A 57435-nucleotide genomic window follows, 5' to 3' on the forward strand; every position below is an offset into this window, starting at 1 on the left:
TCTTGCTGTCGAACTTGACCTCGGAATGTGTGGCATTCAGGGTTGTTTGCCAGGTATCCGCGAAACGCTGTTTGAGTGACACGAAGACTTTGTTGATGTCTTTGTCATTGTAAGTCCAGTCCGGCGCGGTGCTGCGCGAGCGGTCGTAGCTGTTTTTGCTGCCATCGGTATTCCAGCGCGGCAAGCCGCCCCAGGTTGGACTGTTGATATCAATACGCTGGTATTCGTAACCTGCTGACAGGCTGGTGGTGTCGCCCAGATCGGCATCGACAATCCCCGAGAAAAACATTTTTTCATTGTTGTAACGGTCAAGCCAGGAATCGTTATTTTGATAACCCGCCACGATGCGGGCACGCACGTTGCCGTCTGCCGTCAATGGGCTTTGCAAATCCGTCACATAGCGTTGCTTATTCCAACTGCCGTATTCCGCGGAGACATTCCCCGTGAACTCGCGGCTGGTTGCATGTTTACGGATCATGTTAATTGATGCCGAAGGATTCCCCGTGCCGGTCATTAACCCGTTTGCACCACGAACCACCTCTATACGTTCAAACAAGGCCGTGTCAGAAAGGGCATCGCCGAGGTTCCAGCGGGATTCAAAATAGGTCGGGATCCCATCGACCATGTAGTTATCGATCTGGAATCCGCGAGAGAAATAGCTGCTGCGATCAGAGTCCGCCTGGCTTTTACTGATCCCCAGGGTGTTATCCATCACATCGCCCAGTGTCTGGAGTTGCTGATCTTCCATACGCTGTTGGCTGACGATGCTGACAGATTGCGGGATATCTCGCTGTGTCATCTGCATTTTTGTGCCTGCGGATGTCGATTTAACGCTGTAATCCTGCTCATCACTGGATGTGGCGGAGGCTGAACCATCAACGATCACGGTCTCTTCTGCGGAGGCGGCGAGGCTGGTACAAGGCAATAACGCAGCCGTAATACAGGCTGCCAGGAGGGATGGGACAATGGCAGAACGATGCTGTTCGTCCCTGTAGTGTGTTGTGAAAGACATCGGAAAGTCCTTGATAATTATTAATATTAAGTTCGAATCACGTGACTGCGTAATGAACCCTTTGGCTGTTAATTATTTTTCTTTCATGAGAATGCAAATGCGAAATATACGCATTCATATTCAATGTGTAAACAAATGCTACGCATAAATGAAATATTGTTTCAGTACTATGTCTGAGCGATAGCGCCGGGAAATGGTTATAAGAACAGCGCTGGCAGGGCTTTTTGCTTAAAAAATCGAGGGTTAAAGTTGAAAGAGCGTGAGTAACTCGCTCATACTCTATACTCGCAGAGTCACCCGGCGTAGCATGGCACAACGCATGGGCTCTTAATGAAAAAGGAAAACGTCGTGGCAGAAGAAACTATATTCAGCAAAATTATTCGTCGTGAAATTCCGTCGGACATCGTATACCAGGATGAACTGGTCACTGCGTTTCGTGATATTTCACCTCAGGCACCAACGCATATTCTGATCATCCCGAACGTTTTAATCCCAACCGTCAACGATGTGACGGCAGAGCATGAGCAGGCGCTGGGACGAATGATCACAGTGGCGGCGAAAATCGCTGAGCAGGAAGGCATTGCCGAAGATGGATACCGTTTGATTATGAATACCAACCGTCACGGCGGTCAGGAGGTGTATCACATTCATATGCATCTGCTGGGTGGACGTGCGCTTGGTCCAATGCTCGCGCATAAAGGTCTTTAAAAATGACCAGAGGATGCATTGCGCTTACGTTGGGTCTGCTGTTGCTGGCTGGCTGCCGTTCACACCCGGAAATTCCGGTCAGTGATGAACAGTCTCTGGTGATGGAATCAACAGTACTGGCGGCGGGTATCACCGCAGAGCCGCCTGAATTAACAACGTCTGATATTCAGGCCTCAGCATCCTCACGACTCTATAACGAAAGACAAGAACCCGTTACCGTTCATTATCGGTTTTACTGGTATGACGCCAGAGGGCTGGAGATGCACCCTCTGGAAGCGCCACGCAGCATGACTATCCCGGCTCGTTCGTCGGTAACGCTGTACGGCAGCGCCAATTATCTGGGGGCGCACAAGGTTAGGCTTTATCTTTATTTGTAAGGGGTGAATCTTGAAGATCAAAATGAATCGCTACGCATTGATTGCCGCGCTGGCGATGTTTCTCTCTGGTTGTGTGGCTCAACGTGAGCCCGCGCCGGTAGAGGAAGTGAAGCCAGTACCGGAACAACCCGTGCAGCCGCAACAGCCGGTGCCGGTAGTGCCAACGGTGCCAACCATACCGCAGCAGCCGGGTCCGATTGAACACGAGGACCAAACGGCGCAGCCAACCCCACGTCAGCGTCATTATGACTGGAACGGGGCAATGCAGCCGATGGTCGGCAAAATGCTGCAAGCTGAGGGTGTGAAAGCAGGGGGCGTTCTGCTGGTTGATAGCGTAAATAACCGTACCAACGGCTCGTTAAACGCGGGTGAAGCCACCGAGACTTTGCGAAATGCGCTGGCGAATAATGGTAAATTTACCCTGGTTTCTGCGCAGCAGTTGGCAGTAGCCAAGCAGCAGTTAGGTCTGTCGCCTAACGACAGCCTGGGAACACGCAGCAAAGCGATTGGTATTGCCCGTAACGTTGGCGCGCAGTATGTGCTCTATTCCAGCGCTTCCGGTAACGTCAATTCACCTGCGCTGCAAATGCAATTAATGCTGGTACAAACTGGCGAGATAATCTGGTCAGGTAAAGGTGCTGTTCAGCAACAATAACAAACTGACGCGCGATGAAGTTCTGTCGCGCTATTTCCCGCAGTATCATCCCGTCGCAGCCAGCCAGAGCGGCCTAAGCGGCGGGAGCTGCATCATCGAACATCAAGCCCACCGTTTAGTGTTGCGCTGTCATCACGATCCTTACGCGCCAGAATCGCATTTCTTACGCCACTATCATGCGTTAAAGCATTTGCCAGAAAGTCTTGCGCCGCGTCCTCGCTTTTATACGCGCGGATGGATGGTCGTCGACTTTTTTCACGGTAAGGTAGAATCCAGATTACCGGACGCCGACGAACTCGCTGGCTTATTGTATCATCTGCACCAGCAGCCCCGATTCGGCTGGCGAATCAGCCTGCTGCCGCTACTCGAGCAGTACTGGCAGTGTAGCGATCCAGCACGTCGTACGTCATGCTGGTTGCGCGCCCTGAAGCGGCTAAGAAAAAGCGGTGAGCCTCGACCTTTGCGCCTGGGGCCGCTGCATATGGATGTCCACGGCGACAACATCGTACGTACAGACTCAGGGCTGCGGCTGATTGACTGGGAATATGCCGGCGACGGTGATATCGCGCTGGAACTGGCGGCGGTATGGGTCAGCGATGAGTCCCAGCACCAACGGCTGGTTAGCGCCTACGGCCAACGAGCGCATATTGAGCAAGATGCGCTCTGGCGACAGGTCAGGCGATGGCAAATCTGGATAATGATGCTGAAGGCGGGGTGGTTTGAGTATCGCTGGCAACAAACCGGCGATCGACAATTTATCAGGCTGGCCGATGAAACCTGGCGGCAGCTAACAATGAAAGGATAAGGAGAGCAGTGTGGGCCCAGTAATGTTGGATGTCGAAGGGTATGAGCTGGACGCTGAAGAGCGTGAGATTCTGGCGCATCCGCTGGTAGGTGGGTTGATCCTCTTTACCCGAAATTATCATGACCCGGAGCAGTTGCGTGAATTAGTGCGCCAGATCCGCGCGGCATCGCGTAATCATCTGGTGGTGGCAGTGGATCAGGAAGGGGGGCGCGTCCAGCGCTTTCGTGAAGGTTTTACCCGTCTGCCCGCGGCGCAATCTTTTGCTGCACTGCATGGGCTGGAAGAGGGGGGCAAACTGGCTCAGGAAGCTGGATGGCTGATGGCCAGTGAAATGATCGCGATGGATATTGATATTAGCTTCGCGCCCGTTCTGGATGTGGGGCATATCAGCGCAGCAATCGGCGAGCGCTCTTACCATGCCGATCCGCAAAAAGCGTTAGCGATGGCAACCCGCTTTATTGATGGCATGCATGCGGCCGGAATGAAAACGACCGGTAAACACTTCCCCGGACATGGTGCAGTGACGGCGGATTCGCATAAAGAAACGCCAACCGATCCGCGTTCAGAAGCCGAGATCCGCGCGAAAGATATGTCGGTATTCCAGACGTTAATCACTGAAAACAAACTGGATGCCATTATGCCTGCGCACGTCATCTACAGTGATGTGGACCCGCGCCCGGCGAGCGGCTCGCCACACTGGTTAAAAACGGTACTGCGTCAGGAGCTGGGTTTTGACGGCGTGATTTTCTCCGACGATTTGTCGATGGAAGGTGCGGCGATTATGGGGAGCTACGCCCAGCGTGGACAGGCATCGCTGGATGCAGGTTGCGATATGATCCTGGTCTGCAATAATCGTAAGGGAGCGGTCAGTGTGTTAGATAATCTGTCGCCGATCAATGCAGAACGTGTTACACGTTTGTATCATAAAGGTTCATTTTCACGTCAGGAACTGATGGACTCGGCACGCTGGAAGACGGTAAGCGCCCAGCTCAACCAGCTTCATGAGCGCTGGCAGGAAGAGAAAGCAGGTCATTAACGCACGTTTGGCGAGGATGCGATGATTATCTATTTACACGGTTTTGACTCTAACAGTCCGGGCAACCACGAGAAAGTATTGCAACTGCAATTTATTGACCCGGATGTCAGGCTGATTAGCTACAGTACGCGGCATCCTAAACATGATATGCAGCATCTGCTGAAAGAAGTGGACAAAATGCTGCAGCTTAATGTCGACGACCGACCGCTGATTTGTGGCGTCGGGCTCGGGGGATATTGGGCAGAACGAATTGGTTTCCTGTGTGATATTCGTCAGGTGGTGTTTAACCCTAACCTGTTCCCGTATGAGAATATGGAAGGGAAAATCGACAGGCCGGAAGAGTATGCTGATATCGCCACAAAATGTGTGACCAACTTCCGCGAGAAAAATCGCGATCGCTGCCTGGTTATTCTGTCACGCCATGATGAAGCCTTGAACAGCCAGCGTTCATCGGAGGAGCTGCATCATTACTATGAAATTGTATGGGATGAAGAACAAACCCATAAATTCAAAAACATCTCCCCGCATTTGCAGCGAATCAAAGCGTTCAAGACGTTAGGTTAATCTTTACTGAGCGTTTAAAAAACCAGCCTTCGGGCTGGTTTTTTTGTCCTAAAAGTCTGGGTTGTCTATCTTTTCAACATCAAAACTTGATGCACATCAATTTTGGTATGACCAATGCACCGTTCGTGTTATTCTCAGTCTCGAGGAACATTTTCAATATCGTAACTTGTTGTTAATTAAAGGCTATATACATAACTTTTAATTAACAATTGGTTAATAAATTTGAGGGGGTCACGTTGACTACACCATTGAAAAGGATCGTGATTGTCGGCGGCGGTGCTGGCGGACTGGAAATGGCGACGCAGTTGGGTAAAAAACTGGGTCGTAAGAAAAAGGCAAAAATCACGCTGGTAGACAGAAACCACAGCCACCTGTGGAAACCGTTGCTGCACGAAGTAGCAACAGGATCGCTGGATGAAGGTGTTGATGCGCTGAGCTATCTGGCGCATGCCCGTAACCATGGGTTCCAGTTCCAGCTGGGTTCGGTGATGGATATCGATCGTGAAGCGAAAACCATCACGATTGCTGAGCTGCGAGACGAGAAAGGCGATCTGCTGGTCCCTGAGCGTAAAGTGCCATATGACACGCTGGTGATGGCACTGGGCAGTACGTCCAACGATTTCAACACGCCGGGCGTCAAAGAGAACTGTATTTTCCTCGATAACCCGCACCAGGCGCGTCGCTTCCACCAGGAAATGCTGAATCTGTTCCTGAAATATTCTGCAAACCTGGGCGCGAACGGCAAAGTGAATATCGCTATCGTCGGCGGTGGTGCAACGGGGGTAGAACTCTCCGCTGAGCTGCACAATGCGGTAAAACAGTTGCACAGCTATGGTTATAAAGGGCTGACCAACGAAGCGCTGAACGTCACACTGGTGGAAGCCGGTGAACGTATTTTGCCAGCGTTGCCGCCGCGTATTTCCAGCGCCGCGCATAACGAGTTAACCAAGCTGGGCGTACGTGTACTGACTCAGACGATGGTCACCAGCGCTGACGAAGGTGGGTTGCATACCAAAGATGGCGAGTACATCAAAGCTGATCTGATGGTGTGGGCAGCAGGTATCAAAGCGCCAGACTTTATGAAAGAGATTGGTGGTCTGGAAACCAACCGTATCAACCAACTGGTGGTTGAACCAACCCTGCAGACGTCGCGTGATCCGGACATCTATGCGATTGGTGACTGTGCTTCCTGCGCGCGTCCGGAAGGGGGTTTTGTGCCGCCGCGTGCCCAGGCTGCGCACCAGATGGCATCCTGCGCGATGAACAACATTCTGGCGCAGATGAACGGTAAACCGCTAAAAGCGTATCAGTATAAAGATCACGGTTCTCTGGTTTCTCTCTCCAACTTCTCTACCGTGGGCAGTCTGATGGGCAACCTGACGCGTGGCTCAATGATGGTGGAAGGGCGTATTGCACGCTTTGTCTACATTTCACTGTACCGTATGCACCAGATTGCGCTGCATGGTTACTTCAAAACCGGCCTGATGATGTTGGTTGGCAGCATTAACCGGGTGATTCGTCCGCGTCTTAAACTGCACTAATACTGGCTTATAATGCCGGATGGAATGCTTCATCCGGCACTTTCTTTCAGAGTTCTCTGAATCATGCTGCTTTACCCCCTTTCTCCGCGATTTTCATCCGTAATCTGATTGGCATTATTTACCTTCTGTTGCAAAGTTGTTGCTAATAGCAAAAAAGGAGGAAGTCCCGTGAATAAATCAATGTTGGCGGGTATAGGGATTGGCGTAGCTGCTGCGCTGGGTGTGGCAGCGGTGGCCAGTCTAAACGTTTTTGAGCGTGGCCCACAGTTTGCACAAGTCGTCTCTGCAACACCGATTAAAGAAACGGTAAAAACACCGCGCCAGGAATGTCGTAACGTAACGGTTACTCACCGTAAACCTGTACAGGATGAAAACCGTATTGCCGGTTCCGTGCTGGGTGCGGTTGCCGGGGGCGTAATTGGTCATCAGTTTGGTGGTGGCCGCGGCAAAGACATTGCGACCGTTGCTGGTGCGCTAGGTGGCGGTTATGCAGGTAACCAGATTCAGGGGTCAATGCAGGAAAACGATACGTACACAACCACACAACAACGTTGTAAAACAGTGTATGACAAATCAGAAAAAATGCTGGGCTACGACGTAACGTATAAAATTGGCGATCAGCAGGGCAAAATCCGCATGGATAAAGATCCCGGTACGCAAATTCCGCTGGATAACAACGGCCAGTTGGTTCTGAATAACAAGGCGTAAAATAGCGTTATCATGAATATTAGCCCCCCATCGCTCAGGCTGGGGGGCTTTTTTTATCAGAAGGTTAAGGCATAGTTCAAACCAAAGGTGCGACCCCGACCTTTGTATTCATACAAGGATGGACTGCCATAAGTCGGGCTGTAGAGTAACGGTGCACGCTGTCCCCATAGGGTGGTGTACTCTTCATTCAGCAGGTTCTCAACGCTAAAGGTCAGTTTACCCAGCGGGAGCTGATAGCTGCCGATAAAGTCCATCGTATTGTACCCATCCAGCTTGTTGCCACTGGCGTCGGTCAGATCAAATGTTTGCTGGCTCTGTACGCGCAATGTCCACGGTTCTGGTGCCCAGCCGACCCACGCGGTTGCTTTGGACGGTGAGGCCAGAGTCACATCCCATTTTTGCCATTTACCGTTCTGTTTCACTTCCGATTTAATGACATTGAAGTTGCCGCCCAAGCTCCAGTCCGTATCCGCAATGAAATAATCTACCGCGCCTTCAAGGCCATAAATGCGGCGATCGTCGGGTTGTACATTAATGGTCATATCGTTGCGGTTAACGACGATCGATTTATCAGACGTGGAATAGTAAGCGGCGAGCTGTGTACGCAGGTTATCGCCGGTGTAGCGCCACCCCAGTTCGTAAGAGTTAACTTTAATGCCTTCCAGACGTGAATCCGCTACGTTAACACTGCGCTGGAGCTGATAATGATCGCCAACCAGCGAGTAGGTACCGTTGCCGTAGTATTTTCCGGGGTCGGGAAGTTCCACACCTTGAGAGAAGTTGAACCAGGTCTGCTGGCGATCGGTCAGGTGTGCGAGGATGCCCGCGTTAAACAGGAAGTTATCATAGTCTGCTTTGCCACCCGGGATACTATCAGCAGAGTTCGCCAGACCCGTTGCGATGCCTTGTTGTTGCGTATAGCCGACAAAATCATCAACGCGGTTTTCAGTCCACTGGTAGCGGATACCGCCGCTGAGCGTAAAGATGTCATTAATGTCGTAGCTGTTTTGCAGGAAAGGCGCGAAGTTGGTGATGCTGTAACCGGGATAGCGCCCGGTGGTGTAGGCCGTTCGGTTATCCATACCGCCAGAGGGGAGGGAATAAGCCAGATCGAAGAATTCTTGATTGGAATCGAATGTTTCGTGATCGGCGTCGATACCCCATGTCAGTTCCCAGTTTTCCATCAGCTGGCTGTTGAGGGTGATTTTGGCACCAAACTGGTCAGTATCCTGCTGTGATGCGGAGAAACTGGTGACCTTACCTTTGCTCAGCGTAGGGAAGGGATAGAATTTAAGTGATTCGTCACGGTAATAGATCTGGCTGACCAGATTCTGGCCGAAGAAATTGGCATCGGAATATTGCAGACTGATCAGATGCCGTTCCGTGCCGGGGATACGGTCGGAATTGAGACCGCTGCTGGTATGAGCGTTGCCGGTTCCCGTCACGGCAGACATGTTCTTGCCGAGATCCAGTCCGTAGTCGTCATCTCCCTGGCTTTTGTAGTACTGCGTAACCAGCTGCAACTGGCGGTTGTCATCAAGCTCAATCGTCCCGGTACCCATCAGATCCAGGCGATCGGAATGCTGCAGACCGGTTTGGGTATTATCGAGCATTAAGGCGTCGTGGTTGGCATCATACCACCCCCCAAACCGTTGATAAGCGACAGACATGCGTCCGGATGCGCGGTCGGTTCCTCCGCTCACTGCGGCGGCAACACGCTCGTCATGATCGTTACTGTTGTTGAAACCGCTTTTGCTGCCCAGCTCGAGTTCAACTTCACGCTCAGGCTGACCTTTTTTGGTGACGATGTTGATCAAACCACCGGTACTTCCGCCGCCATACAGTGATGTTGCCCCAGAGATAACTTCAATGTGTGCAATATTAAACGGATCAATGGAGTCGAGCTGGCGGCTGTCGGTGCGGGAAGAGTTGAGACGAACACCGTCAATAAGCACAACGATGGCGCGACCACGCATGTTCATCCCGTAGTTGGTCCGTCCCTGGCTGCTAACGTCGATTCCGGGGATCAACTGAGCCAGAACATCTTTAAACTCTTTCCCCCCCTGAACCTGCTGTTCAATCTCTCTGCCTTCGATAACCCATGTCGTTTGCGCCATTTCTGCCACGGTGCGTTGGCTCCGGTTGGCGCTGACGATGAGATCTTCTTCTTCTGCCGCCATTGCCGGTAGGGTTAAAGACAGTAACAGAGGATTGAGCACCCAGAGATGCTTATTCATTTGTATTCCTTATAAAATTTGTTGGCCTGTTTTTATTTTTACGGCATGGAAACCGATCGTTACATTATGAAACGGGTATTAAAACAAATGCGAATATTGCTGATAATGATTGACATTATCAATGTATTTTACAAAATAAATGCATTAACCCAATGAAAACAATAAAGAATGTAGGGGTTAAGATGTGCCGTTTCCACCAGGAGCAGCGTAAGCTCCCGGTGATGACATTAAGACGTGGGTAGTGTGGGAATGGTTAATCTTTAATCAGTTCAGGCCACAATCGTAATGTGGTGTGCGCGATCTGCATCAGTTTTTCGAACGAGGCTCCTTCGCGGGCGCTGATCGACATACCCTGCAAAATACAGTTCAGATATTCAGCCAACTTTTGTACATCGCAGTGTGCCGGTATTTCACCCTTTTCCTGTCGTTGATGCAGAAACTGAGCCAGCGTCTGTTCCTGCATGGCGTGACGGGATTTAACCGTGTGCGCAATGTCCCGGGAGGAGGCGGCCAGCGTAGCGGATGTGTTAATCATGAAACATCCCGCAGGCGTGTCTTTACTGGTGAAGCAGGTCGCTATGGCGGTGAAATAGTCCTCAAGTGCAGATTCGAGGCTTTTTTCTTCACAAAACAGTTGGGCTTCGTGTTTTGCCGCGAAGCGACTGATATAGCGGTCCAGCACGGCACGAAACAGTCCTTCCTTATTGGTAAATTCTGCATACAGCGTAGGCGCTTTTGCCCCGGTTGCTTCTACGAGATCGGCGAGCGATGTCGCTTCATATCCGTGCTGCCAGAAGAGTGTCATGGCCTTATCAAGCGCGGCTTCCCTGTCGAACACTTTTGGTCGGCCACGGCTTTTTTTTGCACAACCTGTCGTTTCAGTTGTCATGGTGCCGTTGTACCTTGTTGGGTTTATTGAATAACCATTATAAAAATAATCGCGCAGACACTCCAGTGCATTCAAGATAAAAATAATTCAATGCTATTGATATGAAAAATAAGACCTTTGTACTTTAAATAACAATCGTTATAAAAAAATGTTGACGTGTGACCTGGATCACATCTATGATTTATCTATCGATCGTTAAGTTAATCGCTTACGGCACACATTCACCTGCTAAAGGTCACTATCATGAAAAACGTAAAAACTCTTTTTGTCGCTGCTGTCCTGAGCTCACTTTCATTTGCAAGCTTTGCCGCTGTTGAAGTTCAGGCTACACCTGCAGGCCAACAGAAAGTCGGTATTATCTCCGCCAACGCCGGGACTAATTTAGGTTCTCTGGAAGATCAACTGGCACAGAAAGCAGATGAAATGGGGGCGAAGTCATTCCGTATTACTTCTGTTACCGGTCCTAACACCCTTCACGGGACTGCAGTTATCTATAAATAAGTTGTAAGCCCTCGCAATGCCACTGCGAATTCAATAAAAAACCCCGCGGGAACAAACCGGCGGGGTTTTTTTATGGCCTGAATTTACAGCGTTTGTGCAGGAGCATCGTGATGGCGCGTCACGTCTACAGGCATGCCTGAACGTAGCTCCATTGCATGCTCCATCACCGCTGCGTCTGTTTGTGCCGCATTTTTAAAGTTCTGCATTGATGAATTCAACACGATTGGCAGTAACTGCGGGTCGTCATTAATCTTTTCTGACAGCGGTTGGTGTACTTCAACCAGGCGCATACCGTTAGGTTCAACGGAGGCTTTAATCGGCGTGTTGATGATGTTCACTTTGGTTCCCGGCGTAACCTGACGGAATAAGGTTTCAATATCACCGTCACGCAGGCGAATACACCCGGAACTAACACGCATACCGATGCCAAAATCCGCGTTGGTTCCATGCAGCAAATACACACCGCCGTAAGCCGCTAAGCGGATTGCATGATGGCCCATCGGGTTATCCGGCCCGGCAGGTACTACGGCAGGGAGGTCGATACCATTGGCTTTATACCGTGCGCGGATATTCGCTGTTGGTGTCCAGGTCGGGTTAGCACGCTTATCAGAGATGGTGGTGACCATTGTTGGCGTCAGGGTGTCGCCGCCTAACTGGCCAATGCCAATGGGATACACGGTCACCGATTTTGTCCCTGGCTGGTAATAGTAAAGACGCAGTTCGGCGAGGTTAATGACAATCCCTTCGCGTGGGGCATCCGGTAGCAGAGTTTGCAATGGGATGGTTAAAACACTGCCCGGGCGAGGTACGTATGGATCGACGCCGGGGTTAGCCTGCAGCAGCGCTAAAAAGCCGACGTTGTATTTTTTCGCAATGGCTTCCAGCGATCCGCCGTTGTTTTCGACAACGTGAGTGGCATTTTCGCCCACCAGTTTGCTGCCTGGCGGCGGGAGCGGCCAGGTATTCGCTTGAGCCGGGAGCGCTAATGCGACGGTCGCCGCGAGCGTAAAAAGCGTTAGCCAGCGAGAGAGTCGTTTATTGTTTAACATCACCTAAATCCATTGTTTTTACGTGGTTTTTATTATGTAAAAGTAAACAGGAATTATGGCGGTTTGCTGTGTCGGGAAGTGCAGGGAAGTGCAAAGAGTTTGTAAATTCATCGGCCGGGCAAGCACCGTGCTCACCCGGCCGGAACGCTATGCTATGGCGTTTTCTTCCAGTTGACGCATAAACTGACGTACCCAGTCGATACGGGTTTTACGCTCAGCTAAATCTTGCATGAACTTCAGCCTGGTTGGGCCATCCAGACGGAAGTGTTGCGGTTGCTTTTGCAGTAAGCCAATCAGCCACACCGGGTTGACGTGGTTCTTCTCGGCAAACTCAATCGTCCCGCCTTTTTCATTGCCTTCTAGCTTTCTGATACCCAGTTTTTGCGCTTGCTGGCGCAAACGGGCAATATCCAGCAACGTACGGGCCGGGTCAGGCAATAAACCAAAACGGTCTATCAGCTCGACCTTAATTTCTTCCAGCTCGTTTTCGCCTTTCGCACTGGCAATGCGCTTGTAGAACGACAGTCGCGTATTCACATCGGGGATGTAGTCATCTGGCAATAGTGACGGCATCCGCAACTCGACTTCAGTTTGCTGGTTGGTGAGATCTTCGAGTGACGGTTCGCGTCCCTCTTTTAGCGCGTCAACCGCGTTCTCCAGCAGTTCCATGTATAGTGAGAAGCCGATGGTTTCCATCGAACCGCTCTGATCTTCGCCCAGCAGTTCCCCCGCGCCGCGAATTTCGAGGTCGTGAGTGGCTAGCGCAAAACCTGCACCCAAATCTTCCAGTGATGCAATTGCCTCAAGGCGTTTTTGTGCATCGGTGGTCATCGCTTTTGGATGCGGCGTCAACAGCCAGGCATAGGCCTGATGGTGTGAGCGTCCCACGCGGCCGCGTAGCTGGTGCAATTGTGCCAACCCGAAATGGTCAGCGCGCTCGATAATAATGGTGTTAGCGGTTGGAATGTCGATCCCGGTTTCGATGATGGTGGTACACACCAGCACGTTGAAGCGCTGATGGTGGAAATCGTTCATCACGCGTTCCAGCTCGCGTTCGCGCATTTGCCCGTGTCCAATCCCGATTCGCGCTTCCGGTACCAGCTCTGCCAGCCTGTCAGCGGTTTTCTGGATGTTTTCAACATCGTTGAACAGATAGTAGACCTGCCCGCCGCGCAGCACTTCACGCAGGATAGCTTCGCGTACCACCAGGCTATCGTATTCGCGTACGAAGGTTTTGACCGCCAGACGACGAGCGGGCGGTGTGGCGATGATCGACAGATCGCGCATGCCGCTCATCGCCATATTGAGCGTACGCGGGATCGGGGTTGCGGTCAGCGTCAGAATATCGACATCGGCGCGCATTGCTTTAATACGCTCTTTGTGACGGACACCGAAGCGGTGCTCTTCATCGACAATCAGCAGACCCAAATCTTTGAGTTTCACATCGCTTTGCAGCAGTTTGTGCGTGCCGATGAGAATATCGATTTTACCTTCGGCAACCTGCTCCAGAATCTGCGCTTGCTCTTTGGCGCTACGAAAACGGGACAGCATCTCAATGCGCACGGGCCAGTTGGCAAAACGATCGCGGAAGTTGTCGAAGTGCTGCTGGGCGAGCAGGGTGGTCGGCACCAGCACGGCAACCTGCTTGTGATTCTCTACGGCGAGGAAGGCGGCGCGCATCGCCACTTCGGTTTTACCGAAGCCGACATCGCCACACACCAGGCGGTCCATGGCCAGCGGCTGACACATATCGCTGAGTACCGCGTTAATCGCCTGCGCCTGGTCAGGCGTGGTTTCAAACGGGAAGCTGTCGCAAAACAGCTGGTACTGCTCGCGGTCATGCTTAAAGGCAAAGCCTTCTTTCGCCGCACGCTGGGCGTAAATATCCAGCAACTCCGCCGCGACGTCACGTACCTTCTCGGCGGCTTTCTGCCGGGCGCGCGACCAGGCATCGCCGCCCAGTTTATGCAGCGGCGCATTCTCTTCTGCACCGCCCGCATAGCGACTGATCAGATGCAGTGACGACACCGGCACGTACAGTTTGGCGTCGTTGGCGTAGGTGAGCATCAGGTATTCGCCAGTAATGCCGCCCGCTTCCAGCGTGGTCATACCGGCATAGCGACCCACGCCGTGCTCAAGGTGCACGACGGGTTGCCCCGGATGCAGCTCCGCGAGGTTACGAATTAACGTATCCGGGTTGATGGTACGACGAGAATCCTGGCGGCGGCGCGCCACGCGTTCACCCAGCAGATCGCTTTCACAAATCAGCGCCAGATTGCGTTTGCTATTGATGAAGCCATGCTCGGCTGCACCAATCATCAAATAACGACCATTGTCTGCGGCTTCATCAAGACGCAATATCCGCTTCGGCGCAACTTTGATGCGAGCCAGAAGTTCGCCAAGCGCTTCCCGGCGACCTTCACTTTCCACTGAGAAAATTACCGGACCGGTAAAGCCCTCAAGGAATTTACGTAACGCATCTAACGGTGATTTTTGCTGCGCCTGCACGGCGATATCCGGCAGCTTCTGGAACCCGAGGTTAGTATTCGCAGCTTTGTTCGCCAGACTCTCGGTTTTTAGCTGAACGCGCGGCCAGCGTTTCAGTTCAGAAAACAGCTCATCCACCCGCAGCCACAGTGATTCAGGTGGCAGAAGCGGGCGCATCGGATCAACGCCGCGATTCTCAAAACGTGACAGGGTATCGGCCTGGAAGCGCTCAGCGCTGGTCTCGATATCACCGGTATTCACCAGCAGCGTATTGGCCGGGAAGTAGCTGAACAACGGCGGCAACGGCTCGCTGAAAAATAGCGGCTGCCAGTATTCAATACCCGCAGGTAACGTGCCTTTGCTGACCTGCTGATAAATATGTTCGGCGTCGCGTTTAACCTCAAAGGTATCGCGCCACTGACTACGGAATAGTTCGATGGCCGTTTTGTCAGTCGGGAATTCGTGCGCGGGAAGCAAATTAATGGCATCGACTTCTTCCAGCGTGCGCTGGGTGTCGGTATCAAACAGACGCAGGCTGTCGATTTCGTCATCAAAAAAATCAAGGCGATAAGGCAGTTCACTGCCCATTGGGAATAAGTCCAACAACGCACCGCGTGTAGCGTATTCACCGTGCTCCATAACCTGATCAACATGGCGATAACCGGCGCTGTCCAGTTGCTCACGCAGGGCATCACGCGACAGGCGCTGACCCTTTTTCATCACCAGTGCATGACCGTGTAGATAGCTGTGCGGGCAGACGCGCTGCATCAACGTGTTGACCGGTACGATCAGCACACCGCGTTGCATCGCAGGCAGTTGATACAACGTGGAGAGTCGCGAGGAGATAATTTCCTGATGTGGGGAAAAACTGTCATAGGGCAGTGTTTCCCAGTCAGCCAGATTCATCACCATCTGGTCGGTAAACTGACGAATTTCATCATGCAAACGCAGTGCATTTTGCATGTCCGGCGCGATCAGCACCACTGGCCCCGCGTGATGTTCAGCGATTTCGGCGACCAGCGTCGCGCAGGCGGCACCGGTAAGTTCACCCAACTGGCGCTGATCGCCAGCTTTTGCTGGAAGCGTGTAACGATGTTGTTCAGGCATTCGGTTGTCAGGATCTCGTTTGGATATACGTCTGATAAGCAATGTTTCTTTATTATCCGTGATCGTTTCTCATAAGCAAATTGATTCGCCCCCGAAGGGGGGCAAAAAGCGCGTAAGGTTTAGCGGGAAACGGTGGAGAAAGACGGCGGGGAGAAGAGCAGATCGGCAACGGTTTTTTGTGAAATTTTTCGTACCAATAGTCCGACCAGCGTACACAGCAGTAAGCAGGCAAACGGGTACACCAGTAGCAGGGCCAGCTCTGCATATGCAGGCCAGGCGGCATGATTGATTTTGGGGATTAGCGTTAAGCTGAACAGCTCAACCAGAATACGGTGGGTGGTGTAGATGGCGATGGTATTGGCGCCAATCACGCTTAACGGGCCGGACTCACGCATACCAAAGCGCAGCTCAAATTGATAAAACAGCTTCATGATCAGCACAATGGAAAGAAGAGAAAGTAATAGTGAAACATTTGCCAGCCATGCAACGGCGGCGACGATTGTACTAACCAGAAAAAGCACAGAATGGCGGCGCAGGGGAACCTCTTTGATCCATGCCATCAGCGTTGCACCAAACCACGCGCCGAGGCTGTAGTATGGCAGGTTACGAATGACGCTGTTCATTCCCCACCACGGCGTCGGGACATAATTGATCGCCACGCTCAACACGACAAATAACGCCAACAATGGCGCCGCCCAGCGGCTGAAAAGCTTACACAAAACAAAATAAACAATCAGTGCGTACAGATACCACAAGCTGGTGCTGGCGGTGAGCATCCCGTGGGTAAAATCACTGATCGAATCGGCATAGGCGGCGTTGGCGGTATGGTTCAGATCGCGCTGCGGGGCCAGCCAGTTATTGAGCGCGACTAACGCCAGCCATTGTACCACACCCCAAAGCACCAACACCCAGGCGATGCTCCAGATTCGTTTATCCAGGCAGGTGGTCCACGTGACGCTATCGATATAGCGACGGATCAGATACCCCGAAATAAAGAAAAACACCGGCATGCGAAACGGCGCAAGGTACAAGTTCAGGTAAATCCAGCATTTGCTCAGTATCTCTGAAAGCGGATGCTGAAAAGTAGTGAGGTGCGGGTAAAACGTGATTACCGAGTGATAAATTACCACCAGACAAATACATAACCCTTTGATCTGGTTAATCCATAGTTCTTTTTTAATCATCGAGACGGTGTATCCATATTGATTGCTATAGCCTGCCATCCTGCGCAACTCGCGGTGGGCTGTAATGCGTAACTGTCTGCATTTTGTTTTTTTAAGATAAAGATCAGGGATCTGGACTTAAGAAAAGAGGGACAACTTTAGCGGATTGATTTATTTATACTTTTAGGACAAGTGCTGACGAACACTTACGGTTCAGTCATTTACCCATTCCGCTTTCGCTTATATACTTGTGACTTTGCTAACAGCAACCAGACGGATTTCATGTACCAACCTGTCGCTCTATTCATTGGCCTGCGTTATATGCGTGGGCGTGCAGCAGATCGCTTCGGTCGCTTCGTTTCCTGGCTCTCCACCATTGGCATTACCCTCGGGGTAATGGCGCTGGTCACGGTGTTGTCGGTGATGAACGGTTTCGAGCGCGAGCTGCAAAACAATATCCTTGGCCTGATGCCTCAGGCCGTTCTCTCGTCTGAACAGGGTTCTCTGAACCCGCAGCAACTGCCGGAAAAAGCCGTGGTGTTGAACGGCGTCAACCGCGTCGCACCGATAACTACGGGGGATGTGGTGCTGCAAAGTGCGCGTAGCGTGGCGGTCGGCGTGATGCTGGGCATCGACCCGGCGCAAAAAGATCCTCTCACGCCGTATCTGGTCAATGTGAAGCAAACAGATCTGCAGCCGGGTAAGTATAATGTCATCCTCGGTGAGCAGCTTGCCGGGCAGTTGGGCGTCAATCGCGGCGATCAAATTCGCGTGATGGTGCCTTCTGCCAGTCAGTTTACCCCGATGGGACGCCTGCCGAGCCAGCGTCTGTTTACGGTGATTGGCACCTTCGCCGCCAACAGCGAAGTCGACGGCTACCAGATGCTGACCAACATTCAGGATGCTTCCCGCCTGATGCGCTATCCGGTGGGCAATATTACCGGCTGGCGTCTGTGGCTGAACGAACCGTTAAAAGTTGATACGCTGAGCCAGCAAACGCTGCCGCAGGGCACCAAATGGCAGGACTGGCGCGAGCGCAAAGGGGAACTGTTCCAGGCCGTGCGCATGGAGAAAAACATGATGGGGCTGCTGCTTAGCCTGATCGTGGCAGTTGCGGCTTTTAATATTATTACCTCGTTGGGTCTGATGGTAATGGAGAAGCAAGGGGAAGTGGCGATTCTACAAACGCAGGGGCTAACGCCGCGGCAAATCATGATGGTGTTTATGGTTCAGGGGGCCAGTGCCGGAATTATCGGCGCGCTGCTGGGCGCGGTGCTGGGCGCATTGCTTGCCAGCCAACTGAACAACCTGATGCCGATTATCGGCGTGCTGCTGGACGGTGCCGCGTTGCCGGTTGCTATTGAGCCGCTGCAGGTGATCGTCATTGCGCTGGTGGCGATGGCCATCGCGCTGCTGTCTACGCTTTATCCTTCCTGGCGCGCTGCCGCCACTCAACCCGCTGAGGCTTTACGTTATGAATAAGATCCTGTTGCAATGCGACAACCTGTGCAAACGCTATCAGGAAGGCACGGTGCAGACTGATGTTCTGCACGATGTCAGTTTTTGCGTCGGCGAGGGTGAGATGATGGCGATTGTCGGCAGCTCAGGCTCCGGCAAAAGTACACTGCTTCATCTGCTCGGCGGGCTGGATACACCGACTTCCGGTGACGTCATTTTTAGCGGTCAGCCAATGAGCAAGCTCTCGTCGGCGGCGAAAGCGGAACTGCGCAATCAGAAGCTGGGTTTTATTTACCAGTTCCACCATTTGTTGCCAGACTTTACCGCGCTGGAAAACGTGGCGATGCCGCTACTGATTGGCAAGAAGAAGCCGGCTGAAATTACCGAGCGCGCACGTGACATGCTGAAAGCCGTAGGGCTGGATCACCGTGCCAGCCACCGTCCGTCCGAACTTTCAGGCGGCGAGCGTCAACGTGTGGCGATTGCCCGTGCGCTGGTGAATAACCCGCGCCTGGTACTGGCAGACGAGCCAACGGGTAACCTTGATGCGCGAAACGCGGACAGCATTTTCGAACTGCTGGGTGAGCTGAACCGCTCTCAGGGCACGGCATTTCTGGTGGTGACGCACGATCTACAACTGGCGAAGCGCATGAGCCGCCAGCTTGAAATGCGCGATGGTCGCCTGACGGCTGAACTGAGCCTGATGGGGGCCGAGTAATGGCATCGCCTTTATCATTATTGATCGGTCTGCGCTTTAGCCGCGGTCGGCGGCGCGGTGGCATGGTGTCGCTGATTTCCGTGATTTCTACCGTCGGTATTGCGTTGGGCGTGGCGGTGTTGATCGTCGGTCTAAGCGCCATGAACGGATTTGAGCGAGAGTTGAACAACCGTATTCTGGCCGTGGTTCCGCACGGTGAGATTGAAGCGGTAAATCAGCCGTGGAACAACTGGCAGGAAGCACTCGACAAAGTACAAAAAGTGCCGGGTATTGTCGCTGCGGCGCCTTATATCAATTTCACCGGACTGGTAGAGAGCGGGGCGAACTTGCGCGCGGTGCAGGTGAAGGGCGTTGACCCGAAACAGGAACAGCGTTTAAGCGCGCTGCCTTCCTTCGTGCAAAACCACGCCTGGGATAATTTTAAAGCCGGTGAGCAACAAATCATCATTGGTAAGGGTATTGCCGATGCGCTGAAGGTGAAGCAGGGCGACTGGGTGTCGATTATGATCCCTAACGCCAGCGCGGATCATAAGTTACAGCAGCCTAAACGCGTGCGTTTGCACGTGACGGGAATTTTGCAACTGAGCGGTCAGCTCGATCACAGCTTTGCCATGATCCCAATGGAAGATGCGCAGCAATATCTGGATATGGGAACCAGCGTTTCCGGGATTGCCCTGAAAGTTAACGACGTGTTTAACGCCAATAAGCTGGTGCGGGACGCGGGCGAAGTGACCAATAACTATGTTTATATTAAGAGTTGGATCGGTACTTACGGCTATATGTATCGCGATATCCAGATGATCCGCGCCATTATGTATCTGGCGATGGTGCTGGTGATTGGCGTAGCCTGCTTTAATATCGTTTCCACGTTAGTGATGGCGGTAAAAGACAAAAGCGGCGATATTGCGGTATTAAGAACGCTGGGGGCGAAAGACGGACTGATCCGCGCCATCTTCGTCTGGTATGGACTGCTGGCGGGTCTGTTCGGTAGCCTGATAGGTGTGGTTATTGGTGTTGTTGTTTCTCTACAGCTCACACCGATCATCAATGGTATTGAGGCGCTTATCGGCCATCAGTTCCTCTCCGGCGATATCTATTTCATTGACTTCCTGCCATCGGAATTACACTGGCTGGATGTGATTTACGTGCTGGTGACAGCATTAGTGCTGAGTCTTTTGGCGAGTTGGTATCCGGCGCGTCGCGCCAGCAATATTGATCCTGCGAGAGTACTTAGCGGCCAATAACAATATATACACTAAAGCATTCATGCTGCATCAAGGAGCGGTGATGTATTACGGATTTGACATCGGTGGGACTAAAATTGCGTTAGGCGTATTCGATAATCAACGTCGTTTGCAATGGGAAACGCGCGTCCCTACGCCGCGTGACAGTTATGACGCTTTCCTTGATGCGGTGTGCAATTTGGTGCAGGAAGCAGACCAGCGGTTTGGCATTAAAGGTTCGGTTGGCATCGGCATTCCTGGTATGCCGGAAACGGAGGACGGTACGCTGTATGCAGCCAACGTTCCTGCTGCCAGTGGCAAACCGCTGCGGGCCGATCTCAGCGCACGACTGGATCGTGATGTGCGTCTGGATAATGACGCCAACTGTTTTGCACTCTCCGAAGCCTGGGACGATGAGTTCACCCAGTATCCGTTAGTGATGGGCTTAATCCTCGGCACCGGTGTCGGTGGTGGCCTGGTGCTTAACGGAAAGTCTATCACTGGACGTAGCTATATTACCGGCGAGTTCGGTCATATCCGTTTGCCTGTTGATGCGTTGACGTTGATGGGATTTGATTTCCCGCTGCGTCGTTGCGGATGTGGTCAACTGGGGTGCATCGAAAGTTATCTTTCCGGTGGCGGATTTGCGTGGTTGTACCAGCATTACTACCATCAACCTCTGGATGCCCGTGAAATTATCACCCTCTGGGAGCAAGGCGATGAGCACGCGCATGCGCATGTAGAGCGTTATCTGGATTTGCTGGCCGTTTGCCTGGGGAATATCCTGACTATCGTCGATCCAGATTTAGTGGTGATTGGCGGTGGCTTGTCGAACTTTACCGCTATTACGACGCAACTGGCGGGCAGGCTGCCACGTCATTTGCTGCCCGTTGCCCGTGTGCCGCGTATTGAGCAGGCACGACACGGTGATGCGGGTGGGATGCGCGGAGCCGCTTTCCTACATCTTACCGATTAATACAAAGAGGTTGTTATGCTGTCGCGTCGGGGTCATCGATTAAGCCGTTTTCGTAAAAATAAACGCCATTTGCGCGATCGCCTGCGTCAACGGATCTTTTTCAGAGACAGAGTGGTGCCTGAACTGGTGGAAAAACCAAGGGTGTTAGTCCTGACTGGCGCGGGAATTTCCGCTGAATCAGGGATTCGTACCTTCCGTGCTGCGGATGGTCTTTGGGAAGAACATCGGGTTGAGGATGTGGCAACGCCGGAAGGATTTAGCCGTAATCCTGGACTGGTTCAGTCGTTTTATAACGCCCGTCGTCACCAGTTGCAACAGCCCGAAATTCAGCCAAACGCGGCGCATATTGCGTTGGCAAAACTCGAAGCCGAGCTGGGTGATCGCTTTCTACTGGTAACGCAAAATATTGATAATCTGCACGAACGTGCGGGAAGTCAGAACGTTATCCACATGCACGGCGAGCTTCTTAAGGTTCGCTGTTCGCAAAGCGGGCAGATTTTAGACTGGACAGGGGATGTCACGCCAGAAGACAAATGCCATTGCTGCCAGTTCCCTGCGCCCCTGCGACCGCACGTTGTCTGGTTTGGCGAAATGCCGCTGGGGATGGATGAAATTTATATGGCGCTGGCGATGGCAGATGTTTTCATTGCCATTGGCACGTCAGGGCATGTTTATCCGGCTGCGGGTTTTGTCCACGAAGCGCGTCTGCATGGGGCGCATACGGTGGAGTTAAATCTGGAGCCAAGCCAGGTGGGTAGCGAGTTCGAAGAGAAGTATTACGGCCCGGCAAGCCAGGTGGTGCCCGAGTTTGTGGAGAAGTTATTGAAGGGATTGTGATCACGGATGGCGTAGGCCCGATAAGCGCAGCGCCATCGGGCAGTTATGATGCGCCGGATGCGACGCTGGCGCGTCTTATCCGGCCTACGAGGAGGGCAATTAGCGTCCTGCTTTCAGCTTCTGATAATACTCTTCATAGATGGCGCTGGCGGAACCAACATCGTTCTGCCATTCCCCTTTGTTGATGGTTTCTGCATCCGGGTACAGGGTTTTATCATTCGCGACTTCCGGACTTAGCAGCTTGCGTGCCGCCAGGTTTGGCGTTGGATAACCAATAGTTTCCGCCACTTCTTTCGCCACGTCCGGGCGTAGCAGGAAGTTAATCAGCTTCAGCGCACCTTCTTTGTTTTTAGCATTTGCCGGAATAGACAGGCTGTCCATCCAGAAAATCCCACCTTCTTTCGGCCAGACGACTTCCAGCGGTGTACCTGCCTGACGCGCAACATATGCGGAGCCGTTCCACACCATCCCCAGATTGACTTCACCTTCCATATACGGATTGGCCGGGTTGTCAGAGTTAAACGCCGCAACGTTAGGCATTAGCTTCTTCAGCTCGTTATACGCAGCTTCAATCTCTTTCGGGTCGGTGGTATTGCCGGAGTATCCCAGCTTGCGCAGCGCCATCTGGAACACTTCGCGGGCATCATCCGTTAACAGCAGGCTGCCCTTGTATTCCGGTTTCCACAGGTCAGCCCAACTGGTCACGGTTTTGGGATCAATGGCATCACTGTTAATACCAATGGCCGTTGCACCCCAGATATACGGGATTGAGTAGTCGTTGTTCGGGTCAAACGGCTTATTGAGCATTTCCGGATCGAGGTTGTGGAAGTTGGTTAACGTCGACTTGTCGATCTTCTGGATCATGCCTTCTTTACGCATTTTATCGACGTAATAGGTGGACGGAACCACCAGATCGTACGCACCGTCTTTATAGGTTTTGAGCTTGGCGTACATGGTTTCGTTCGACTCGTAGGTCGAATAGATTACCTTAATGCCGGTCTCTTTGGTGAACTGTTCCAGTAATCCTGGCGGAACGTATTCGGTCCAGTTGTAGAAATAAAGCGTGTTGTTGTCATTCGCGTGAGCGGCGCTCATGCCCAGTGCCAGAGCACCCGCCGCGAGCAGGTGGCGTGACCATTTTTTCATCATTTAACGTCCCCTGAATTAAGGGCCTTAACGGCCCTTGGTTTTATCACGTGCAATAAGCTGGCTGGCGATCACCATAACCAGCGACAGAACCAACAAAATGGTTGCCAGTGCATTCACCTCTGGTGATACACCGACTTTAACCATTGAGTAGATTTTTAATGGCAAAATTTCATAGCCGGGTCCGGTGACGAAGGACGAAACCACGACATCATCCATCGACAGCGTAAAACTTAGCAACCAACCTGCAGCTACCGCCGGCATGGCCAGTGGCAGAATGATCTTGCGCAGAATGGTCACTTCACTGGCACCCAGGTCTTTAGCTGCTTCAAGCATACGTACGTCAAAGCCTTTCAAACGTGAGTAGACCGTTACGACCACAAAAGGCAGGCAGAACGTGATATGTGAAAACAGCAGCGACCAGAAGCCCAGTTGAATGCCAATCAGCATAAACAGCACCAGCAGCGAAATTGCCATCACGATATCCGGCGACATCATCACCACAAACAACATGCCGCTGACAAATGGTTTGCCACGAAAACGGTAGCGATATAAAGCGACCGCAGTCAGTGAACCGATCAGGGTGGCAAAGGTCGCGGAGAGCACGGCCATCGTCAGTGAGTGCTGTGCCGCCTGCAGCAAACTGTCGTTGTTCATCAGCAGGCCGTACCATTTGGTGGTAAAACCCTGCCAGTTAATGCCGAAGCGCGAGCTGTTAAAGGAGTTCACAATCAAAATGATGATTGGAATATACAGATACGCGTAGATAGCGGTCATGAAACCGCCTCTGAGCAGCCGACCGATCATTCGAGTTCCACCTTCTTGTTCAGCAAGCGCGAGGCGCGCCAGTAGATCAGCAGCATCAGCCCCATCACAATGGTCAGCGTAATGCTGGTGGCGGCACCAAACGGCCAGTCGCGGATGTTCAGGAACTGCACTTTAATCACATTACCAATCAGCAGGTTTTTCGCCCCGCCCATTAAGTCGGATACGTAAAACAGCCCCATGGCTGGCAGCATAACCAACAGACATCCGGCGATAATTCCCGGCATCGTCAACGGAATAATGATGCGGGTGAAGGTCTGAAGTTTACTGGCACCCAAATCACGCGCGGCTTCCAGTAGCGGTTTATCGAGTTTTTCAATGCTGGAATAGAGCGGCATCACCATAAACGGCAGCAGGATGTACACCAGGCCGATAATCACCGCGCTGGGGGTAAACATGATACGAATAGGAGTATCGATAACGCCGAGCCACAACAGAAATTCGTTGAGATAGCCTTTGGTACTGAGGAAAATTTTGAGTCCGTAGATGCGGATAAGTGAGTTGGTCCAGAACGGAACAATCAGCAGGAACAGCAGCAGCGGGCGCACTTTTTCCGGCAGTTTCACCAAAAACCAGGCAAACGGGTAGCCGAGTACCAGGCAGGCGAGCGTGGCAATCAGCGCCATATTGAGGGAATGAACCAGCACCTCAAAATAGAGCGGATCGAGCAGGCGTGTATAGTTTTCCAGCGTAAAGACCATTTTGACGAAATTGGCGTCGTCGCGGGTCAAAAAACTGGTACCGATGATCATCAGGTTGGGCAGAAAGACAAACAACACAAGCCAACCGACAATGGTGACGATCACCACACTCTGGAATTTACTTGTGTTCTTCATCAGCCAGTACGACCTCCCAGCTTTCTACCCAGTTAATCGCCATTTTCTGGTCGAGCGAGTGGTCAAAGTCAGGATCGTCTTCGTTGAAGAATTCACTGACCATCACCATCTTGCCATTTTCCAGTTCCACAACCGACTCCAGCGTCATGCCTTTGTAGTTGCGTTCGCGCACGTAGCCGATCAGGCCTTCGATATGATTATCGTCGTTGATTTCATCCACGCGCAGATCTTCCGGGCGTAACAGAACGTGCAGTTTCTGTCCAGGAACCACCGCGAAGTTGACGTAAATATTGCACTCGCGGCCTTCAACGTTAGCACGAACACGCTGCTCGTCCAGACGTTCTATCACCGTGGCGTTAAACATATTGATCTCGCCGATAAATCCGGCAACGAACAAATTTTTCGGCTCTTCGTAGATCTCGCGCGGTGTACCGTCCTGCTCAATCTTGCCGTCACGCATCACCACGATACGGTCTGACATAGTCAGCGCTTCTTCCTGATCGTGAGTGACAAAGACGAAAGTGATACCCAGCTTACGCTGTAACGCTTTCAGTTCGTTCTGCATCTGCTTGCGCAGTTTGTAGTCCAGCGCAGAGAGAGATTCATCTAACAGGAGTAAACGCGGTTTATTGACCACCGCACGGGCAATCGCCACGCGCTGCTGTTGGCCACCGGAGAGTTGATGCGGTTTTCGCTGAGCGAACTCTTCCAGTTGCACCATGCGCAGGGCTTCAGTAACGCGAGGAGGAATATCGGCTGCGGGGGTTTTCTGCATGCGTAAACCAAAGGCCACATTCTCATACACGGTCATGTGGGGGAATAACGCATAGCTTTGGAAGACGGTGTTCACGTAGCGGTTTTCCGCAGGAACGTGAGTGATGTCCTGGTTGTCCAACATAATATGACCGGAATCAACCGTTTCCAGACCGGCAATCAGGCGAAGAACGGTTGTTTTACCGCAGCCAGAGGGGCCGAGCAGCGTGAGAAATTCGCCATTGCTGATGGTCAAATCCAGGCTGGAAATCACCTCTTTGCCATCGAAACTTTTGCGAATTCCCGCTAATTGCACCAGTGGAGAAAGCGAACGCGGTTGTTTATTCAATTTTTTACTCTGTCCCATGTAAACGCAACGGATGGCTGACCGATGCGGGGTTTGTGGTTAACCACCTTGATGACTCTTAATGAGGGCGGTTATTCTACGGCAAACCATTGTAATCGCCAATCCTTGTTGCGAATTACTGACTTAACCCTATAGTCAGAGGGGATGTCAGGGAGAAATATTCTCACTTGCGGGGATAAAAGTGACCTGACGCAATATTTGTCTTTTGTTGCTTATTGATAATGTTGTCACAAAAAGTGAGGGTGACTGCATGGATAAACTACTTGAGCGTTTTTTACACTACGTGTCGCTGGACACCCAATCAAAATCGGGCGTGCGGCAGGTACCCAGCACTGAAGGACAGTGGAAGTTATTGCAGTTGCTTAAGCAGCAACTCGAAGAGATGGGACTGGTCAATATTACCTTGAGCGACAAGGGGACGTTGATGGCAACGTTGCCCGCTAACGTTGCAGGTAATATTCCCGCGATCGGTTTTATTTCCCATGTGGATACCTCACCGGATTTCAGCGGTAAAAACGTTAATCCGCAAATTGTCGAAAACTATCGCGGCGGCGATATTGCGCTCGGTATTGGCGATGAGGTTTTGTCGCCGGTGATGTTCCCGGTGCTGCATCAACTTCTGGGTCAGACGTTGATCACCACAGATGGCAAAACGCTGCTGGGTGCGGATGATAAAGCCGGTATCGCCGAAATCATGACCGCACTGGCTGTGTTGATACAAAAAGATATTCCGCATGGCGATATCCGCGTGGCCTTTACGCCAGATGAAGAGGTCGGTAAAGGCGCGAAGCATTTCGACGTTGCAGCATTTGATGCGCAGTGAGCCTATACCGTCGACGGTGGCGGCGTGGGCGAACTGGAGTTTGAAAACTTCAACGCCGCGTCGGTCAATATCAAGATCGTCGGTAACAATGTGCATCCGGGTACGGCAAAAGGGGTGATGGTGAACGCGCTGTCGCTGGCGGCTCGCATCCATGCCGAAGTTCCCGCCGATGAAAGCCCGGAAGCGACGGAAGGCTATGAAGGTTTTTACCATCTGGCAAGCATGAAAGGGACGGTTGATCGGGCTGATATGCACTACATTATCCGCGATTTTGACCGTAAGCAGTTTGAAGCGCGTAAACGCAAAATCATGGATATTGCCAAAAAGGTCGGTAAAGGGTTACATCCGGACTGCTATATCGAGCTGGTGATTGAAGACAGCTACTACAATATGCGTGAAAAAGTGATCGAGCATCCGCATGTGCTGGATATCGCCCAGCAGGCAATGCGCGATTGTGACATTGAGCCGGATCTTAAACCCATTCGTGGTGGTACCGACGGCGCGCAACTGTCGTTCATGGGATTACCTTGCCCGAATCTGTTCACCGGTGGCTATAACTACCATGGTAAGCATGAGTTTGTGACACTGGAAGGCATGGAAAAAGCCGTGCAGGTGATTGTGCGAATTGCGGAATTGACGGCGAAACAGTAGCCGCTTTTGCCGGTAGATGCCGGATGGCGCTTCGCTTATCCGGCCTACGGGATACGCTATTTGTAGGCCGGATAAGCGAAGCGCCTTCCGGCGCACTCTCAATAGGTTATCCTTCGAAGAACCAGTATCCGCTATTCACCAGTGCGGCAAGCATGGCGAGGAAAGACGGATCTTCCAGTGCATCCTCAAAGTTTTCCGCTGTCAGAACAATATGGCTGGCGAGCGCATCCAGCGCCGGACGGTGAGGGGAGTCAATTTTCTCACCATTTACATAAACGTCATCGCCAATGCGCAGTACACGCAATCCACCCAGACGAACCAGAACATCGCCTTGCTTCAGGGCATCATAGATTTCGTCAGGCTGATAAGGCGGCTCAGGCGGCGCAACGTCCAGTTCATGACGCGACTGAGAGATAAACTCGCCAAACCACTGTTTAAAATGCTCCGGCTGGTTAATGAGCCCCAGCATCATTTCGCGCAGCTTGTCCATTTCCTGTGGCAGCACGTCTGCTGGATGGTCGCGCGGCGGTAGATCTGGATCGCTGTAGTACGTGCTACCCAGTTCGCGTTGCAGAACGTAATCCGCAAATCCGCTGATCAGCTCCCGGGTATTCGGTGCGCGGAAACCTACCGAGTAATTCATCGCGTTTTCTAACGCGTAGCCTTCGTGCGGGAATCCAGGTGGAATATACAGAATATCGCCTGGCTCCAGCTCTTCATCAATGATGGCTTCAAACGGATCAACCTGGAGCAGGTCAGGGTGCGGACAATGCTGCTTCAACTGCAGTTTTTCACCCACACGCCAGCGACGGCGACCGGTTCCCTGGATGATGAACACATCATATTGATCCAGATGCGGGCCAACACCACCACCGGGTACAGAAAATGAGATCATCAAATCGTCAATGCGCCAGTCCGGCAATTCACGGAATGGCCGCATCAGCGCGGCAGTTGGTTCGTGCCAGTGGTTTACGGCCTGGACCAGCAGTGACCAGTTGCTTTCACCAAGATGGTCATAGCTTTCGAAAGGACCGTGGCTAACCTGCCATTTGCCATCCTGGTGGCTGACCAACCGGCTGTCGACTTCGCTTTCCATTGCCAGCCCAGCCAGTTCGTCAGGGGAGAGTGGATCAATAAAGTTGTTAAAGCCGCGTTTTAAGACCACCGGGCGTTTTTGCCAGTGACGTTCAAGAAAATCGGGCCAGTTAAGAGTGAGTTGGTATTCCATAATGAGCATCCCGCAGGCTGGTATCTGCAACCGATTATAACGGATACTTAACCTCAAGCGTGAAGTCAGTACATATTTATTACATGTAAAGATTACTCGTCTTTTTGTCCCGGATGTTGGCGGCCGAAAATAACTTCCATGCGCGCTCCGCCCAGCAGACTGTCGCCAGCGATAATCTGCCCGTCATATTGCTCGGTGATCTCACGTGCGACAGCCAAACCCACGCCTTGCCCGGGGCGTAAGGTATCCACGCGCTGACCACGGTCGAACACCACTTCACGTTTACTGTGTGGAATACCGGGGCCGTCATCTTCTACCACAATGTGCAGATGATCTTCCGTTAATTGCGCTGAGATCTCGACAAATTCCAGGCAATATTTACAGGCGTTATCCAGGACGTTGCCCAGCACTTCGACGAAGTCGTTCTGTTCACCCACAAAGCTTGTCTCAGGCGAAATGTCGAGATTAATGTTAACCCCTTTACGCTGGTACACCTTGTTTAATGCAGAGGTCAGTTTATCCAGCAACGGTGCAACCGGATGCAATTCCCGGCTGAGAAGGGCACTACTGCCGCGCATGCTGGCACGATGCAGATAATAGCCAATTTGCTGTGAAATACGGCTAATTTGCTCCAGCATGACGGGTTCAGCATCGCTCACGCTCATTTTCTCATTACGCATCGAACGTAGCGTGCTTTGCAATACGGCCAACGGTGTTTTCAGGCTGTGGGTGAGGTCGGTTAACGTGGTACGGTATTTATCGTAGCGCTCACGTTCGCTCTTTAATAAGCGGTTGAGGTTACGCACCAGACTGGTGAGTTCACGCGTGGTGGCAGGATTAAGCATCTCGCGATGATGCTCTTCAAGCTCACGGACTTCGCGCGCCAGTGATTCGATAGGTCGCAGGCTCCACCAGGCTGCAACCCACAGCAACGGGATAACCAACAGTAAATTGGCAACCAGCACATAAATAAACCAGCTCCAGACCATATATGAGCGTTTGAGCTCAATAGGAATGGTATCAACAACCACAATGGTCAGTTGTGGCATTCTGGCGGTGGCAGGGTAGATGTTCACTGCCACGGAGTGGGTCATTTCTGCATTATCGTCATCTTCTCTGACTTCTCTTAGCTTCTGTTGTGCCGAATGATCCTCGCGTAGCAATGTGCTGGTGGCGTCGACATTGGCTTCAATCTCATGAAAACCATTTGTCTTTAGCCAGTCTGGTTGAATACGTTGTACCAGCCAGGGTACGTCGCGTTGGGCCCAGAGCAGCTTACCGTTTTCATTATAAATCAGCGACATTGTAGGGCTTTGCATATCGAGATTTTCAGGTAGCTCGACATTGATTTTGCCGTTTTCCCATTTCGCCAGGGTATAGAACAGATTACTTTCGCCACGTAGCAGACGAAATGTTGTTTTATCAAAGCTGACGCTATAGCCAACCAAAGCCACCATGCCGTAAGCCAGCGAGAGGACCAGTACAACGCCTGCGGTTGCCAGCAAAAAGCGCAGCCGCAGTGATAACGGGAAAAAATGACGCAGTAATTTATTCATCAGCGCAGTTCAAAAAGATAACCTTGCCCACGTACCGTGGTGATCACATCGTCCGGATATTGCGCCTGAATTTTCTTGCGCAGACGTCCCATTAAGACATCAATGGTGTGACTTTCACGCAGTTCAGCATCCGGGTAGAGCTGTAACATAAGCGAATCTTTACTAACGACTTTGCCGCTATTACGGATCAGCGTCTCCATAATGGTGTATTCGAACGCCGTGAGTTTGATCACTTCATCGTTCACGGACAGTTCGCGGCGAGAAAGGTCCACCTGAAATGGCGGAAGCGAGATTATCTGCGAGGCCAGACCACTATTGCGGCGCATCAATGCCTGCATTCTTGCAACCACTTCTTCAATGTGAAACGGTTTTGTGACGTAATCATCTGCACCGGCACTGAGCACTTCCACTTTGTCCTGCCAGCCTTCACGGGCGGTTAACACCAGAATGGGCAATGAAACGTCATTACTGCGCCAGCGGCGGATCAGTGACAGTCCGTCTTCATCGGGGAGTCCTAAATCGACGATCGCAATATCCGGCAAGTGTTCATTAAGAAAATAGTCTGCTTCCTTTGCATCTTCTGCATCATCCACCTGGTGGCCTAAATCCTGTAGCTGAACCTTAAGGTGGTGACGTAATAATGCATTATCCTCAACAACCAGCACGCGCATCATTGTTTCTCCCTAAATTCATGGTACGAATAGTTTAACGCTGATTATGTGGCAGTGGGGATAAACATTTAATAAACCGGGGGAAGGGATGTTAATGCGGCGATAAAAAGCCGGAATCGCTTACGCTTATCCGGCTTCTGTTCAGCATCTGGCGGAGTGCAGATTACTTCAGTTCATCAACCATGGTGATGGCGCGACCAATGTAATTGGCCGGCGTCATGGCTTTCAGGCGGGTTTTCTCGTCTTCCGGCAGCGCCAGACCATCGATAAACTGCTTCATGCCTTCAGCGTCAACGCGTTTGCCGCGAGTCAGTTCTTTCAGCTTCTCGTACGGTTTTTCAATGCCATAGCGACGCATCACGGTCTGGATCGGCTCTGCCAGAACTTCCCAGTTATGATCCAGTTCATCCAGCAGATGATCGCGGTTCACTTCCAGTTTGCTCACACCCTTCAGCGTGGACTGATAGGCGATCAGCGCATAGCCAATGCCCACGCCCAGGTTACGCAGAACGGTTGAATCGGTCAGGTCGCGCTGCCAGCGGGAAACCGGCAGTTTGCTCGCCAGGTGTTGCAGAACCGCGTTAGACAGGCCCAGGTTACCCTCAGAGTTTTCGAAATCGATAGGGTTTACTTTGTGCGGCATGGTGGAAGAACCAATTTCACCGGCAACAGTTTTCTGCTTGAAGTGACCCAACGCAATGTAACCCCAGACGTCGCGATCGAAATCGATCAGAATGGTGTTAAAACGGGCGATGCAATCAAACAGCTCAGCAATGTAGTCGTGCGGCTCAATCTGCGTGGTGTAGGGGTTCCACTGGATGCCCAGCGAGGTGACGAACTCTTCGCTAAACTGATGCCAGTCAACTTCCGGGTAAGCGGCGATGTGGGCGTTATAGTTACCCACAGCACCGTTGATTTTACCGAGGATTTCAACCTGGTTGAGCTGGCGATACTGACGTTCCATGCGGTACGCCACGTTTGCCATCTCTTTGCCCATCGTTGACGGGGTGGCAGGTTGACCGTGAGTACGGGAGAGCAGGGGAATATCGCGATATTCAACAGAAAGCGCGGTGATGCCATCAATCAGTTGGCGCCAGTACGGCAGGACTACTTCGTCGCGCGCCGTTTTCAGCATCAGCGCGTGAGACAAGTTGTTGATGTCTTCTGAGGTGCATGCGAAGTGGATAAACTCGGAAACAGCGTGCAGTTCCGGGATATCCGCCACTTTTTCTTTCAGGAAATACTCAACTGCCTTCACGTCATGGTTGGTCGTACGCTCGATGGTTTTGATACGCGCAGCATCTTCTTCATTGAAGTTAGCGACGATCGCATCAAGGTAACCGATTGCGTCGGCAGCAAAAGCAGGAACTTCCTTGATCGCTGCGTGCGCGGCCAGTTTTTGCAGCCAGCGTACTTCAACCTGTACACGGAATTTCAGCAAACCGTATTCGCTGAAAATCCCGCGCAGCGCGCTGACTTTATCGCCGTAGCGTCCATCGACAGGGGAAACGGCGGTCAGTGAGGATAATTCCATAGATCACAACTCCGGGGTTAAATGAGCAAGAATTTGTTTTGCCTGAGTCGTCAGGCGATTACGAGAAAACATGAGTTGCAGACGGCCGCCACCTACCTGATGCCAGAGCACGGCAGCGCGAATGCCAGCCAGCAATGAAGCGCGTACTTTGGCCTGAACCTGTGGGCTCTGCAGGATAGCCGGGGAGCCAGTGACCTGAATACGCGGGCCGAGTGGGCTGATGACGTCAACATAAATGCCGGCCATCGCACTCATCAGTGTTTCTGACTGCAAATCAAAATGGTCCAGTTGGCGCTGCAAGCCGTTGATACGGTCTCCCAGCGTGTCCATGGCGCCTTTGGCGGCCGAAAGCTTACGCTCCAGTACCATCAGGCTTAATGTATAGCGGGTAAGTTCCGCGTTCAGCCCCTGACGGCTGCTGGCGTTGAGCACACCGAGCATCGTTTCCAGACCGAGACGCAGGTTGGCCTCGCTGCCGCCAAACACGCCCAGCGTAGAGCTGGGATTCATGTCAATGACGCTGTTCAGTGAAACGTGTAATGCATCGGCATCACAATGCCCCTGGTGCGCCAGTTCTTGCACCAGGCGTGCCGACTGACAAATGCCTGCCAGGGCGAGGGTGATGTCATAATAATTCTTTGCCACGTTCACTGCTTCCTTGTATCAAATGTGTAAATAATTATACCGGCAGAGGCAATCGTTGTTCGATAATGCCGCCGCCGAGGCACACTTCGCCATTGTAAAAGACCGCCGACTGACCCGGCGTTACCGCCGCGACGGGTTCATCGAAAATGACTTCAATACGCTCGGCATCCAGTGCCTTAACGGTGCACGGAATGTCGGTCTGACGATAGCGGGTTTTCACCGTGCAGCGCATGGTGCCGGTGAACGGTTGACGGTCGACCCAATGTAATTGCTGTGCAATCAGGCCAACGGACATGAGGCGCGGGTGTTCATGACCCTGAGCGACAACCAGAATGTTGTTCTCAACGTCTTTATCCACCACATACCATGGATCTTCGGTACCTTCTTTTGTTCCGCCAATACCCAGACCTTTACGCTGACCCAGGGTGTGATACATCAGCCCCTGATGCTGGCCAATTTCTTCACCGTCAACGGTAATGATCTTGCCGGGTTGTGCTGGCAGGTAACGACCGAGGAACTCACGGAACTTACGTTCACCGATGAAGCAGATGCCGGTGGAGTCTTTTTTCTTCGCAGTAACCAGACCCAGATCTTCGGCAATTTTACGTACCTGCGGTTTTTCCAGTTCGCCAACCGGGAACAGGCTTTGCGCGATTTGCTCATGGCCGAGGGTATAGAGGAAATAGCTTTGGTCTTTATTGCCATCAAGCCCACGCAGCAATCGACTTTTACCGTCGACATCCGCGCGACGCACGTAGTGACCGGTGGCGATGTAATCGGCACCTAAATCTTCAGCGGCAAATTCGAGGAAGGCTTTAAACTTAATTTCTTTGTTGCACAGAATATCCGGGTTCGGCGTACGACCCGCTTTGTACTCTTCAAGGAACAGTTCAAAGACGTTGTCCCAATATTCTGCGGCAAAGTTGACGGTATGCAGCTCAATGCCGAGTTTGTCACAGACAGCCTGAGCATCCGCAAGGTCGGCGGCTGCTGTGCAATATTCCTCGCCATCGTCCTCTTCCCAGTTCTTCATGAACAGGCCTTCTACCTGATAACCCTGTTGTTGCAACAGCCAGGCAGAAACGGAGGAATCGACACCGCCGGACATGCCGACGATCACTTTTTTTGGGCTTTCAGACATAGGAATACTCACGACATTGAACTTCAAGGCGGCATATTCTAGCACGCAGCCCCTTACTTGACACCCTCTGTAAACGGCCAGTTAAATTCACCGATCATCGCCAGCGGGTAGCGTTGTCCGCTCTGGTAGCAGCGAATGCTCTCCGCAACCAGCGGTGAGCGCAGGTTTGGCGCGCAGAGAACTTCTTCTGCGCTGACCCAGTGACAGCAATCTATATCGCTGTCATGAGGTTCGGTAGCGCACATATTGGCAAGCTCGATAGAAAACAGAAAACGTAAAAAGGGCGTTTTATCCGGCGCAATCCATTGATGCATTCGAATGAAATGTTGTGGCTGTGCGTGGATACCTGTCTCTTCCCAGAGCTCGCGCGCGGCGGCCTGCACTAACGTCTCATCCGCTTCCAGATGTCCTGCTGGTTGATTCCACAAGGCTTTGCCATTGATTGTTTCCTCAACGACCAAAAACTTATCTTCTGCATGCACAATGCAGGCGACCGTGACGTGCGGTTTGAACATACCTGTTCCTTATTCAGTTAGTTACATCCCGCCATTGACCATTGGCGAGATTATCCAGTGTGTAATCTCCCATGGCGTAGCGAATGAGGCGCAGCGTCGGGAATCCAGCATGTGCTGTCATACGGCGAACCTGGCGGTTGCGGCCTTCATATAAGGTCACTTTCAGCCAGGTGGTGGGGATATTTTTCCGCTCCCGAATGGGTGGGTTTCTCGGCCACAGCCATGCAGGCTCTTCTACCACTTCAATACCTGCTGGCAGCGTGGGACCGTCATTGAGCATTACCCCGGTACGCAGCGCATTCAGCGCTTCTGTCGTCGGCTCACCTTCAACCTGGACGTAATAAATTTTCCCGGTGCGCTTTCCGGGTTGTGTTAAACGAGCCTGCAGTGCACCGTCATTGGTCAGCACCAAAAGCCCTTCACTGTCCCGGTCGAGTCGGCCCGCAGCATAGATTCCCGGCACGGGAATAAAATCTTTTAACGTGCTTCTGCCTGCCTCGTCCGTAAATTGCGGCAAAACATCGTAGGGTTTATTGAACAAAACCACGCGTTTTGGCTGGTTTTCTTTACGCTGCCTGGTGACTTGTCGTGAGCTGAATCGCTCAACCCGGTGATTTCTAAAAGAAGTTTTTTGCATGGTATTTTCAGATTATATCAATTGCCGCATTATAGCCTAAGAACGAGTGTCTTTCATGGCGGCAAACATTAGGGTAGTATTGACATGCTCATTACAAAACATTAACAAAAAATTGCTCTAACGCATTCGTGCAGCAGGACGCAAACGCACATGCAGCGCGATGACAGACGAGCAGAACCAGAAGCGCTCGAAGGAGAGGTGAATGGAAAGCAAAGTAGTTGTTCCGGCGGAAGGTAAGAAGATCACCCTGCAAAACGGCAAACTCAACGTTCCTGAAAATCCGATTATCCCGTTCATTGAAGGCGACGGTATCGGCGTTGATGTAACCCCACCGATGATCAAAGTTGTCGATGCTGCTGTCGAGAAAGCCTATAAAGGCGAGCGTAAAATCTCCTGGATGGAAATCTACACCGGTGAGAAATCCACTCAGGTTTATGGCCAGGACGTCTGGCTGCCTGCTGAAACCCTTGATCTTATTCGTGAATATCGTGTTGCCATCAAAGGCCCACTGACCACTCCAGTTGGCGGCGGTATTCGCTCTCTGAACGTTGCCCTGCGTCAGGAACTTGACCTGTATGTCTGCCTGCGTCCGGTGCGTTATTACCAGGGTACGCCTAGCCCGGTTAAACACCCAGAACTGACCGACATGGTCATCTTCCGTGAAAACTCAGAAGATATCTATGCGGGGATTGAGTGGAAAGCGGACTCCTCTGATGCTGAGAAAGTGATTAAATTCCTGCGCGAAGAGATGGGCGTGAAGAAAATCCGCTTCCCGGAACATTGCGGTATCGGTATCAAGCCGTGTTCCGAAGAAGGGACCAAGCGTCTGGTTCGTGCAGCGATTGAGTACGCCATCGCTAACGATCGTGATTCTGTTACCCTGGTTCATAAAGGTAACATTATGAAATTCACCGAAGGCGCGTTCAAAGACTGGGGTTACCAGTTGGCGCGTGAAGAGTTCGGTGGTGAACTGATTGATGGCGGTCCGTGGGTTAAAATCAAGAACCCGAAAACTGGTAAAGAGATCGTGGTTAAGGACGTTATCGCCGATGCGTTCCTGCAACAGATCCTGCTGCGTCCCGCTGAGTACGATGTTATCGCGTGTATGAACCTGAACGGTGACTACATCTCCGATGCGCTGGCAGCACAGGTTGGCGGTATTGGTATCGCACCGGGTGCCAACATTGGTGACGAATGTGCGCTGTTTGAAGCAACCCACGGTACTGCACCGAAGTACGCAGGCCAGGATAAAGTGAACCCAGGTTCCATCATCCTGTCTGCAGAAATGATGCTGCGCCACATGGGTTGGACCGAAGCGGCTGACCTGATCGTTAAAGGTATGGAAGGCGCGATTAACGCGAAAACCGTAACCTATGACTTCGAACGTCTGATGGATGGCGCTAAGCTGCTGAAATGTTCAGAGTTTGGTGACGCGATCATCGAAAACATGTAATCCAGATTCTGGGTTGTGTGAGAACGGGAACCGGGGGGTTCCCGTTTTTTTTCAATGGAATTCGGTGGCGATTAAAACCGCTTTAAACCTGCCGGGGCTCTACGCCAGATTTGTATTTTTTACCCTCATGGTATTTGTGATTAGTGTTGGCGAACACAAATTGATATTTACGTCTGGTCTGTAAGCTCAATGACGCGGTTCTTGCCAGGATATCTCGACCCGACAAGCAATCATATTTTTTATAGATGAGCTGCAAAACCAGGTTCTGGTGATTCATTGCACAGCACTCATTCGATGAGAGGCGTGAAACCCTCTGCCGGAAAAACAATATCCTGCTGTTGCCTGAAAAAATAGACCTTTATATTTATGTGTGTTTATTTTTACTACTTAAACAGGCAGCTTATTTTTTGTACGGTGGTAGCGAAATTTACTGTGTCGCAAATAACAGTAATGGCCTTTTTTAAGCAATGTCAAAAAATAAATTTAGATTAACTCTTTGATTTTAATGGGCTAAAAGATGGGGAAGCTTACAGTATCAATAATCGCTGGGCAGCATGTGTAAATAGCATAATAACTAAATTATAATTCTCTTACATTCGATAGATTGGTGAGGTTAGAATGCGGTTAATTGTCATGTTGTTAAGCTTTGTCGTCACTACCCAGGTCTGGGCCGGTGAACTTTCCAAACCTGTCGGTAAAGTCCTTTTAACAGTGTCCGGTAATATAGAAAATACCAATGAAGACGGGAAAGCCATTTTTGATATCGCCAGTCTCGAGAATCTGGGCACGGTAAGTTTCCAGACCTCCTCACCCTGGTATAATGGACGCACTACCTTTACGGGTATCTCGCTGCAAAAGCTCATGGATTATGTCGGGGCAAAAGGTTCTGTTGTTAAAGTCACTGCGCTCAATGACTACACCACCGTTATCCCACTCAGTGATTTCAAAAAATATAATGTTATTCTTGCTCTAAAAATCAACGGAGAATATATGCGCATCCGTGATAAAGGCCCACTATTCATCGTGTATCCCTATGACAGCATTCCTGAACTGAATAATCAGATTTTTTATTCAAGGTCAGCATGGCAGGTCAGCTCAATGAAAATTGAGTAGGGGTTCAGAGGACCATCATGAACAGAATACTGGCTGGCATTATATTCTTCCTTTTTATATCTACCGGATATATATCTTTCCTTGTGCACGAAAGACAACAAGAACTACAGAAACTGACTCACTACACCGATTCATGGTCTGCTGTTCAAATGGTATCAGAATATTACCGATTTGAATCGTGGCTTGGTCTCTACATTAGTGATGATACGATGACGCTCGATGCTGTGCGCCTGCGTCTCGATATTATGCTCAGCCAGAGCGATTTAATAAAGGAAGGTGATTTAGGGCATTATATAGAGAGCAATCAAGCGCATTATGAACTGGCTATACAGCTTGAAAAAATGCTTAATTATCTGGATGTTCATCTTGAGAAAATGAATCGTTCAGAACTCAAGGCATACCTGAAAGAAATGCATGCGCTTGATGCACCGCTAGCCCGTCTTTCATCCGGTGCGTTAGATAAAGATGTTAGCTCGATTAATAATACAAATATTAACATTCAAACCCTGTATTATATTTATTCAGCTATTTCAGTATTGCTTATAATATTGAGTGCGATACTGGGGGTTCTGATTTTTTTTCAGAACAGAAACATTTTGAGAGCACATCTCCAGGTTAAGTGCCTTGCTGAGGAACTTCAGGAATCTAAAGAAAAACTGCAGATCCAGAATGCAAAACTGGAGTATGACGTCTATCACGACTCTCTCACCGAGATGAACAATCGCCAGTTATTCTGGGGGGATTTAAATAAAACCATCGAGATGGCAGAAAAAAACAATGACTCTGTGACGGTGATGTTGTTCGATTTAGATCGATTCAAAGAGGTAAATGATACGTATGGCCATGATGCCGGTGATATGTTATTACGTCAGATATCCCATCGTTTGATTTCTATGAGCCAGGGTTCCGACACGCTATATCGTTTAGGCGGCGATGAGTTTGCTTTTCTTTCGAGCGGTCTGACAGAGAGTCATGCTGTTTCCCGAGCCCAAAAAATATGTGATTTTATCAACCAACCCTACACTATTTATAACGCAATTATAAATATAACCACTTGTGTTGGTATTGTTATCTCTGAAACTGAACGCCGTTCCGACTATCTTTATAAATTTGCCGATCTGGCGCTTTATGAAGCGAAAAATGAAGGCTCGGGTAAAATAAAAGTCTTCCGACAGCGGATGTTAGAAAAGCTGCAAGAAAGCAGAACTCTTGAGCATGATATGGCAATGGCCATAGTGAATAAAGAATTCGTGGTTTATTATCAGCCTATTGTCGATTCTTTCAGCCAGGAAATTTACAGCTATGAAGCCCTTATTCGTTGGATACATCCTCTAAAAGGGCTTCTGTCGCCGGATAGTTTTATTCCTGTTGCAGAAAAAACAGGAATGATTAACGAGATGGGAAAATCTGTGCTTGAAATTGCATGCAGGGAAGCAGCGTCCTGGACCGTACCGGTTAAAATTTCAGTCAATGTTTCACCTGTCCAGCTAAGCAGCAAGGCCTTTGCCGGAATCGTGCTGTCCATTCTGAAAGAAACCGGACTTCCGGCAGACCGTCTCGAGCTGGAAGTGACGGAATCCTCTCTCTTTACGGAGAGCAATACGCCGATGAATACGCTTAACAAGCTCAGAGCTCTGGGGGTAAAAATCTCCATCGATGATTTTGGTACCGGATACTCTTCTCTTTCGCGACTGAGTCGGCTTGCTTTCGATAAAATCAAAATAGACAAGTCCTTTGTGCATTCGATATCTACGCAGGAAGACGCCCTTAATATCATCAGGCTTATTACTGGTATGGCGAAATCGCTGAATATGAAAGCTGTTGCAGAAGGTGTCGAAACAGAGGAACAGCTGGCGAGCCTTCAGGCTTTGGGCTGCGATTTCGCGCAAGGGTATCTGTTTGGTAAACCGCAGCCGGGTATCAATGGGAAAATCAGAAACGGTTAAATAACGCCCGTTCCTCGTGCCCTGGCGATATGCTAAATCAGCGTAACGACAACGTACTTGCCAGCGCTAAGACGTTGGCAATTGCCGCTTTCGCTTGCGGACTGTTTTTCCAGCATGTCGAGCCGACCATTGACGCCGCTTGCTGGGTAATATCGTCGACAGTAGAGTTTTTAAGATCGGCAAGCGAGTGGAAACCAAGTTGCTCAAGCCGCTCGATGACTTTGGGGCCAACGCCTTTTAATGACAGAAGTGCCTGACGCTCAGTGGTTGAAAAGGGCATTGTCTCTCCTTACGTATGCGCAATACTGACAATCCGCTTACGAATACACGCTGATAGCGGCCAGGCTATCAGTTATAGCCTGGCCAACAGAGGTAAGCAAAACTAGAACTGGTAGTTTAAGGATACCCAGTAGTTACGGCCCGGGTTGACGTATCCGGTCGTGGATTGTGCAGTCTGATAGTAGTCGCCTGCATAAGTACTATTGCGGCCAACCTGATACAGCGTGACGTCACTAAAGTCTTTATCCAGCACGTTGTTCACCGCCGTATTCAGCGTCAGTTCTTTGGTCAGTTTATAAGACATCCCCATGTCCAGAACGGTCCAGGCTTTTAAATTTGCACCTTTGTCGTCATACACCGCCTTTTGGACGGCGCTGAGGTTGTCGTAATTCTCCGTATAGCGTGGAGCCTTACCGCGGTAGCGAGCGCTCAGCCAGGCGTTCATATCTTCCGTTGCCTGCCAGTTCAGACGGGCGTTCGCCATGTGTTTCGGGGTATAACTCAGTGGCGCGCCTTTATTCTCGCCATCTTTTTGCTTGCTCTGGGTATAGGTGTAGTTGAGAGATAAACTCAGCGAGTCCGACCATAGCGGGAATGTACTGGCAAACTCGATACCATCGGTTCTTGCTTTACCGCTGTTGGTGTAGCTGTTGGTATTATCATCGATAGAATACGAAACGATTTTATTTTTGTATTCGGTATAGAAACCCGTGACGTTGGCGTTCAGCCCAGCGTCATTCTCATAGTAAAGCCCGGTTTCGTAACTGGTACTTTCTTCAGGTTTAAGGTTCGGGTTCCCGACGGTATTGACCGTCCCCTGTGCCGTTACGCCACTGATGCCATTATGAAGTTGGCTGAGCGATGGCGCTTTATAACCCGTTGTGACGCCGCCTTTGAGGGTCCACTCATCGGATACGTCCCAGACCATATAGGCACGTGGGCTGAGGTGCCCGCCAAAGACGTCATTATGTTCATAGCGAGTCCCCACGGTTAAGGCCAGAGAATCGAGTATATGCCATTCATCTTCAGCATAGGCCGACCATGTTTTCTGGTGGAATGTCTCGCCGGTATTGGCCAGCACGACACCATCCTTCATGCGGGCATCCCAGTATTCTCCCCCGATAGTCAACAGGTGCGAGTCACCTAACGGCGTCAGCAGCATGGAATCCAAAATAACGTTGGTGTTCTTCAGTTCACGTGCGTCGCCGGCCCGGCTCGCGTTCTCTGGTGTCAGTGCCGAGGAGACCAACTGGCGGCCTTTGTTCTCGGTTTCATTCCAGCCTACAGAGGATTTCCAGGTACCAAATGTTAATGCGGTATCGTGGCCGAGCGTCACTTTGTTACGCTCATAACGCAGCGTCTTATCATATCCGCCGGTCAGATTGCCAAGCTGTCCATCATCGTTATCGTAGCGTTGTCTGGCGGAATCGAGATCCAGCCACAACGTATTGCTGTCACTGGTTTTCCAGTCCAGGCGAGTGCCGATATTGTAATTCTCAGATTCCGTAGGATACGGCACGCGGGTGGAAGAGGTATCGCTCAGCGAAGTGACACTGGAGCCTTGACGCTGCGTGGTGCTGCCGCGAACTTGCATATCCAGTACACCGGCGATCAATGGGCCGCTTGACCAGAAGTTGGCGACAGTGCTGTTACCCCATTTATTACTTTCTTGCAGGTTAACGCCGGTATTAATGGACGTGCTCCATTTATCGGTGCTCTTTTTGGTGATGATATTGACGACGCCGCCAATGGCATCGGAACCGTATAACGTCGACATCGGACCGCGGATCACTTCAATATGGTCGATTGCCGCCAGTGGAGGCATAAAGCTGGTGTTCATGGCTGAAAAGCCGTTCGGTGTCACGTCGCTGCTTCCATTTTGACGGATACCGTCAATCAAGAGCAGGGTATAGCTGGCGGGCATACCACGGATGCTAATTTCCAGACCGCCGGTTTTACCCGTGCTACTTTCGACATCCACACCTTCCACAGAACGCAGAGCTTCACCTAAATCGTTATATTTATTGGTTTGTAACTCTTGCTGTGAAATAACGGAAACGCTGGCAGCCGCATTGGTGATCTTTTTTTCGTAACCAGAAGCGGTTACTACCATCACGTCTTCAGCGAAGACAAAGGGGCTGGTAAACCCTATACAGGACAGAACGACAGAGGCAACAGGTTTTAAACGCATAGTCAAACTTCCTTTGTTAAAAATTCAAAGGCAGTAAGATAAATGATGAAAATGATAATACAAATAATTATCATTATATATTTACATAACTTGTCACTTACTGTGTCTTTCTTTAATAAATATACATAAATTGTCATGAATTTGAGGTAGGTAAAAACCGAAGCTGGTGAATAGTTTTTCCTGCAACTATTGCTTCTTATTTAATATAAAGGCGAGTAAATACGGTGATTTTGCTTAGCCACTTCAGCGAAGTGAGAGGTGAAAGTACCGGGTATTAGAAAGTCGTATGATGTTTTTTAAAAATCGTCATACTTTTCTGCGCTGCATCATTTTTTTCGACATTACTGTCCGCCATAATCCCTTCCCCAGGAGACCGTCTAACGTAAATTGTTCGTTAAACGCGATAAAAATAACGTAAATCTGGATAAGAGAATGATTAAAGGCAAGCTGGCACTGCTGACGTGCGCACTGACTCTCGCATTAACCTCACCACTCCTCGCTGCGAAAAATGCAGACGAAGGCCAGACGTTAAAACTGGCCATTGGGCCCGAGCCGACGGAGGGATTTGACCCAATGTTGGGCTGGAGTCATGGCAGCTATCTGTTGTTGCATGCACCTGTGTTAAAGCAAAATGCGGATATGAGCTGGGGAAACCTGCTGACGGAAAAAGTGGTGACCAGTGCCGACGGCAAAACCTGGACGCTGACGCTTAAGCCCGATCTCAAATTCTCTGATGGTTCGCCGCTAACGGCTGAAGATGTGGTCTTCACCTATAACAAAGCCGCAAAAAGTGGTGGGAAAATTGACATGGGGAATTTCACCCATGCCCGCGTGATAGACAACCGCACGGCAGAAATTACGCTTAGCCATCCGCAGAGCACTTTTGTGAACGTGCTCGGTTCGTTAGGTATTGTTCCGGCAAAACAGTATGACGAAAAAACATTTGCCAAAAATCCGATTGGCGCAGGTCCTTACCGCCTGGTGAGCTTTCAACCTGGGCAGCAACTGATCGTGGAAGCAAACCCGTGGTATGCCGGTAAGAAGAATGATTTCAACCGGCTTGTGTTTGTATTCCTCGATGAGGATAACGCATACGCCGCAGCGCGTAGTGGCCAACTGGGACTGGTACGTATTGCGCCGTCGATGGCGGTGGCGCCCGCACAGCAGAATTTAAAACTGTGGGTTCGCGACAGTGTAGAAAACCGCGGTATTGTTTTCCCAATGGTTCCGGCTGGGAAGAAAGATGCTAATGGTTATCCGGTTGGGAACGATATTACAGCCGATATTGCTATCAGGCGTGCGATCAATTACGCCATTGACCGTAAGCAGCTTGCCGGGCAGGTTATGGAGGGGCATGCGATCCCCGCGTATAGCGCGGTTCAGGGGTTGCCATGGCAGGGGACTTCGGTGGCATTCAAAGATGGCGACGCTGAAAAAGCCCGGACGATTCTGGATCAGGCCGGCTGGAAAGTGGGCAAAGACGGCGTACGGGTGAAAGACGGTAAAGAGGCGCGTCTGACGTTGTGGTACGCCAGCGGCGACAGTACGCGCCGGGATTTAGCCGAGGCCGTACGTGCGATGCTGGAGCCAGTGGGTATTCAGATTTCGCTGCAGTCGGGTAGCTGGGAAACCGTCGAACGTCATATGCATGCTAATCCTACGTTGTTCGGCTGGGGGAGCCTGGATCCGATGGAGCTTTTCCATCACTACAGCGGGCAGGCGGCGGGTGTGGAGTATTACAACCCGGGCTACTACAGCAATCCGGTGGTCGAGCAACATCTCAAGCAGGCCATTGATGCACCAGACTGGCAAAAAGCGTTGCCTTTCTGGCAACAGGTTGAGTGGGATGGTAAACAAGGCGCAGGCGTACAAGGGGATGCCGCATGGGCATGGCTGCTGAATATTCAGCACACCTATCTGGCGAATCCGTGCATCGATCTGGGCAAAGGTGCACCGGAAATTCACGGTAGCTGGTCACTGCTCAATAATCTGGACGAATGGACCTGGACCTGTCGTTGATGAAGTCTGTTTTAGGCCATGTATTACGGCTGATAGTGTTGTTAGTGCTGGTCGCGGCTGGCACTTTCATCTTGCTCAGCTTTTCGCCGGTCGATCCAATCCGGGCCTATATTGGCAACGATTTGCTGCATGTTCCGCCGGAGCAATATGCACGTATTGCTGCTCGTTGGGGCCTGGATCAACCCCTGTGGGAGCGTTTTTTCCACTGGTTCTTACGCGTGCTACAGGGCGACCTTGGTTACTCGATGTTGTTTAATGCCCCTGTTGCCAGCGTGATTAAGGAGCGGTTTGCGACCTCGTTTGCGCTGCTGAGCGGTGCGTGGCTGGTTTCCGGTTTATTGGGAACGACAATGGGGTTTGTTGCCGGCCGCTACCTGAACCGTTGGCCGGATAAAGCCATCTGCCGACTTAGCTATCTGCTTTCTTCCTTACCGACCTTTTGGATTGGCATGCTGCTGTTGGCAGTATTTGCGGTACGCTGGCCGCTGTTCCCGGTCTGTTGTGCGTGGGAACCGGGAAATAACAGCGATATGGCAACGCTGACTGAACGTCTACGCCATTTGGTTCTCCCTGTTTGCGCACTTAGCCTGCTGGGGCTGGGGCAAATTACGTTGCACACGCGGGAAAGTATCGCCAGCGTGATGAAAAGCGAATTTGTTCGTTTTGCGCGTTCGCAGGGTGACAAGGGGTGGTCGCTGTTGCGTCACCAGGTTCTGCGACACGCCATCACGCCAGCGCTATGTCTACAGTTTGCCTCGTTGGGCGAACTGTTGGGCGGTGCGTTGCTGGCTGAGAAAGTTTTTGCCTATCCGGGGCTGGGGCAGGCTACCATCGATGCCGGATTACGCGGTGACCTGCCGTTACTGATGGGGATTGTCTTGTTCAGTACCGTGCTGGTGTTTATTGGTAACTCTCTCTCTGCCTGGTTTGTCCATGTTCTGAATCGCGCGCTGGAGCGACCTGATGCTCTATAACCCGACGCCGACGCTTGTTCGTCTTCTGCTATCCGTGAGCGGCCTGTTATTTATTGCAGTATATGGCGCAGCTATGCTGGATAATCCGTTGAACGTGAATCTTCTTGTGCGTCATCTTCCGCCTGATGCGCTGTACTGGTTTGGTACCGACAATCTGGGGCGCGACCTGTGGGTTCGTTGCTTTCAGGGGGCGCTAACCAGCCTGCAAATCGGTATTGGCGCGGCGCTGTGCAGCGGATTCATTGCGTTACTGATGGCGGCGATTTCCCGTCTGCACCCACGCCTGGATGTCGTCATGCGTCTGATCACCGATGCGATGTTGTCCATGCCGCACCTTCTGCTGCTGATTTTGATCTGTTTTACCTTGGGCGGCGGGAAAAGCGGGGTGATTATGGCGGTTGCGCTCACACACTGGCCGCGGCTGGCATTGATTTTACGTGCTGAAGCGGAACGCGTTGCCCACAGTGATTACCTGACACTCACCTGGCGACTGGGGCATGGCCACTTTTACTGCTGGCGGTATCACTATTTACCTGCGCTATTGCCCCAGTGGTTAACGGGAACGTTGCTGATGTTCCCTCATGCGGTATTGCACAGTGCAGCGTTAAGTTTCCTTGGCTTCGGGCTGGCACCCCACGAACCTTCGCTGGGACTGTTGCTGGCAGATGCGCTGCGGTTTATCAGTCATGGCGACTGGTGGCTGGTGCTGTTTCCAGGGCTGATGCTATTTCTCCTTGTGATGCTATTTGATCAACTTGCCCGGGCGGTACATCGTTTATGGTTGAGAGGTGATGCATGTTGAGTTTGCGGCAGATTTCGCTGGAAGTGGCGCGTTATCGCTGGTACGGCGCAAAAAAATGGTCCTCGTTGCTGCAGGATGTCTCCTTTGATGTTGCGCCGGGCCAGATGGTGGCGTTAGTGGGGGGCAGTGGTGAGGGTAAGAGCCTGCTGCTGCAATGCTTACTCGATCTGTTGCCGGAAAATTTGCGCTTTCATGGCAATATCACCCTTAATGGGAAAATGCTGGATAACAATGACATCCGGGCATGCCGTGGCAGTACGTTTAGTTATGTTCCGCAAGGTGTGCAGGCGCTGAATCCGCTGCTGTCTATTGAAAAGCATTTACGAAGAGCCAGCCAGCTTTCCGGTCAGGCGTGGAATGCAGGGCAAATTGAACACTTGCTCGAACGTCATCATCTGGAAACCACCGTGTTAGAGGCTTTCCCGCGTCAGCTTTCGGGAGGAATGGCCAAACGCATTCTGGCGTGTCATGCCGCACTCAGCCAGGCTCGTTATATTCTTGCTGATGAGATTACCGCCTGGCTTGATGCGCCTCTGGCAAATCAACTGCTGGAACAGCTACGCGGCCTGTGTGAGCGGGGCGCGGGCGTTTTATGGGTGACACATGATCTCACTCTGGCTGCACGTCACGCAGATCGCATTGTCGCGCTGCATCAAGGAACGGTGTCGGATAATGTTAGCCGGGAACAGCTTTTACGCGGTGAAATTAGTGAACATCTAAAACGGCAATGGCGAGCGCTGCCCGAAAGAAATCAACTTTTTGGAGAGCGGTATGCTGTGCTGTCGTGATGTGTTCATTCGTCAGGGAGGTAAAATACTGTGGCAAAATCTCTCGTTCTCGTTGTCACCAGGGGAGCGCATTGGGATTTGCGCACCCAGTGGAACCGGAAAAACAACGCTGGGACGTGTGCTTGCGGGGTGGCAAAAGCCGACGTCCGGCGACGTTCTGGTTGATGACCAACCGTTGCCGCGCCATCAATATTGCCCGGTGCAGCTTGTACCGCAGCATCCGGAATTAACCTTTAACCCCAGACGGAGTACCGGTGATGCGGTTCATGATGCCTGGCGGCCAGATGCAGAAACGCTTGCCCGACTGCATATTAAGCCGGAGTGGCTAACGCGTCGTCCCGGACAACTTTCGGGCGGTGAGCTGGCGCGAATTGCCATACTGCGGGCGCTCGACCCGCGTACGCGTTTTCTGATTGCCGATGAAATTACCGCCCAGCTCGATCCTTCCATTCAAAGGGATATCTGGGCGCTGCTGCTTGAAGAATGTCAGCGTCGGCCATTGGCTATGCTGATTATCAGCCATCAGCAGGCATTGCTTGATCAGCTTTGTTCCAGCAAGCTCATTGTAGCGTGAAATGAGACAAGGGCTTGCAGCTGGTCTATTGATTTAATTGATACGTTATATTATAACATTTCACTCGCAAATGATTTGAGGGTGAAATTTTGGCTATGCATTTGGAAAAATTGGCAGTCGTTCTGGGGATGCTTTTTGTTAGTAGCCAGGTACTGGCGCATGGTCACCATTCCCATGGTGCACCAATGACCGAAATAGAACAAAAGGCGGCAGAAGGCGTTTTTGATGACAAAAATGTGCAGAACCGTACGCTAGCCGACTGGGATGGCATGTGGCAGTCTGTCTATCCGTATCTGGTGAGTGGCGAACTGGATCCGGTATTCAAACAGAAAGCGGAGAAAGACAAGAGCAAAACGGCAGAGCAGGTTAAAGCCTATTACCGTAAGGGCTACGCGACCGATGTTGACACTATTGGTATTGAAAACGGCGTAATGGAGTTTCATACCGGTAAAAAGGTGGCATCGTGTAAGTATGATTATGCCGGATATAAAATTTTGAACTATACGTCAGGCAAGAAAGGTGTGCGTTATCTGTTCGAGTGTAAAGACGCTGGCAGCGACGCGCCGAAATACGTGCAATTCAGCGATCACATTATTGCGCCACGTAAATCGAGCCACTTCCATATCTTTATGGGTAATACCTCGCAGGCTGCCTTGCTTGAAGAGATGGATAACTGGCCAACCTATTACCCTTATCAGCTCAAGGGAGAAGAGGTGGTGGATGAAATGCTGCACCATTAATCCCGACTGAAACTGTTCACAAAAACCCGCCGATGTTGGCGGGTTTTTGTGTATTACACTGACAGGAACATTATTTCCCGGATGTCAGCGTGTTGTAGCTGGTCATCAGGTTGCGATAGTCAGGAATATGGTTGGAGAACAACGTTCCCAGCCCTTCAATATCGTTGCGCCAGTCACGGTGTAATTCGCAGGCCAGACCGAACCACGTCATTAATTGTACGCCGGCAGACGACATACGATTCCATGCGGAATCACGGGTCAGCGGATTAAACGTACCGGATGCATCAGTGACCACAAACACGTCGAAACCGGCTTCAATGGCAGAAAGCGCAGGGAATGCGACGCAGACTTCGGTCACCACCCCGGCAATAATTAGCTGCTTTTTGCCTGTCGCTTTGATCGCGTTAACAAAATCTTCGTTATCCCAGGCATTAATCTGGCCAGGACGTGCGATGTAAGGGGCATCCGGGAACAGTTCTTTCAGCTCAGGAACCAATGGACCGTTAGGACCCGTTTCAAAGCTGGTGGTCAGAATCGTCGGGAGTTTGAAATATTTCGCCAGATCGCCTAATGCCAGAACGTTGTTTTTAAACTTGTCTGGATCGATGTCACGGACCAGCGAAAGTAAACCCGTTTGGTGATCGACCAGAAGTACGGCAGCCTGATCTTTATCAAGACGTTTATAAGCAATAGTCATTTTTCTTTCTCCATGTGATGAGAGGGGGCCTTGCGGGCTGAATCTACTGATAAACATTAGTGGCTAAACGGGGCATTGGGTAGGCGCAAAAGTGGGTTTCATCGTTGCAAATCTGGAACGAATAATGATGTTGCAATCGGACTGAAACAGAATGCTATATTCTAAAGCTTCTCTTTCCATCCCCTGGCGCATTCGTTAGCATATTGTCTCGCAGCAAGTGCATGTGTTTTTTCAGGAAGAGGTTAACGTGTTCGCAGAGTATGGAGTTCTGAATTACTGGACGTATCTGGTGGGTGCTATTTTTATCGTGCTGGTACCGGGGCCAAATACGATATTTGTGCTGAAGAACAGCGTCGGTCGTGGAGTGAAGGGTGGTTATTTGGCAGCAAGCGGTGTGTTTATCGGTGATGCCGTATTGATGTTTCTGGCCTATGCTGGCGTAGCTGCGCTAATCAAAACAACACCCGTATTGTTCAATATTGTTCGTTATCTCGGCGCGTTTTATCTGCTGTATCTCGGTGCGAAGATCCTGTATGCCACACTGAAATCGAAAGCCAGCGACGCTGCGCCAGAAGAAGTTCCGTTTGGTGCGATTTTCAAACGTGCATTAATTTTGAGTCTGACGAATCCTAAAGCCATTCTGTTTTATGTATCGTTCTTCGTACAGTTTATTGATGTCAACGCGACTCACTCAGGGTTGTCGTTCTTTATTTTGGCGATGACGCTTGAAATAGTGAGCTTTTTCTATCTGAGCTTCCTTATTTTCTCCGGTGCGTTTGTGACACAGTATATTCGTACGAAGAAAAAACTGGCTAAAGTTGGGAATTCCCTCATTGGCTTGATCTTTGTCGGTTTTGCCGCACGTCTGGCGACGCTTCAGTCGTAACGCTATTGGCCCGCTGTTGACGGCGGGCTTTCAGTATTAAGCTGTTCCCTTCATTGAAAAATGGGATTGTTATAACCAATAAATGGTATTTTAAATATATATTTTGAAGCGTACCCTGTTCACAGCAGCGATTCAATAAGACTCGCTGGTTGTCGACTGGAAAAGGGAAGAAAAATGCTTCAAATTCCACAGAATCATATTCATACACGCTCAACGCCGTTCTGGAACAAAGAAACTGCACCTGCCGGAATTTTCGAACGCCACCTTGATAAGGGTACCCGTGCCGGGGTTTATCCTCGACTTTCTGTGATGCAGGGGGCGGTCAAATATCTCGGATTTGCAGATGAACACAGCCCGGAGCCAGAAGAGGTGATGATTATCGAAGCCGGTCAGTTCGGCGTTTTTCCACCGGAGAAATGGCATAACATCGAAGTAATGACCGACGATACCTACTTTAATATCGACTTTTTCGTGGCGCCCGAAGTGTTGATGGAGAGCGCAAATCAACGAAAAGTTGTGCGTACCGGCAAGGAGTAAATCATGGGTAAAGCAACCTACACCGTTACAGTCACCAATAACAGCAATGGCGTGTCTGTCGATTATGAAACTGAAACGCCGATGTCGCTGTTGATTCCGGATGTCGCCGCTGAAGTGGTTAAAGATCTGGTCAATACGGTTCGTTCATACGATACCGAGAACGAGCACGAAGTCTGCGGCTGGTAGATGTTAGCCTCTGCCTCTGATTGAATATTTTCGTTTTTGATTTATAAACCGCACTGCGTTTTGATGGCGCAGTGCGGTTTTTTTGTCCGTGTTAAACCTGGAAATATCCGGAAAAAGATTTCTTAAGAGTACCTTAAGAAATCCGCATTGATTGCTAATGTTGGATCATTCACAGGGGTTATGATCGTGAAACAGTCACAATACAGAACCTCGCTTATGAAACTGAATACCCGACTAACATTACCCATTTTCATTCTTGGGCTGGTCATCGTAGCGATCCCGTTCACTGCGAACTGGAATCTACCTTTGCTCAACGGTACTGTCGTCAGATGGATTGAGAATGGCCAGGCGTTATGGCTGCTGTTTGGTGCGCTTTTTACTCTCAGCTACATCCGGCCTTTATCACGTCCGGAAGGCGAGAAACAATTTTGGCTTTGGGCGGCTGTGTGGTGGTTGGTGTTGCTGGGTCGCAGTACCAGTTGGGGCCGTGATTATTTTCCGGAGCACCCTAAACTCCTGTTCAGAGCTATCTCAGTGGTATTGATTGCGATGATTATTTTGCCTGTCCTGATATCAAAACACTTACGCCAGGATATTGCCCGTCGCTTACGCAATGAACCGCTGCCGCTATGGCTGTTAGCGATCACCACCTGTGCATTTTTGATCTCCGATACGGTAGAGCATCATCGTCTGCTGGCCCCTATCTTTTTGCACAATGCGCAGTACGGCGATCTCATTGAAGAGCTGTATGAACTCCCGTTTATGGCGGGATTGTTTCTGATGAACCTCGGTTTTATGCAGCGGGATAAGCAGGTGGAATCAGCTGCCATTCGCTTTAGTGAACCACAGCTGGCGAAATAACGAGAAAAAGCCTGAGTCTGGGAAGTCAGACTCAGGCGGCCTGGGCGGTGACTTACTCAATGGCCTCGCACAGGCGTGATTTCATGTCGCTATACGTTTGTGCGGCATACTTCTCTGCCCATCCTTGATCGCTAATGTGCTCAATATTGACGGCACAATATTTGGTTTCCGGGGTCTTCGAGATGGGGTCCAGATTATCCTGGGTCAACTCATTACACGCGCCAATCCACCATTGATAGGTCATATACACCGTTCCGGTGTTGATGCGTTCAGAGACATCAGCCCGACTGATAACCTTGCCACGACGCGAACTGACCCATACCAGGTCACGATGACGAATACCTAATTTTTCTGCATCGTGGGTATTGATTTGCACATACCCAGGCTCATCGGCCAGGGCCTGCAATGCTGCGCAGTTGCCGGTCATCGAGCGGCACGAATAGTGGCCGACTTCGCGCACAGTGCATAATACCATTGGGTACTTTTCATCAGGTACTTCTGCAGGAGCACGCCACTGTGCGGCAAACAATTTACCTTTGCCATTGGCGGTATCAAACTGGCTGTGTGCATACAGATACGGCGTACCTGGGTGATCGAGTTCCGGGCATGGCCACTGTACATGACCCATATCACCCATTTTTTCGTAAGTCACGCCGTAGAAGAGCGGGCATAGCTCGCGCATCTCATCCCAGATTTGCTGGTTACTTTGATACTGCATCGGATAGCCCATTGCGGTGGCCAGCAGACTGATGATTTCCCAGTCGCGTTTGACATCCCCCGTAGGTTCAATCGCCTGTTCAAACCGCTGGAATCCGCGGTCGGCGCAGGTAAAGACGCCGCCGTGTTCGCCCCAGGAGGTGGCCGGCAGGAGGACGTCGGCCATTTCCGCTGTCTTGGTCATGAAGATATCCTGCACGACAATAAAATCGAGCGCGTTAAACCCTTCGCGGACCAGACCTAAATCGGCCTCGGTTTGCAACGGATCTTCCCCCATGATGTAGTAGGCTTTAATTTTGCCTTCGATAGCCAGATGCGGAACTTCGGTGATGCGCGTCCCAACCTTGTCATCCATCTGATTAACGTCAATCCCCCAGGCGTTGGCGAATTTCTCCCTGACGGTGAAATCGGTCACGTCCTGATACCCTGGGAACTGGTTAGGCAGCACCCCCATATCGCACGCGCCCTGCACGTTATTTTGCCCACGCACCGGCCCAACGCCGACGTTAGGGCGTCCCAGGTTGCCGGTCAGCAACGCCAGGCTCGACAAGCCACGAACCACGTCAACGGCCTGACCAAATTGGGTGACGCCCATTCCCCACATCACAGTTGCCGAGGGCGCTGCGGCAAAAGTACGCATCGCCTGACGAACCTGCTGTGCGGGAACACCCGTTAAATGTTCAACGGCTTCAGGCGCGTAATCCTTGACGGTTTCCCAGTATGTTTCCAGGCCTTCGGCATGTTTTTGCACATATTCGCGATCGTAAAGTTGCTCTTCGATAAGCACATGGCCAAATGCGTTGACCAGCGCCATGTTACAACCGTTTTTCAACTGCAGATGCTGGTCTGCAATTCGGGCAGTTTCAATGCGGCGGGGATCGCAGACAATGATTTTTGCCCCGTTCTGGCGAGCTTTGATCACCCGGCGAGCCACAATCGGGTGCGAGTCGGCACAGTTGTAACCAAAGATCAGCAGGCATTTTGAGTTTTCAATGTCGCTGATGGAATTGCTCATGGCGCCATTGCCTAACGTTTCCTGTAACCCGGCAACGGAAGGGCCATGGCAGACACGGGCGCAGCAATCGACATTATTGCTATGGAGAACACCACGCGCGAATTTTTGCATCACGTAGTTGGTCTCATTCCCTGTTCCACGTGAAGATCCGGTGGTCATGATGGCGCGAGGGCCATAGGTATTTTTGATATCGGATAAGCGTTTTGCGGTGTAACGAATGGCTTCATCCCAGCTAACGGGAGTGAATTTCCCACCTTTTTCATAACGGATCATCGGACGAGTCAGACGGGGAGTAAGAAGGCGAGTGTCGTTAAGAAAGTCCCAGCCATAGTAGCCTTTCAGGCATAACTGGTTTTGGTTCGTTACACCCTCTGCGGCTTCGGCGCGGATGATTTTGTTATTTTCAACAACAAGCTTGAGCTTGCACCCGGCCCCACAGTAAGGGCATACACTGGTGATTTTTTTCATCAATAACAGACCTGTTAAATGCTGAAATAGCGCGAATTGTAAACGGAGCCACGCGATACGCATCGCGGACTACGATTTGTCATAGTGACAGGCTGTTTATGCATAAAGTGTGCCAGAAGTGGAAACCCAGCAATGGCAGGGGCTGAGGGCGAGTAAGTAGACCTGAATGACTGACGATTCGACATTAATGACGAGCTACGTCAGGGCAAATGCCGCCATCGAATGGTTTAACCTTATGAAAGATCAGAAAAAGATGAAAATAACAGGTGATATTGGTCACAAATTTTAATTTTTCAGCGCTATGCTATGCTTTTATACAACGAGTGAATCGTTAACTTAAAAACATAAGCGAGGGATATTATGGGCATTATTTCATGGGTGATTTTCGGTCTTATTGCGGGGATTTTGGCAAAATGGATTATGCCGGGTAAAGATGGCGGTGGATTCTTTATGACCATTATCTTAGGGGTGGTTGGTGCGGTAGTGGGCGGTTGGATCAGTACCTTCTTTGGTTTTGGTAAAGTCGATGGTTTCAACTTTGGCAGTTTCGTCGTAGCCGTTATTGGTGCGATTGTGGTGTTGTTTATCTACAGAAAAATCAAAAGCTAAGCAAACATACTGACAATAAAGGCCACTGATAAGTGGCCTTTTTCTCAGATTACCACCAGCCCAGTTCCGTTCCCAGCACGACAATAATGGCCACGCCAATCATAATAAGCGTTGTTTTTTTCATCGTTATGCTCCTGGTGAGGCGTAGCCGCCAATAAAGAACCAGGACAGGAAAACGACAGCGGAAATGAAAATAATAACGGGGAAAATAATACCGAGTCGCATACGCTTATCTGCCAGAATAATTTAAAGACGATTAAGCATAACAGGGCTTAATGTACGACAAAAGCGGTTTTATCCTGGCGTTTCTTATCCTGATACATCGCACTGTCTGCAAGATGAAGTGCACAGTTGACGTCTGTCTCCAGCGAGTCAATTTCTACAACTCCCAGACTGGCTCCCGGATAATACAGACAGATATCACCCAGGTCATAGTCACCGCAAATTAGCTGCTGTAAGTGGTTTTTCACGCTTTGCAAACGAACACACGGCGACATTTCGATTCCCCCTGACAGGCTGGCGACTAAAAATTCGTCACCGCCCAGACGACCAAGAATATCATTCTCACTGCATCCACGGCGTAAACGCTGGCCAATTTGGATCAAAAACTGGTCACCGACTTCGTGCCCAAAACGATCGTTGATCAGTTTGAAATCATCTAAATCAATATAGGCGACAATAATTTTGTGCCTCAGGTGGCGTGCCAGCGAGAAGAGGGTTTCGATATTTTCAAATATTGCCCGACGGTTAGGTAGCCCGGTCAGAACGTCAGTGTAGGAGTGGGCGATCAGCGCAGCATTCGCTTCACGTAATTGAGCAACCAGCGATTCTTTCTGAATAGACTGCGCTATCAGGCCCGCGAACAGATGCAGTACCTGTTCACCTCGTTCACTAAGCGGTTGTTGCTGACGACTGGTGGCGCAGAGGGTGCCATAGAACGTGCCATCGGGCAGGTGGACAGGAGTACTCAGAAAGGTTGTGATCTCCAGCGCGCGTGCGGCGGTACATTCTGGCCAGCGCGCGGGAACGTTATCGCTATACAGACAGTTTGCGTCTATTGCGCGCTTGCAGAGTGTCTCATCCCACGGCACCGACAGCCCTTCGGGGATCTGCATTTGCTTACTATTACGCGCATACAGAATATGCTGCAGACGCGCATCTAAATCGACCTTAGTAAGATAGGTCGACTCCATCTCAGTCACTACCTCCAGCATCTCCAGAAGTTGCCGAACCAGACTCTCAACAGACTGCTCTGTGGCTAATGATTGTGAGACTCGGGCAAGGATCATGTCTGACATGAGAGGCAAATACTCCAGAATGCTGATAAGTCCTGTATTGCCCGCATAATAGAACATCGGAGGGAAAGATGAAACACGCTATCCGGGGCAAAATGTAGACATGGGATTGAAACTCGTCAGTAAAACATGGAGATAGGTGGGGAGTCGGGGTACTCTTCCAGTGTAACGTTTTTAACAGGAGTGAATATGAAACTTGCCTCTATTGTTGTGCCCGGCATTTTGGTGCTGGCGGGGTGTTCCACATCACCTGAAGCACCAGTACCACCGAAAATTGGCATGGCGAACCCGGCATCCGTATATTGTGAGCAAAAGGGCGGCGTGCTGGTTGCGGTGCAGACACCGCAAGGCGTAAGGTCGGATTGCAAACTACCCGGTGGCGAAGTTATTGATGAATGGGCGCTTTGGCGCAGAGATCATCCGGCAACGGGCAAATAACCCGCTGTCACAATTGACGTAACCACTCAGCCAGAACCAGCGCATGGTTTTGCTGTGTATCCTTCGCTGCATACAGCAGCGTTAACGGCTGTTGCCGGGCAATGTCCGCGAGTCGCTTGCCTTCCTGCTGTTGCTGGGCAAGTTCTACGCGGTATTGCTCGGAGAAATGAGCAAAATCGATGATATCTGCGTGGAATGCCTTACGTAAATCAGATGAGGGCGTCAGCGCTTTATCCCATTCATTGAAAACAAGATCGGTTTTTTTCACCCCGCGCGGCCACAGCCTGTCGACCAGAACACGATAGCCATCACTTTTTTCTGCCGGGTCATACACGCGTTTACACTGAATATTCATCTCTTAATCCGCTCCGTTAAGCTACTGAACTCGTCTTCACTACGGCTAAATAAGATCGTAAAACGTGACCATTATAGCATTTTGGCCACATAGACTCTCAATTTAAGGGATTGTGGTAACAACAAAAAATCGGTAGGCTGAGGCTCCTTATGTTGTCCCTCATTGTCTGGACATAAGGAAAGTTAATGGAAATTTCCCCTGTTAAAGATACGCTTCGCATTGCGCTGGTGGGCGATTACAGCCCCGATATTGTGGCGCACCAGGCTATTCCCCTTGCCATCGATGATGCTGCTGCCGTTCTGGAATTAGTGGCTGATTATGACTGGCTCACCACATCTGATATTAGTAGTGGCGAAGATTTAGTCGGCTATGATGCCATCTGGGTGGTCCCTGGCAGTCCTTACCAGCACCCGGAAGGCGCGCTGACGGCAATACGTTACGCCCGCGAAAACAGCATTCCATTTTTGGGCACTTGTGGCGGTTTTCAGCATGCCATTCTCGAGTATGCTCGCAATGTGCTGGGCTGGCGTGATGCTGCGCATGCGGAAACAGAGACCTCAGGCCGTATGGTGATTGCACCGCTGACCTGCTCGTTGGTCGAAAAGACGGATGATATTGAACTGCGCGCGAATACGCTGATCGCCAGAGCCTACGGACGGGATGTCATTACAGAGGGGTATCACTGTAACTATGGCGTGTCGGAAACTTTTGCTGCTGAGCTTGAAAGCGGCGATCTGCGAGTGACGGGCTGGGATGACTCTGGTGATGTTCGCGCTATTGAACTGGTGACACATCCGTTTTATGTCGGGACGCTTTTTCAGCATGAACGAGGGGCACTGGCAGGAAAGCCTGTACCGCTCGTCCAGGCACTGCTGCGCGCGGCCAGAGGATAACAACTGGGCAGGTTGCTTATTCACCTGCCCGGTGTATTACGTGCTGGCGATCTCTTTGTCGCGTCCTGAACAGACGCCAAACACGGCCATGATGAGAGCGAGCAGTGCGACGCCAACCAGCGGGATCTGCCAGCTATCGTTAAGATCGTGAATTTTCCCCATCACCGGCGGCCCACATGCGGCCAGCAAATATCCGACAGATTGCGCCATGCCTGATAGC

57 protein-coding genes and 1 pseudogene (2 of these 58 cut by a window edge) are annotated in these 57435 nt (G+C 51.0%); 31 read left to right on the plus strand and 27 right to left on the minus strand.

Annotated elements, in window-relative coordinates:
- Window positions 1-1012, minus strand: the 5' end (the start) of a protein-coding gene (fhuE, locus tag EHN13_RS14765; RefSeq protein WP_115602219.1) for a ferric-rhodotorulic acid/ferric-coprogen receptor FhuE. It extends 1175 nt beyond the left edge of the window; only the first 1012 of its 2187 coding nucleotides appear in the window; its start codon is at window positions 1010-1012; its stop codon lies beyond the left edge, outside the window.
- 348 nt (window positions 1013-1360) lie between these two features.
- Here fhuE and hinT point away from each other — a divergent pair, with 348 nt between their 5' ends.
- The 8 genes from hinT to EHN13_RS14805 all read left to right on the plus strand — a co-directional run bounded on the left by hinT (window position 1361) and on the right by EHN13_RS14805 (window position 7406).
- Window positions 1361-1720, plus strand: coding sequence for a purine nucleoside phosphoramidase (hinT, locus tag EHN13_RS14770; RefSeq protein WP_005121105.1), 360 nt, complete (start codon window positions 1361-1363; stop codon window positions 1718-1720).
- A 2-nt stretch (window positions 1721-1722) separates the two neighbouring features.
- The gene (locus EHN13_RS14775) at window positions 1723-2097 is read left to right on the plus strand and encodes a YcfL family putative periplasmic lipoprotein (protein ID WP_048211964.1); all 375 of its coding nucleotides are present in this window, start codon (window positions 1723-1725) and stop codon (window positions 2095-2097) included.
- 22 nt (window positions 2098-2119) lie between these two features.
- A complete protein-coding gene (lpoB, locus tag EHN13_RS14780; protein WP_048212601.1) occupies window positions 2120-2752 on the plus strand; it encodes a penicillin-binding protein activator LpoB in 633 nt (210 codons plus the stop codon).
- Complete coding sequence (gene thiK / locus EHN13_RS14785) at window positions 2733-3557, plus strand: thiamine kinase (RefSeq protein WP_124021655.1); 825 nt, start codon at window positions 2733-2735, stop codon at window positions 3555-3557. Before lpoB ends, thiK begins: the two co-directional genes overlap by 20 nt.
- Before the next feature lie 10 nt (window positions 3558-3567).
- Window positions 3568-4593 (plus strand): beta-N-acetylhexosaminidase, encoded by a 1026-nt coding sequence (nagZ, locus tag EHN13_RS14790; protein ID WP_124021656.1) that lies wholly within the window; start codon window positions 3568-3570, stop codon window positions 4591-4593.
- Window positions 4594-4614: 21 nt separating this feature from the next.
- On the plus strand, window positions 4615-5157 hold the full coding sequence (gene ycfP, locus EHN13_RS14795) for an alpha/beta hydrolase YcfP (RefSeq protein ID WP_061067733.1): 543 nt from the start codon (window positions 4615-4617) through the stop codon (window positions 5155-5157).
- A gap of 236 nt (window positions 5158-5393) precedes the next feature.
- Entirely contained in the window at window positions 5394-6698 is a 1305-nt protein-coding gene (ndh, locus tag EHN13_RS14800) for an NADH-quinone dehydrogenase (RefSeq protein ID WP_048211961.1), read from the plus strand.
- Between the two features lie 168 nt (window positions 6699-6866).
- The gene (locus tag EHN13_RS14805; RefSeq protein ID WP_048211960.1) at window positions 6867-7406 is read left to right on the plus strand and encodes a glycine zipper 2TM domain-containing protein; all 540 of its coding nucleotides are present in this window, start codon (window positions 6867-6869) and stop codon (window positions 7404-7406) included.
- Between the two features lie 56 nt (window positions 7407-7462).
- Here the strand turns inward: EHN13_RS14805 and EHN13_RS14810 are convergent, their stop codons facing one another.
- Together EHN13_RS14810 and comR are read right to left on the minus strand one after the other, a co-directional pair.
- On the minus strand, window positions 7463-9643 hold the full coding sequence (locus tag EHN13_RS14810; protein WP_124021657.1) for a TonB-dependent siderophore receptor: 2181 nt from the start codon (window positions 9641-9643) through the stop codon (window positions 7463-7465).
- A gap of 253 nt (window positions 9644-9896) precedes the next feature.
- Complete coding sequence (comR, locus tag EHN13_RS14815; RefSeq protein ID WP_061067735.1) at window positions 9897-10532, minus strand: TetR family copper-responsive transcriptional repressor ComR; 636 nt, start codon at window positions 10530-10532, stop codon at window positions 9897-9899.
- Between the two features lie 243 nt (window positions 10533-10775).
- On the opposite strand from comR, the gene bhsA reads away from it, so the two are divergent.
- On the plus strand, window positions 10776-11033 hold the full coding sequence (bhsA, locus tag EHN13_RS14820) for a multiple stress resistance protein BhsA (protein ID WP_040231961.1): 258 nt from the start codon (window positions 10776-10778) through the stop codon (window positions 11031-11033).
- A gap of 83 nt (window positions 11034-11116) precedes the next feature.
- Here the strand turns inward: bhsA and ldtC are convergent, their stop codons facing one another.
- The 3 genes from ldtC to EHN13_RS14835 form a co-directional block, all read right to left on the minus strand.
- Window positions 11117-12082, minus strand: coding sequence for a L,D-transpeptidase LdtC (gene ldtC, locus EHN13_RS14825; RefSeq protein WP_061067736.1), 966 nt, complete (start codon window positions 12080-12082; stop codon window positions 11117-11119).
- 147 nt (window positions 12083-12229) lie between these two features.
- A complete protein-coding gene (gene mfd / locus EHN13_RS14830) occupies window positions 12230-15676 on the minus strand; it encodes a transcription-repair coupling factor (RefSeq protein ID WP_124021658.1) in 3447 nt (1148 codons plus the stop codon).
- 119 nt (window positions 15677-15795) lie between these two features.
- Window positions 15796-16860 carry an acyltransferase family protein gene (locus tag EHN13_RS14835; protein ID WP_101743170.1) on the minus strand — a complete coding sequence of 355 codons (1065 nt, stop codon included), beginning with the start codon at window positions 16858-16860 and terminating at the stop codon, window positions 15796-15798.
- A 261-nt stretch (window positions 16861-17121) separates the two neighbouring features.
- Between EHN13_RS14835 and lolC the strand changes: the two genes are divergently transcribed.
- From lolC to cobB, 5 genes are read left to right on the plus strand one after another with little or no spacing between them, the layout of a single operon-like run.
- The gene (gene lolC / locus EHN13_RS14840) at window positions 17122-18321 is read left to right on the plus strand and encodes a lipoprotein-releasing ABC transporter permease subunit LolC (RefSeq protein WP_003030806.1); all 1200 of its coding nucleotides are present in this window, start codon (window positions 17122-17124) and stop codon (window positions 18319-18321) included.
- Entirely contained in the window at window positions 18314-19015 is a 702-nt protein-coding gene (gene lolD / locus EHN13_RS14845) for a lipoprotein-releasing ABC transporter ATP-binding protein LolD (RefSeq protein WP_003832278.1), read from the plus strand. Before lolC ends, lolD begins: the two co-directional genes overlap by 8 nt.
- Entirely contained in the window at window positions 19015-20259 is a 1245-nt protein-coding gene (gene lolE / locus EHN13_RS14850; RefSeq protein WP_003030804.1) for a lipoprotein-releasing ABC transporter permease subunit LolE, read from the plus strand. The genes lolD and lolE overlap by 1 nt, the downstream gene beginning before the upstream one ends.
- A 43-nt stretch (window positions 20260-20302) precedes the next feature.
- A complete protein-coding gene (nagK, locus tag EHN13_RS14855) occupies window positions 20303-21214 on the plus strand; it encodes an N-acetylglucosamine kinase (protein WP_048211952.1) in 912 nt (303 codons plus the stop codon).
- A 15-nt stretch (window positions 21215-21229) separates the two neighbouring features.
- Window positions 21230-22051 carry a Sir2 family NAD+-dependent deacetylase gene (gene cobB / locus EHN13_RS14860; protein WP_040231971.1) on the plus strand — a complete coding sequence of 274 codons (822 nt, stop codon included), beginning with the start codon at window positions 21230-21232 and terminating at the stop codon, window positions 22049-22051.
- A 99-nt stretch (window positions 22052-22150) separates the two neighbouring features.
- On the opposite strand, the gene potD is transcribed toward cobB, so the two are convergent.
- Genes potD through potA form a run of 4 tightly spaced genes read right to left on the minus strand, consistent with a single transcriptional unit; the run spans window position 22151 to window position 25978 of the window.
- Window positions 22151-23197 (minus strand): spermidine/putrescine ABC transporter substrate-binding protein PotD, encoded by a 1047-nt coding sequence (potD, locus tag EHN13_RS14865; protein ID WP_029139492.1) that lies wholly within the window; start codon window positions 23195-23197, stop codon window positions 22151-22153.
- Between the two features lie 27 nt (window positions 23198-23224).
- A complete protein-coding gene (gene potC / locus EHN13_RS14870) occupies window positions 23225-24004 on the minus strand; it encodes a spermidine/putrescine ABC transporter permease PotC (protein WP_003030794.1) in 780 nt (259 codons plus the stop codon).
- The gene (gene potB / locus EHN13_RS14875) at window positions 24001-24858 is read right to left on the minus strand and encodes a spermidine/putrescine ABC transporter permease PotB (protein ID WP_003030793.1); all 858 of its coding nucleotides are present in this window, start codon (window positions 24856-24858) and stop codon (window positions 24001-24003) included. Before potB ends, potC begins: the two co-directional genes overlap by 4 nt.
- The gene (potA, locus tag EHN13_RS14880) at window positions 24842-25978 is read right to left on the minus strand and encodes a spermidine/putrescine ABC transporter ATP-binding protein PotA (RefSeq protein ID WP_124021659.1); all 1137 of its coding nucleotides are present in this window, start codon (window positions 25976-25978) and stop codon (window positions 24842-24844) included. The genes potB and potA overlap by 17 nt, the downstream gene beginning before the upstream one ends.
- A gap of 250 nt (window positions 25979-26228) precedes the next feature.
- Here potA and pepT point away from each other — a divergent pair.
- Window positions 26229-27452 (plus strand): annotated as a pseudogene (pepT, locus tag EHN13_RS14885) (peptidase T).
- A 106-nt stretch (window positions 27453-27558) separates the two neighbouring features.
- Here pepT and roxA read toward each other — a convergent pair.
- From roxA to rluE, 8 genes are all read right to left on the minus strand, one after another.
- The gene (gene roxA, locus EHN13_RS14890) at window positions 27559-28680 is read right to left on the minus strand and encodes a [50S ribosomal protein L16]-arginine 3-hydroxylase (protein WP_061067742.1); all 1122 of its coding nucleotides are present in this window, start codon (window positions 28678-28680) and stop codon (window positions 27559-27561) included.
- A gap of 92 nt (window positions 28681-28772) precedes the next feature.
- Complete coding sequence (phoQ, locus tag EHN13_RS14895) at window positions 28773-30236, minus strand: two-component system sensor histidine kinase PhoQ (protein ID WP_048211949.1); 1464 nt, start codon at window positions 30234-30236, stop codon at window positions 28773-28775.
- The gene (gene phoP / locus EHN13_RS14900) at window positions 30236-30907 is read right to left on the minus strand and encodes a two-component system response regulator PhoP (RefSeq protein WP_061068817.1); all 672 of its coding nucleotides are present in this window, start codon (window positions 30905-30907) and stop codon (window positions 30236-30238) included. Before phoP ends, phoQ begins: the two co-directional genes overlap by 1 nt.
- A gap of 163 nt (window positions 30908-31070) precedes the next feature.
- The gene (purB, locus tag EHN13_RS14905; protein WP_005120992.1) at window positions 31071-32441 is read right to left on the minus strand and encodes an adenylosuccinate lyase; all 1371 of its coding nucleotides are present in this window, start codon (window positions 32439-32441) and stop codon (window positions 31071-31073) included.
- A 3-nt stretch (window positions 32442-32444) separates the two neighbouring features.
- Entirely contained in the window at window positions 32445-33086 is a 642-nt protein-coding gene (gene hflD / locus EHN13_RS14910) for a high frequency lysogenization protein HflD (RefSeq protein WP_016153409.1), read from the minus strand.
- A gap of 34 nt (window positions 33087-33120) precedes the next feature.
- On the minus strand, window positions 33121-34227 hold the full coding sequence (gene mnmA / locus EHN13_RS14915) for a tRNA 2-thiouridine(34) synthase MnmA (protein WP_048212599.1): 1107 nt from the start codon (window positions 34225-34227) through the stop codon (window positions 33121-33123).
- 53 nt (window positions 34228-34280) lie between these two features.
- On the minus strand, window positions 34281-34742 hold the full coding sequence (locus EHN13_RS14920; protein WP_048211947.1) for an NUDIX hydrolase: 462 nt from the start codon (window positions 34740-34742) through the stop codon (window positions 34281-34283).
- A gap of 13 nt (window positions 34743-34755) precedes the next feature.
- Window positions 34756-35379: a 23S rRNA pseudouridine(2457) synthase RluE gene (gene rluE, locus EHN13_RS14925; RefSeq protein ID WP_124021660.1), complete on the minus strand. Its 624-nt coding sequence runs from the start codon at window positions 35377-35379 to the stop codon at window positions 34756-34758.
- 202 nt (window positions 35380-35581) lie between these two features.
- On the opposite strand from rluE, the gene icd reads away from it, so the two are divergent.
- The 3 genes from icd (at window position 35582) to EHN13_RS14940 (ending at window position 39891) form a co-directional block, all read left to right on the plus strand.
- Window positions 35582-36832, plus strand: a complete 1251-nt coding sequence (gene icd / locus EHN13_RS14930) for an NADP-dependent isocitrate dehydrogenase (protein ID WP_124021661.1) — start codon at window positions 35582-35584, stop codon at window positions 36830-36832.
- Between the two features lie 618 nt (window positions 36833-37450).
- Window positions 37451-37945, plus strand: coding sequence for a putative pterin-binding protein (locus tag EHN13_RS14935; protein WP_048211945.1), 495 nt, complete (start codon window positions 37451-37453; stop codon window positions 37943-37945).
- Between the two features lie 17 nt (window positions 37946-37962).
- The gene (locus EHN13_RS14940) at window positions 37963-39891 is read left to right on the plus strand and encodes a putative bifunctional diguanylate cyclase/phosphodiesterase (protein ID WP_048211944.1); all 1929 of its coding nucleotides are present in this window, start codon (window positions 37963-37965) and stop codon (window positions 39889-39891) included.
- A 37-nt stretch (window positions 39892-39928) separates the two neighbouring features.
- Here EHN13_RS14940 and EHN13_RS14945 read toward each other — a convergent pair whose 3' ends face one another.
- Window positions 39929-40171, minus strand: a complete 243-nt coding sequence (locus EHN13_RS14945; protein ID WP_048211943.1) for a helix-hairpin-helix domain-containing protein — start codon at window positions 40169-40171, stop codon at window positions 39929-39931.
- 102 nt (window positions 40172-40273) lie between these two features.
- Window positions 40274-42361, minus strand: coding sequence for a TonB-dependent receptor (locus EHN13_RS14950; protein ID WP_101741752.1), 2088 nt, complete (start codon window positions 42359-42361; stop codon window positions 40274-40276).
- Between the two features lie 432 nt (window positions 42362-42793).
- Here EHN13_RS14950 and EHN13_RS14955 point away from each other — a divergent pair, with 432 nt between their 5' ends.
- From EHN13_RS14955 to zinT, 6 genes are all read left to right on the plus strand, one after another.
- Window positions 42794-44380, plus strand: a complete 1587-nt coding sequence (locus tag EHN13_RS14955; RefSeq protein WP_061067745.1) for an ABC transporter substrate-binding protein — start codon at window positions 42794-42796, stop codon at window positions 44378-44380.
- Window positions 44380-45354 carry an ABC transporter permease gene (locus EHN13_RS14960; RefSeq protein ID WP_061068819.1) on the plus strand — a complete coding sequence of 325 codons (975 nt, stop codon included), beginning with the start codon at window positions 44380-44382 and terminating at the stop codon, window positions 45352-45354. Before EHN13_RS14955 ends, EHN13_RS14960 begins: the two co-directional genes overlap by 1 nt.
- On the plus strand, window positions 45344-46156 hold the full coding sequence (locus tag EHN13_RS14965) for an ABC transporter permease (protein WP_121584524.1): 813 nt from the start codon (window positions 45344-45346) through the stop codon (window positions 46154-46156). Before EHN13_RS14960 ends, EHN13_RS14965 begins: the two co-directional genes overlap by 11 nt.
- On the plus strand, window positions 46150-46944 hold the full coding sequence (locus tag EHN13_RS14970; RefSeq protein WP_115643515.1) for an ATP-binding cassette domain-containing protein: 795 nt from the start codon (window positions 46150-46152) through the stop codon (window positions 46942-46944). Before EHN13_RS14965 ends, EHN13_RS14970 begins: the two co-directional genes overlap by 7 nt.
- The gene (locus EHN13_RS14975; RefSeq protein ID WP_048211938.1) at window positions 46928-47518 is read left to right on the plus strand and encodes an ATP-binding cassette domain-containing protein; all 591 of its coding nucleotides are present in this window, start codon (window positions 46928-46930) and stop codon (window positions 47516-47518) included. The genes EHN13_RS14970 and EHN13_RS14975 overlap by 17 nt, the downstream gene beginning before the upstream one ends.
- Window positions 47519-47613: 95 nt before the next feature.
- Complete coding sequence (gene zinT, locus EHN13_RS14980; protein ID WP_167469988.1) at window positions 47614-48258, plus strand: metal-binding protein ZinT; 645 nt, start codon at window positions 47614-47616, stop codon at window positions 48256-48258.
- Window positions 48259-48328: 70 nt separating this feature from the next.
- Here the strand turns inward: zinT and ycaC are convergent, their stop codons facing one another.
- Complete coding sequence (gene ycaC / locus EHN13_RS14985) at window positions 48329-48955, minus strand: isochorismate family cysteine hydrolase YcaC (RefSeq protein ID WP_005120379.1); 627 nt, start codon at window positions 48953-48955, stop codon at window positions 48329-48331.
- A gap of 247 nt (window positions 48956-49202) precedes the next feature.
- On the opposite strand from ycaC, the gene leuE reads away from it, so the two are divergent.
- The 4 genes from leuE to EHN13_RS15005 all read left to right on the plus strand — a co-directional run bounded on the left by leuE (window position 49203) and on the right by EHN13_RS15005 (window position 51425).
- Window positions 49203-49841, plus strand: a complete 639-nt coding sequence (gene leuE, locus EHN13_RS14990) for a leucine efflux protein LeuE (protein ID WP_048212597.1) — start codon at window positions 49203-49205, stop codon at window positions 49839-49841.
- 174 nt (window positions 49842-50015) lie between these two features.
- On the plus strand, window positions 50016-50378 hold the full coding sequence (gene yeaR / locus EHN13_RS14995; RefSeq protein WP_045441926.1) for a DUF1971 domain-containing protein YeaR: 363 nt from the start codon (window positions 50016-50018) through the stop codon (window positions 50376-50378).
- 3 nt (window positions 50379-50381) lie between these two features.
- Entirely contained in the window at window positions 50382-50564 is a 183-nt protein-coding gene (locus tag EHN13_RS15000) for a DUF1869 domain-containing protein (protein ID WP_048211936.1), read from the plus strand.
- A gap of 216 nt (window positions 50565-50780) precedes the next feature.
- Window positions 50781-51425: a hypothetical protein gene (locus EHN13_RS15005; RefSeq protein WP_061068820.1), complete on the plus strand. Its 645-nt coding sequence runs from the start codon at window positions 50781-50783 to the stop codon at window positions 51423-51425.
- Between the two features lie 52 nt (window positions 51426-51477).
- Here EHN13_RS15005 and fdhF read toward each other — a convergent pair whose 3' ends face one another.
- Window positions 51478-53625, minus strand: a complete 2148-nt coding sequence (fdhF, locus tag EHN13_RS15010) for a formate dehydrogenase subunit alpha (protein WP_124021663.1) — start codon at window positions 53623-53625, stop codon at window positions 51478-51480.
- Between the two features lie 360 nt (window positions 53626-53985).
- Here fdhF and EHN13_RS15015 point away from each other — a divergent pair, with 360 nt between their 5' ends.
- Window positions 53986-54234, plus strand: a complete 249-nt coding sequence (locus tag EHN13_RS15015; RefSeq protein WP_005120370.1) for a GlsB/YeaQ/YmgE family stress response membrane protein — start codon at window positions 53986-53988, stop codon at window positions 54232-54234.
- A 49-nt stretch (window positions 54235-54283) separates the two neighbouring features.
- On the opposite strand, the gene yoaJ is transcribed toward EHN13_RS15015, so the two are convergent.
- The 3 genes from yoaJ to EHN13_RS15030 are packed head-to-tail and all read right to left on the minus strand — an operon-like array spanning window position 54284 to window position 55532.
- Entirely contained in the window at window positions 54284-54358 is a 75-nt protein-coding gene (gene yoaJ / locus EHN13_RS15020) for a protein YoaJ (protein WP_099530266.1), read from the minus strand.
- Between the two features lie 2 nt (window positions 54359-54360).
- A complete protein-coding gene (locus EHN13_RS15025; RefSeq protein WP_086523648.1) occupies window positions 54361-54459 on the minus strand; it encodes a YoaK family small membrane protein in 99 nt (32 codons plus the stop codon).
- A 47-nt stretch (window positions 54460-54506) separates the two neighbouring features.
- On the minus strand, window positions 54507-55532 hold the full coding sequence (locus tag EHN13_RS15030; protein ID WP_115602167.1) for a sensor domain-containing diguanylate cyclase: 1026 nt from the start codon (window positions 55530-55532) through the stop codon (window positions 54507-54509).
- Between the two features lie 186 nt (window positions 55533-55718).
- Between EHN13_RS15030 and EHN13_RS15035 the strand changes: the two genes are divergently transcribed.
- The gene (locus EHN13_RS15035) at window positions 55719-55967 is read left to right on the plus strand and encodes a putative hemolysin (protein ID WP_005120367.1); all 249 of its coding nucleotides are present in this window, start codon (window positions 55719-55721) and stop codon (window positions 55965-55967) included.
- A 7-nt stretch (window positions 55968-55974) separates the two neighbouring features.
- Here EHN13_RS15035 and EHN13_RS15040 read toward each other — a convergent pair whose 3' ends face one another.
- Window positions 55975-56322 (minus strand): DUF488 domain-containing protein, encoded by a 348-nt coding sequence (locus tag EHN13_RS15040; RefSeq protein ID WP_048211933.1) that lies wholly within the window; start codon window positions 56320-56322, stop codon window positions 55975-55977.
- A 185-nt stretch (window positions 56323-56507) separates the two neighbouring features.
- Here EHN13_RS15040 and EHN13_RS15045 point away from each other — a divergent pair, with 185 nt between their 5' ends.
- A complete protein-coding gene (locus EHN13_RS15045; protein ID WP_086523649.1) occupies window positions 56508-57215 on the plus strand; it encodes a CTP synthase C-terminal region-related (seleno)protein in 708 nt (235 codons plus the stop codon).
- 36 nt (window positions 57216-57251) lie between these two features.
- On the opposite strand, the gene EHN13_RS15050 is transcribed toward EHN13_RS15045, so the two are convergent.
- On the minus strand, window positions 57252-57435 hold the final stretch of the coding sequence (locus EHN13_RS15050; RefSeq protein ID WP_048211931.1) for a CynX/NimT family MFS transporter. Its footprint extends 1004 nt past the window's final position; only the last 184 of its 1188 coding nucleotides appear in the window; the start codon falls outside the window, past its right edge — the gene reads right to left on this strand; its stop codon occupies window positions 57252-57254.

The organism is Citrobacter youngae (genome assembly GCF_003818115.1).
In the GTDB taxonomy this organism is placed as follows: Bacteria; Pseudomonadota; Gammaproteobacteria; order Enterobacterales; family Enterobacteriaceae; genus Citrobacter; species Citrobacter youngae.

Bases quoted from the DNA above. Each gene is read 5' to 3' on its own strand.
- yeaR (WP_045441926.1), top strand. From the start codon at position 50,016: ATGCTTCAAATTCCACAGAATCATATTCATACACGCTCAACGCCGTTC.
- potB (WP_003030793.1), bottom strand. From the start codon at position 24,858: ATGAAGAACACAAGTAAATTCCAGAGTGTGGTGATCGTCACCATTGTC.
- EHN13_RS14940 (WP_048211944.1), top strand. From the start codon at position 37,963: ATGAACAGAATACTGGCTGGCATTATATTCTTCCTTTTTATATCTACC.
- EHN13_RS14835 (WP_101743170.1), bottom strand. From the start codon at position 16,860: ATGATTAAAAAAGAACTATGGATTAACCAGATCAAAGGGTTATGTATT.
- EHN13_RS14775 (WP_048211964.1), top strand. From the start codon at position 1,723: ATGACCAGAGGATGCATTGCGCTTACGTTGGGTCTGCTGTTGCTGGCT.
- fdhF (WP_124021663.1), bottom strand. From the start codon at position 53,625: ATGAAAAAAATCACCAGTGTATGCCCTTACTGTGGGGCCGGGTGCAAG.
- lolC (WP_003030806.1), top strand. From the start codon at position 17,122: ATGTACCAACCTGTCGCTCTATTCATTGGCCTGCGTTATATGCGTGGG.
- EHN13_RS14935 (WP_048211945.1), top strand. From the start codon at position 37,451: ATGCGGTTAATTGTCATGTTGTTAAGCTTTGTCGTCACTACCCAGGTC.
- potC (WP_003030794.1), bottom strand. From the start codon at position 24,004: ATGATCGGTCGGCTGCTCAGAGGCGGTTTCATGACCGCTATCTACGCG.
- purB (WP_005120992.1), bottom strand. From the start codon at position 32,441: ATGGAATTATCCTCACTGACCGCCGTTTCCCCTGTCGATGGACGCTAC.
- ycaC (WP_005120379.1), bottom strand. From the start codon at position 48,955: ATGACTATTGCTTATAAACGTCTTGATAAAGATCAGGCTGCCGTACTT.
- EHN13_RS14810 (WP_124021657.1), bottom strand. From the start codon at position 9,643: ATGAATAAGCATCTCTGGGTGCTCAATCCTCTGTTACTGTCTTTAACC.
- EHN13_RS15005 (WP_061068820.1), top strand. From the start codon at position 50,781: ATGAAACTGAATACCCGACTAACATTACCCATTTTCATTCTTGGGCTG.
- roxA (WP_061067742.1), bottom strand. From the start codon at position 28,680: ATGGAATACCAACTCACTCTTAACTGGCCCGATTTTCTTGAACGTCAC.
- lolE (WP_003030804.1), top strand. From the start codon at position 19,015: ATGGCATCGCCTTTATCATTATTGATCGGTCTGCGCTTTAGCCGCGGT.
- icd (WP_124021661.1), top strand. From the start codon at position 35,582: ATGGAAAGCAAAGTAGTTGTTCCGGCGGAAGGTAAGAAGATCACCCTG.
- EHN13_RS14970 (WP_115643515.1), top strand. From the start codon at position 46,150: ATGTTGAGTTTGCGGCAGATTTCGCTGGAAGTGGCGCGTTATCGCTGG.
- ldtC (WP_061067736.1), bottom strand. From the start codon at position 12,082: ATGTTAAACAATAAACGACTCTCTCGCTGGCTAACGCTTTTTACGCTC.
- mnmA (WP_048212599.1), bottom strand. From the start codon at position 34,227: ATGTCTGAAAGCCCAAAAAAAGTGATCGTCGGCATGTCCGGCGGTGTC.
- phoQ (WP_048211949.1), bottom strand. From the start codon at position 30,236: ATGAATAAATTACTGCGTCATTTTTTCCCGTTATCACTGCGGCTGCGC.
- EHN13_RS14945 (WP_048211943.1), bottom strand. From the start codon at position 40,171: ATGCCCTTTTCAACCACTGAGCGTCAGGCACTTCTGTCATTAAAAGGC.
- cobB (WP_040231971.1), top strand. From the start codon at position 21,230: ATGCTGTCGCGTCGGGGTCATCGATTAAGCCGTTTTCGTAAAAATAAA.
- nagK (WP_048211952.1), top strand. From the start codon at position 20,303: ATGTATTACGGATTTGACATCGGTGGGACTAAAATTGCGTTAGGCGTA.
- EHN13_RS14960 (WP_061068819.1), top strand. From the start codon at position 44,380: ATGAAGTCTGTTTTAGGCCATGTATTACGGCTGATAGTGTTGTTAGTG.
- lpoB (WP_048212601.1), top strand. From the start codon at position 2,120: ATGAATCGCTACGCATTGATTGCCGCGCTGGCGATGTTTCTCTCTGGT.
- comR (WP_061067735.1), bottom strand. From the start codon at position 10,532: ATGACAACTGAAACGACAGGTTGTGCAAAAAAAAGCCGTGGCCGACCA.
- EHN13_RS14975 (WP_048211938.1), top strand. From the start codon at position 46,928: ATGCTGTGCTGTCGTGATGTGTTCATTCGTCAGGGAGGTAAAATACTG.
- EHN13_RS15035 (WP_005120367.1), top strand. From the start codon at position 55,719: ATGAAACTTGCCTCTATTGTTGTGCCCGGCATTTTGGTGCTGGCGGGG.
- EHN13_RS15045 (WP_086523649.1), top strand. From the start codon at position 56,508: ATGGAAATTTCCCCTGTTAAAGATACGCTTCGCATTGCGCTGGTGGGC.
- EHN13_RS15030 (WP_115602167.1), bottom strand. From the start codon at position 55,532: ATGTCAGACATGATCCTTGCCCGAGTCTCACAATCATTAGCCACAGAG.
- rluE (WP_124021660.1), bottom strand. From the start codon at position 35,379: ATGCAAAAAACTTCTTTTAGAAATCACCGGGTTGAGCGATTCAGCTCA.
- EHN13_RS15040 (WP_048211933.1), bottom strand. From the start codon at position 56,322: ATGAATATTCAGTGTAAACGCGTGTATGACCCGGCAGAAAAAAGTGAT.
- mfd (WP_124021658.1), bottom strand. From the start codon at position 15,676: ATGCCTGAACAACATCGTTACACGCTTCCAGCAAAAGCTGGCGATCAG.
- EHN13_RS14950 (WP_101741752.1), bottom strand. From the start codon at position 42,361: ATGCGTTTAAAACCTGTTGCCTCTGTCGTTCTGTCCTGTATAGGGTTT.
- phoP (WP_061068817.1), bottom strand. From the start codon at position 30,907: ATGCGCGTGCTGGTTGTTGAGGATAATGCATTATTACGTCACCACCTT.
- potD (WP_029139492.1), bottom strand. From the start codon at position 23,197: ATGAAAAAATGGTCACGCCACCTGCTCGCGGCGGGTGCTCTGGCACTG.
- potA (WP_124021659.1), bottom strand. From the start codon at position 25,978: ATGGGACAGAGTAAAAAATTGAATAAACAACCGCGTTCGCTTTCTCCA.
- EHN13_RS15015 (WP_005120370.1), top strand. From the start codon at position 53,986: ATGGGCATTATTTCATGGGTGATTTTCGGTCTTATTGCGGGGATTTTG.
- EHN13_RS15025 (WP_086523648.1), bottom strand. From the start codon at position 54,459: ATGCGACTCGGTATTATTTTCCCCGTTATTATTTTCATTTCCGCTGTC.
- EHN13_RS14955 (WP_061067745.1), top strand. From the start codon at position 42,794: ATGATTAAAGGCAAGCTGGCACTGCTGACGTGCGCACTGACTCTCGCA.
- EHN13_RS15000 (WP_048211936.1), top strand. From the start codon at position 50,382: ATGGGTAAAGCAACCTACACCGTTACAGTCACCAATAACAGCAATGGC.
- bhsA (WP_040231961.1), top strand. From the start codon at position 10,776: ATGAAAAACGTAAAAACTCTTTTTGTCGCTGCTGTCCTGAGCTCACTT.
- EHN13_RS14965 (WP_121584524.1), top strand. From the start codon at position 45,344: ATGCTCTATAACCCGACGCCGACGCTTGTTCGTCTTCTGCTATCCGTG.
- zinT (WP_167469988.1), top strand. From the start codon at position 47,614: ATGCATTTGGAAAAATTGGCAGTCGTTCTGGGGATGCTTTTTGTTAGT.
- lolD (WP_003832278.1), top strand. From the start codon at position 18,314: ATGAATAAGATCCTGTTGCAATGCGACAACCTGTGCAAACGCTATCAG.
- ycfP (WP_061067733.1), top strand. From the start codon at position 4,615: ATGATTATCTATTTACACGGTTTTGACTCTAACAGTCCGGGCAACCAC.
- EHN13_RS14920 (WP_048211947.1), bottom strand. From the start codon at position 34,742: ATGTTCAAACCGCACGTCACGGTCGCCTGCATTGTGCATGCAGAAGAT.